The organism is Priestia sp. MDV22-iso46, from assembly GCF_058629175.1.
Genome location: NZ_JBZVWT010000001.1, coordinates 2,072,023 through 2,129,693 on the forward strand (window position 1 = coordinate 2,072,023; position 57,671 = coordinate 2,129,693).

Sequence of the window (57,671 nt, forward strand, 5' to 3'; positions counted from 1 at the left end):
TTGGCTAAATAGCTAGCCACTTTTTTTGTAGCGGCCGTTAATTGTTCCTCGCTTAACCCGAGCTTTTTACCGACATGAACTTTTTGACTCAAATAATCAGTAAACGTATCAAAGTTCTGCAAAATTGCTTCTTTTTTCTCCGTCCCTAAATTATCTGCCGTTTCTTCAATTTTATTCATGTCTTTTGTAGTTCCTTCATTCATTTGACTCACAGTTAACATCTCCTTTTTAGTGAATAGACTGGTATGTTCTTTCACGCTCAGCTTCTGGTTTTTCGTCTGGTGTCATTTTTTCTTTACTTATTTCAGAAGTTGCATCTTTCACTTTTTCACCAATTTGCTGTAAATCACTTTTAGCATCTTCTACCGTCGATTTTGCATCATGCGTAACGCTTTTCACATCTTCTGCTTGCTTAAAGAAATCTTCATTTACACGCTCGTACAAATGTTTAGCATCATTAATTGCATCTTTTAAAAGATTCGATGCGTTTTTCATTTGTTGCACCATTTTTTCTTTTGTTTCTTGAGGGTTCTCTTTTACTTGATTAATCATGTTTGCAGAAGAGTCCTTTAATGTAACGGCTCTTCTTTTAACAGATGAGCGAGTTTTATTATCAAGCAATGTTATACATCCACCCACAACTGCCCCAACAACAACACCTTTTACTAGCTTGCTGCTGCAGCTTTTTCCAGCGCTAACAGCAGTAGTGCTATTAGCTGTCTGTGGATTGTTATTGATTCCTACGTCGTTATTAATGCCTGCGCTGTTGCTTAAAGCAGGGTTTTGTAATTCAGATCGGCTTCTTTCCATTTTTACTGCCTCCTTTAGCATTGTTATTGAGTGATTTCCCATCTTTTTTTATATTTAAACAATTGAATTCCTTAAAAATAAAAAACATGACTAAAGGCCACCTTTTACACCTCACTAGTCAAGAATAACTATATAGTAAGAAAAGCTGAGCTTTTTAATGGGAAGATACAAGCCGGATTTTTGTAAAAGGATTGTCAGCACCGGTATAATAAGTAGTACTTTAAATTTTATACTATTGGTCATAGGGGTGAAGCAATTGAGCCAGCTTAATAAGGAATTTAACTGTGAAAAAGAATTAACGCTTGCTATTATCGGTGGAAAATGGAAGATGCTGATACTATGGCACTTAGGACGTGAAGGAACAAAACGGTTCGGGGAACTAAAATCGCTTATTCCTGATATTACGCCGCGCATGCTGGTTAACCAGCTGCGGGAACTGGAAGAAGATCTAATTGTTAACCGTAAAGTTTATCCTGTCGTACCACCTAAAGTCGAATACTCACTTACAAAAGAAGGAGAAAGTTTAATGCCCATTTTGACAGCCATGTATGATTGGGGTAAAAATTACCGGGATACAGTGCTGATCAATCAAGAACAAAAGGCGGAAACGTTAATTAAATGATGGAAACTACTCCTTCTATTCCATAGTTTTTATTTTTTTATGCGGATGATGTTACTCAATGTCATCCGTATTTTTAATGAAAATTAAGCGGTTACAAGACTGATATGTCCATTAGTATACTTCTGTATACTATCATTTCCCACACTATTTGTGGGAAAAGTGCGTACTTTTAAGAACCTCAAACTGCGGGTACAATAACTACACCAGCTGCTTTTTATGTAAAAAAGCACAAAAGGTATTTATAGATTTCTGTAAGGAGTGGAGTAGAATGGAATTACAATTAGCATTAGATCTTGTTAATATCTCTCAAGCAAAAGAGGTAGTAAAAGAAGTTGAAGAACATATTGATATCGTGGAAATCGGTACGCCCGTTGTAATCAATGAAGGGCTTCGCGCCGTTAAAGAAATTAAAGAAGCATTTCCTAATTTAAAAGTATTAGCTGACCTAAAAATTATGGATGCAGCTGGCTATGAAGTACAGCAAGCTTCTCAAGCTGGGGCAGACATCATTACCATCTTAGGTGTTGCTGAAGATATGTCAATCAAAGGTGCAGTTGAAGAAGCCAAAAAACAAGGTAAAAAAATTCTAGTCGATATGATTGGTGTAAAAGATATTAAAGGACGCGCAAAAGAGCTAGACGAATTTGGCGTTGACTATATCTGTGTACACACAGGATACGATCTTCAAGCAGTTGGCCAAAACTCTTTTGAAGATTTAGTAACAATCAAAAGCGTTGTAAAAAATGCAAAAACAGCCGTTGCTGGCGGCATTAAATTAGAATCTTTACCTGAAGTAGTAAAAGCACAGCCTGATCTTGTTATCGTTGGCGGAGGAATCACGAGCCAAGACGATAAAAAATCAGTTGCTTCTCAAATGAAAGAGCTTATTACAAATTAAGGAGCTTTCTATGCAGACGAGCGAACATTTAAAAACGGTTATGAATGAGCTTTTACAAACAACAGCTCTAATCGCTGACGATGAAGCTGAACAGCTTGTAAATGGCATCATCTCATCTAAAAAAGTGTTTGTCACAGGAGCAGGCCGTTCAGGCCTTATGGGCAAGTCGTTTGCTATGCGTATGATGCATATGGGCATTGATGCTTATGTCATTGGAGAAACCGTGACGTCCACTTTCACGCAGGATGATTTATTAATCATCGGATCAGGTTCTGGCGAGACGAAGAGCTTGATTCCTATCGCTCAAAAAGCAAAAGAACTTGGGGGAAAAGTTGGAGTAGTCACAATTTCTCCCGACTCCACGCTTGGCAAGCTGGCTGACTTTATCGTGAAGCTGCCCGGTGCTCCGAAGGATCAAGAACAAAGCAGTTATCAAACAGTGCAGCCTATGGCGTCACTGTTTGAACAAACGCTTCTTCTCTTTTACGATGCGCTGATTCTTCGCTTCATGGAGAAGAAAGAACTTGATACCCATACAATGTACGGAAAGCATGCAAATTTAGAATAAAAAAAGGTCTTGCCTAGGCAAGACCTTTTTGTTTTGAAACCTTATACTGAACATGCCGAAATGTTAACTTATCTCACATAGAAACTAAATGTACTTTATCATTATTTACTTTTTTCAAAAGCCCTATTCGAATTTTTGTGCATCTCCATAAAAGGGCTGCTCTGCAACTTTAATCGATTCTGTGGGGCATCCTTCGCACGCTTCCATCATCTCATCTTGCTGATGTTCAGGAACTTCTTTTGTTCCTTCGTTGTTATCTAACACGGCATAAGCAAGACCTTCTGAATCATAATCATAAAGATCTGGTGCGCTTCCTCCACATGCTCCGCAAGCAATACATGTTTCCTTATCTACTATCGTAAAAGCCATAAAAAAACCTCCTTTACCTTTTCACTTTCTCGTTCAGAAAGTTACGTTCAGTATAAGAAGGTTTTTTTAAATTTGTCCTAAATTATTTACTTGGATTCTCCGATATTCTCAAACATTTCATCTACATTTGGCTTTTTCTTAATTAATCCCGACTCTTTTAACCAGTCCACATTTGACTGCCATGATTCTTTCGTTTGACTGCCAAATCCGTGTTCAGACTTCATTTTCGGAAGTAAAATATTCAAACTTTTTGTTTCCACGTCTTTTTCAAGAGGAAAGTTTGACTTATCTTGGTTATCTAACAAAATTTGAAGTGAGTCTTTTGGATGCTTCTCTGTGTACTCATACCCTTTTGTCGCAGCACGCCAAAACGCTTTAATCGTATCAGAATCTTTTGCCCACGTTTGATCCCCAGTAACTGCCACTAGCTCATAATAAGATGGTACACCGTAATCTGAAGGATCAATGTCAACCGTTTTGTATCCTTTTTTATGAAGCAATGGTACTTCGTGGTTAATATACGCACCTATTACGGCATCTACTTTTTTACTAATCAGCGATGAATTCAACTCAAATCCTACGTCTACTAGTTTTACTTTATTAGGATCTCCTCCATCGCTTTTTACCATTTTCTTTAGAACAGACTCGCTTAATGGTGTTCCGCTGTAGCCTACTACTTTTCCTTCTAAATCTTTAGGACGCGTAATACCGCTATCCTTCAGCGCCACAACTCGGTTTAACGGAGACCTTACAATCGCTCCTACCGACTTTACCGGCACATCTTCATTTGCTCGTGCCATTGCTACATCAGGCTGATAGTAAAGGCCGAGCGTAACTTTCCCCGCAGCTGCTAAATTAAGCGAGTCTGTTGGATTAGCAGGAAACTGTACTTTTACATTCAGCCCTTCTTTTTTAAAATATCCTTTTTCTTGTGCAGCGTAAATGAAGCTGTGCACTGCATTTGGGTACCAATCAAGCATAATTGTAACGTCTTTTAATTTTTTACTGTCACCAGCTTTATTTTCCTTGTCTTGGCCGCAAGCAGCGAGCATCAAAACAAGCATCAGGCTTAACCCAATCGCAAACCATTTTTTCATTCTGTTTTCCTCCACTTTAATGAACGTTTTTCGAAACCTACTACAATAATAAAGAATAAAATACCAAGCGCGGATAAAATCACAATTGGTGCAAATACACCAGCTGCATCAAACTGTGTCATCATGCGACGACTGAAATATCCTAAGCCTGCTTGTGCACCTAACCATTCCCCAATGGCAGCACCTATTATACTAAAGGTAACCGCTACTTTGAGCCCTGAATAAAAATGAGGCAGTGCAGAAGGAATGTTCAACTTAAAGAAAATATCTTTTTTTGTTGCTCCCATCGTTAACATGAGTTCTTTTAACTCTTTGTTTGTGGAACGAAGCCCGTCGAATGTGCTAACCGTAATAGGAAAAAAAGTAATTAATACGGTCACAATCACTTTGCTCCAAATGGAGTAGCCAAACCAGAGAACAAATACAGGAGCAATGGCAATGGTCGGGATCATTTGCGACGCAATAATAAGCGGATAGAAAGCACGCTCAATAAGCGGACTCCAATTCATCCACACGGCCAGCAGAACCCCTAGCACAACGGATATAAGCAGCCCAATTACGACAATAGATAACGTAGCTGGCAAATGCTTAAACAATAAATCCATTCGCAAATCCCAAAGCTTTGTTAAAATACCGGTGGGCGTTGGTAAAATGAACGGATAGTTTACAATGCGTGCTCCAATTTCCCAAGCAGCCAGTAAAATGACTACTAATATCACTGAAGCTCCGTACTTTTTCATGTGTTCACCTTCGATCTAAGCTGTTCAATTAAATAATCTTTCACGTCAAGCACACGCTGTTGATTCAAATCTTTTTGCGTTCGAGGTCTGCTAAGCGGCACTTGAATCTCTTCAAGATGACTTACCGGCTTGTCTGAAAAGATAAAAATACGATCTGATAAAAAAAGCGCTTCGTTTACGTCATGAGTGATAAATAAGATGGTGTGTTTACGCTTTTGCCATTGTTCAAGCAGCCATTCCTGCATCGATAGACGCGTAATGGCATCAAGCGCACTGAAAGGCTCATCCAAAAGCAGCACGTTAGAACCGCTTAATACCGTTCGCAGAAAAGAAACACGCTGCTTCATCCCTCCGGATAAATCACTTGGAAAACGGTTTTCATACCCTTTTAACCCAAACTCTTCGAGCAGCTGAGATACTTGCCTATGAGCACTTGCCTTTGACACATTGTGAAGCTCAAGAGGCAGTGCTGCATTGTCTAGAATCGTGCGCCACGGAAGAAGCAAATCTTGCTGCGGCATGTAGCCTACTTTTCCAAGACGTTTTTCGTAAGACTGTCCGTTAATCATGATATCGCCTTCACTCTGCTGTTCAAGACCTGTAATGAGACGAAACAACGTACTTTTTCCAGATCCGCTTGCTCCAACGATACTTACAAACTCGCCTTCTTTCACGTCTAAATTTAATGATTTTAAAATCGCTTGATCACCGTTTTTGTACGTAAAACTTACGTTTTGAAAAGATAACACAGACTTATTCATAAATTGGCCACATCGCTTCGTTATAAGCCATATCCCAGAACATATACTCAAAACGCGTTGTGTTTAAGAAAATTTCTTCGAGCTTTTCTAACTCCGCTTCTGATTTGTCTTCAGTAAGTGAGTCAAATAAGTTGATACACCACGTCGCTAGTTCTCCAAATTCTTCTGAGCTGTACATTTCAATCCACTCACGATAAAACTCATTGTTAGCTCCAGGCTTTTCACTGAGTTCTTTTCCTATTTCCCAGTAGCTCCACATACAAGGCAAAAGAGCCGCCACTAATTCAGCCAATGTTCCGCTTTGACCAACGTGCAGCATATAGTGTGTGTATGCAAGCGTTGTAGGAGATGGCTGCGCTTTTTCTAATTCTTTTTCGCTGATTTCAAATTTCTTGGCATACTCACGGTGCAGGCTCATTTCTTCGTTTAATGTAGAATCTAAAAGTGCAGCAAATTTCCCCATCGTTTGAACATCGGTAGCTTTCATGGCTCCAATCGCAAATAATTTAGCATAATCAATTAAGTAAAGATAATCTTGAATCATATAAAAGCGAAACTTCTCCTTTTCAAGCGTTCCGTCTCCCATCCCCTCTACAAAGGGATGATTATGATTTTGGCGCCAAATCGGCTGCAGCTTTTCATATAATCGTTCACTAAATTTCATGATGATCACTCCTTATGCGTATGCAGCCACGTATAAATGAACTGCACCATCACTTTTGTATATTGAATAAGCTGATTGATATCTAATTGTTCGTTCACAGCATGTGCATTTGCTAAATTCCCAGGACCGTAAATAGCTGCTGGAATACCCGCATCAGCTAGCCAACCGCCATCTGTTACGCTAGTTGACACATCAATTGGAGGCTTTTTCCCTTCAATTTGTTCGTGAGTATGTGCAAGCAGCTGCACTCCTGCATGACCTTCATCAATTTCTAATGACGGAAAGATTTCTCCTCTGTCTTCAATCATTGATGTGCCTCCCCATTCAAAGGTTGGCAGATTATCTTTTAACCATGGATCTGCTTTTGCAATAGCTAAAATGTATTCTTCCACTTCTTTTGATACTTGGTCGTATGATTCATTAGGATAATAGTGAACGGTGATCCACAGCCTGCATTCATCTGCAATAAACGCAGCATGCCTTCCGCCTTCGATTACTGCTGGGTTAATCGTGTTTGTTCCTGGCAAAAATCCTGGATAGCTCTTTGTAACAGCCCAGTGGCGCTCCAATTCTTGTAGCCCTCCGATCACTTTTGCCATCTTTTCGATAGCGCTCGCAGCTAACAGCCCTCCTCCAGCATGAATCATGCTTCGGCGTGTACCGTCATGATAGGTTTTGCTGCTTTTTATCGTAATCCATCCTGTGATTACTCCGCCTTGACCTTGAATATGTAAATCACTCGTATCGGCTACAAGCGCAAAGTCAGCTGTATATCCTTTCTGACAGCATTGCAGCGTACCTGCTTCTCCCACTTCTTCTCCTACAACGGATTCAAAAATCAAGTCTCCCGGCAGTTCAATTTCTGCTTCCGTTAAAAGCTGCACTGCAAATAATGCTCCTGCCAAGCCGCCTTTCATATCAGCAACTCCGCGTCCGATTATCATATTGTCTTTTACCACAGCTTCAAACGGATTTGTCTCCCACTTTTCATTTTCTTGTACCTCAGCAACATCCATATGCCCGTTAATAATCAAGCTTTGATAGTCAGCTGATTTTTGTCCTTTTAACGTACCTACTACGATGGGATCGTTGGAATATAAGTCCCACATATCGATGGAAAAACCGCAGTTTTTAAGGAAATCCGCTACGTATAGCTGCGCTTCATGAGAATTTCGTGCAGGAGGCGCCGGCGTTTTATATGAAACAAGCGTTGTTAATAACTGGATTAGCTCCCCTTTGCGCTCCTCTACCTGTTTGACAAGCAAATCAATTGTTTCTTCCATGTATGACACCTTCCTTTATGCATAAAAAAACACTTCTTTCGCAGGAAAGAAGTGTTTTTGTTTATATACACAAAATTATTATAACGAGTTCGTAAGGAAATCCCATACAAAACATCCATTACAATACCTCTTTCCTACGCTAGTATTACCTAGTTCAGGTTATAAGGGTTAAGACTTCTCGTCTCTCTCAGCTTCGAAAGCACCCCTAGTGGTGTTGTATCTCTATGAAATTAAACTATTATCATATGTTTACCTTTAATAGTTTTATCATAGTAAAGCGGTTTATTCAATAGAAAGGTTCATGATTCAGCAATGAAAATAGTTTCCTTTTTAGTAAAATAAAAAGCACACACCTTTTTTAAGCAGTGTGTGCTCTTTACTTTTATAAGCTTACTAGTTAGCTATCGGCTTTTTTAAAAATACACGATTTTTCCATTTAGACAGTGACAAGCTCAAGTTTTCGCCCCGGTCTCACTAATGAAAGTAGCTCATGATCTTCCTCTATCACATACCCAATCACGTTAACATTAGCACTTGCAGGCAAATTCGTTTTAGCTATTTGAACCTCTCCTCTGTAGCGTCCGTAGCCATCATTGTCCATTGTAATTGCTCCGATTCTGCGTTCTACTGTACGAAATGGCGGCACTGGTTTTACAGATCGAGTATCAACCAACCGCAGAACGTCTCTTGATACATCCGGACGCACGCTGTACGTTCCCTCTATATGAAGTGAACGAATGCGCAGCGGAATAATGCGGTTTTCTTGATATCGAACTAAACGCTTTAATAAACTTGAACCGGCGTATGGATCTCCAATATAAACCTCCGTTACTCCGCATCCGTATAAATCTACTGCAGAGGTAAAAGGACATCTATTACGGTCTTTTTCTCTAGTAGGAAGACCTTGATAAACAGGGCCTCTTTTTTCACCTTCTCCAGGAATATAAGCGCAGACTGGGATACGAAGTTCATTAAATAAATCTGTCTGCTGGTGAAAAAACGTTTCTTCAAGTCCTGTTTCAGGCCGCGGATAAAAATTATGCCATGCAAGCAGCTGATGATGATGAAGGCCTGCAGATAACAGCGATTCTATTTCTTGTTTGGATAACGTACTTGCATTAACAGCAATATAAAATTCATTCGCAAGCGAAAGAGTTTCTTTTACACTAAAGCCATCGTCTAGTCTAATACCCGATACGCCAAGTGAAGATAGCGTCATAAGGCTTTCAATATCTAAATGAACCGGCGTATGCTTGGATACGTCTGCATACACGCTTATTCCACAATCTCTAGCCACATGAAGCAATTCTTTTGCCCGTTCAGCCAAATCTCCTTTTTCTTCTGGAATGTGAAGCGAAGTGAATGCGCGTGTAACTCCGCATTCACTCGCTTCTATTAATCTTTTTTTGGCATCACTATCATTTAAATAAAACGAAATACCGATCATTCAAACTCCCTCGCCATTTCATCGTTAAATCCAAAGAAATAGGTACAAATAAACCCTGCTGCATAAGCAATAACTAATCCAAGTAAATAAAGAAGAATTTGATGCACATGAACTAAAAACGTAAGCGGCAAACCGGATACCCCCACTGCTACAGTTGCAATATGGAAGTGCGCCTGAAACGCTCCTCCGATTCCGGCTCCAAGACAAGCGGTTAAAAATGGGCGCCCTAAAGGAAGCGTGACTCCAAAAATAAGCGGCTCTCCGATTCCCAGCAGACCTGAAGGAAGTGCCCCTCCAATTGCTCGCTTTAAACGTTTTTTCTTTGTTTTGATATAAATAGCAAAAGCTGCACCTACCTGACCGGCTCCGCCCATTGCTAGTATAGGAAGAAGCGGATCATCTCCAATTGAATTAATAAGCTCTAAATGAACAGGAGTAAGACCTTGATGCAGTCCTGTAATAACGAGCGGCAAAAACGTTGCTCCTAAAACAAAGCCTGCTACAACTCCTCCAACCTCTAGAACTCCTAAAAGACCTTTTGTGATTCCATCTGAAATTAAGCCTCCGATTGGCATGAATACTACATACGTAATAATGCCTGTAATTAACACCGTAACGGTTGGTGTAATAATAATATCCAGTGACTGAGGGACAAATTTACGTACTCGTTTTTCTACCACGGCCATAAAGATTGCTGCAAGCAACACGCCTATTAAGCCGCCACGCCCCGGCAAAAGAGCTTCACCAAAAAGTTTAATATCAGCTACGGCAGGATTAATGACTAAAATGCCTGCTAAGCCTCCTAGAGCCGGCGAACCACCAAATTCTTTTGCGGCATTAATACCTACTAAAATACCAAGATAGGCAAATAAACCGCTCCCGATAACGGTTAAAAGAATAGCAATCTGTGAATCTGCCGGAAGCCACTTCGCTTGAACAGCTGCTTTTGTCACTCCGGTGATAAGTCCGGATGCTACAAGAGCAGGTATTAACGGAATAAAAATACTCGCAATTCGGCGAAGCAAGAGCTTAAACGGAGTTGCATTTTTTTCTTTCAGCTCCGATTTCCGCTGAGCCGCACGATTTTCTAAATTAATACCGCCGGATTCATCAATTAACTTTCCAAATTCCTCTGTTACTTTGTTTACTTTTCCAGGACCAATAATGATTTGCAGCGTTTCTTCTTCAACTAATCCGAGCACGCCTTCAAGCTTTCGTATATCTGCTTTTTTTACAATTGAATCATCTTTTACAGTCACCCGCAGCCGAGTCATACAATGCGTATACGCTTCAATATTCGATGCTCCCCCAAGCATCTCCAAAATAACCTTTGCTAATTGATGATTATCTAAAGACATGTTAATCCCCCTTTGTATTTTCCTCTTAGATGGATACGGTACTGAGGAAACAGACCACAAAATCCCCTTTTTGTAATCGCTTTCTTTTTTTATTTCTTAGTTTTCAAAAACTGAATGGCATCTCTTGTTTTATCAATATACTCAATCGTCTGGTCATACTGCTGCGCTGCAATACTTAAAAATAACACATCAATCACATAAAGCTGGGCTAAACGAGACGATGTAGCCGCGCTTCGAAACGGCGCTTCTTGAGAACAAGACGTATACAAACAAATATCAGCTAAAGACGAAACGGTAGACTGTCCATACTTGGTTAAGCTAATCGTCTTTACTCCGCGATTTTTAGCTAAAGATAAGACGTTGCTTACTTCAGGAGTCTCCCCTGAAAAAGAAATACCCACAACTACATCGTCTTTACTTGCATTTGCGATGAGTGTAGCTGCTAGATGGCTATCTGCAAAAGCCGTAGCATTTTTATTAATTCGAAGAAATTTTTGCTGCGCATCTATAGCAATAATATGTGAAGCACCGATTCCAAAAAAATGAATATTTTTGGCTTCAATCAGTGCCAAAACAGCCCGCTCTGCTTCTTTATAATTCACAAGCTCGGCCGTATCACTTAGACTTTGAATGCTGTTGCTTGCCGTTTTTTTGACAATAGATTGAATCGTTTCATTTGTTTCAATATCGCGGTATCCTTGCTCCGTATCTCTAGCTAAATCTCCGGCTACTCTTACCTTTAATTCTTGAAACCCGCTAACCCCGATAGATTTACACAAACGAATAACAGCAGCACTGCTAGCATTCGCTAGTCTACCTAATTCCCCAGCCGTACTGTTTACCACAGTATGCGGATTATTTAAAATATATTCAGCAATTTTCCTCTCCGAATCAGGAAGCTTTGCCACCGTGTTTTTAATCATTGTTAATCCACCTGTTGACATCGTTTCTCTCCTTTATACGTAATGTTCAATCGCTTTTCTCACATAACCGCCCGCATCATTCAGTAACATTTTCGCGGTGTCGTAATTTTCATTTGTTTTGATCATAACCACTGCTGTTTTCACCTCATTATTTGCTTCTTCAAGCGTTTGATTTGCTTGTTCATAAGAAACACCTGTAATTTTACAAATAATACCTATCGCTCGTTCTTTAAGCTTTTCATTACTCACATGAACATCTATCATTAAGTTTTCATACGCTTTTCCTACTTTAATCATAGCCGCTGTAGAAATCATGTTGAGAATCATTTTATGAGCGCTTGCTGCTTTTAACCTTGTGGAACCTGTTAGCACTTCCGGACCTACTACTACCTCAATACTATGGTCCGCTTCTTTTCCAATAAGAGAATTACCATTTATTCATTACGTTTAAAATTTCTTTTTTACTAGTCGCATCTACCTTCATTGCCTACTCTTTTTGAGACTCTGTGGTTAACAATGTAAGCTGTTCATTCATCTTTTTAGCTCCTTTTTAATCTTGTAGTAAAGTTATGGTTATTATAATCTCTTTAAAATATAATTTCGATAATTTTCTTTCTTTTTAAAATTTCGTTTTAAAAAACAACATAAAAAAGTCACGAACCCGTGACTTTTCTAACAACATTCATAACTTATTTCTTGTTAGCGTTTTCATTTTAATCTCTAATAATTCCATTACTTGTTCCTATCAGTACTTCTTTACCTTGTTGATTTCGATACACTGATTTGATTTTCACTTTTTGAAAACCATCTGCTTTTTCTACTTCAGTTAATATGCATTCACAGGTAACTGTATCTCCCGCAAAAACTGGACGAAGAAATTCACTCACCATTTCTCTTGCAATGTAGTTTAAGTCTCCTCCTATTTTTGTCCCAATACTAGCAGTCATAAGTCCATGCACCATTAGCCGCCCTTTTTCGTCACGTTCTATATGATGTTTGCCCCGGTCTCCAGTCATCTCCGCAAACTGCATGATTTCTTCCTCTTGAAACGTTCTTTGCCACGTAAATGTATCTCCTGCTTTACATTCCATCTTATCCCTCCCCTTAAGATTATGACTTTACTTTTTAACTATATCACAAAAATGAACAGTCATTCATTTACACATCAAAAAAATAGCAGAATAAATATATCCTGCTATTTTTGACAAGTAGGACAGTAATAAAGCCTTCTAGAAGCAGCTTGCACTTTTAAGATAGGCGTGCCGTCAATTCGGCAAGCTTCTCCTTCACGGTTAAAAACCCAGTGGCGGTATTGAGAGCGCTTTTGGCCTTTCTTTTTTAACGTTTCAGCAAGCTTTACATCATTTGTAATGCCACCTGTTTCATAGGACTGTTTTACAAGAGAAATGGTTGCTTCAGCTGCCTTTTTAAGCTGTTCTTCCGTGCAGTCTACTGGACGAGCAGCAGGATTAATTCCCGCTACAAATAGGATTTCACTGCGCAAATAATTTCCAATCCCCGCTATAAAGCTTTGGTCTAGCAGCAGCGACGCCCATTTTCTGCGGTAAAATGGCTTAGAGTAAAAGCGATCTAAAAGCTCATCTGCCGTTACTTCTTCACTTAAAGTATCCGGACCTACTCTTGATACAAAAGGATGAGCAGAAACTTCTTCATCACGTAATACTTCAATATCAGAAGCGCTATAGAGCAGCGCTGATTTCTTTTCATTATGAATAGCAAGACGCAGCTGTCTGTTTGTAGATGGATAATTGTAAGACGAACGTACATACCATTTTCCATAAAGCTGATTATGTGAATAAATGGTATAGCCGTTGTCAAAACGAATAAGCATAGCCTTCCCTTTTGTATCTACCCTTTTAATACGAGCACCCGTTAATACTTCTTCATAATGCTGTAAAGATGGAAAAGCAAACCATATCTCTCTAACGGGAAGACTGATAATCGCTTTTTCCACTTCATCAGCTGCTCGTCTAATTTCTGGACCTTCTGGCATATAATGAAACTCCTTTCTTGCCTGACTTTCTTCATTTATTATTCCGGTTTTATTTCTGCTTTGCAAGAAAGAAGCGGTTGAACTCTTTTTTTCCTAAAAGAACCTTTAAATTATGCATGACGGTTACTCTTATAGTAAAATGTTGATACCTTTTTTTACTTTCTATAGTGCTTATCTTACTTCCTTTGACTTATACTAGTTGATAACCTTTTAGAAACTTGTTAATTATCTATATATGAGGAGTTTATTATGAACAATCAATCATTTTCTCCACTATCAGCCGCCGAGATGGCTGTTATTTGGAAGCAATATATGAACGATAAAGCAATTTCTTGTATGCTTAAACATTTTCTGTGGCATGTAGACGATTTAGATATTCAAAAAGCGATTCAAGGTACACTGCACATCACAACAAAAAACAGTGATGCGCTCACTGCTATCTTTTTAAAAGAAAATATGCCAATCCCGCTCGGTTTCGGCGAAGAAGACCTTGATGTTGAAGCTCCAAAATTATTTTCGGATTCTTTTTATTTGCTTTATTTGAAGCATATTTCAAATGTCCTTCTGCTATCAGCAACTACGGGTGTCGATGTTGCCGCAAGAAATGATGTACGATCTTTTTTTCGCAGCTTGCTATTAAAAGCAGAAAAGCTTAACCAAACGATTACAGATTTGCTGTTAGAAAAACAAATTTTTATAGAGCTTCCTCCTATTCCTATTGCAGATGCGTCTGATATGAACGATAAAGAACTCTTCTTGGGAAGCTATTTTGATGAAAAGCGGCCGTTAACCGTCATTGAAATTTCTCATATCGTGTCAAGCATACAGACGAACTTAATTGCAAAGGATTTAATTTTAGGGTTTGCTCAAACAGCTCCTTCTCAGGAAATTCAAGCTTTTTTGTTAAAAGGTAGAGAGCAGGTACAGCAGCACATTGAATCCCTGTTACAACCGCTAATGGTAGAAAACATACCGGTCACAATGAAGTGGGATTACGGAGTAGAAAAGTCTTCCGTTCCTCCATTTTCAGAAAAACTCATGATGTTTCACCTAGCCGCGATGATTACTGAAAATGTACGTGGATACGGGCTTGCGATGTCAACGAGCCCGCGTTTAGATCTCGCTTTAAACTATACAAACTTCACGAATGAAATTTTGGAATACGCCAAAGAAGTATCAAGAATAAGTATTGAACAAGGATGGCTAGAAGAGCCTCCTCATATTCCATTCCCAAAAATTCATTTGGAATAAAAATGAGATTGGGACATAACGAAATGAACCCAATCTAAAAACGAGCAATAGGAATATATGAGTTGGACTGCTTGTGAAACCTACGTTCACCATGATTACAAAACAACACGAACTATTCATCCATTTTTGATGGATAGTTCGTGTTTAACTTTAACTACACTACTTTTGTCACAGCCTCATTTTTTAGATTCTCTCCACAGTAAATAAAGAAAATACGGAGCGCCGATAATGCCAATGATTAATCCGGCCGGAATTTCAATCGGAGGAGCAATTCCTCTCCCAATTAAATCTGCTCCTAGTACAAACAAAGCGCCAAGCAAAGCAGCTATAGGAATCAATTTTTTGTGTCTCGGTCCCACTAACCGTTTGGCCACATGAGGAATAATAAGCCCTACAAAGCCAATGGTGCCAACAACCGATACAACCGCAGCCGTCATTGCCACCGCGCTTGCTAGCAATACTAAACGAATTAACTCTACTCTAGCCCCTAGTCCTCGAGCCACTTCATCACCTAAATGAATTAAATCTAATCGGGCAGCTAACAGCCAAATCAGCGGTACTAATATAACGACCCAGGGAAGTAAACCAATTAATTGATCCCATGTCCTTCCCCATAAGCTGCCGCTCAGCCAAATCAGTGCCGCATTTACGTTTGGATTTGCTTTTGAAATTAACAAGTGAATACCGGATGAACAAAAAGCGCTGACTGCTACACCTATTAATGCAAATCGAATAGGTTCTACTCCTTTTTTATAAGCAAGCAAATAGACGATGACAAAGACAAGCGATCCTCCTGCAAACGCAGCGGCGGATAAAACAGATGGGCTTGCTAAAGGCAGTAAAATAGTGACTGCAACAGCTGCTAATCCTGATCCGCTTGATAGACCTAATGTATCTGGACTAGCGAGCGGATTTCTCATAATGGACTGTACGACGACTCCGGACACAGCTAGGCCGACTCCTGTTAAAATAGCCAGCAAAATACGAGGTAGACGAAATTCTACTAAAATGGACGTCAAGTCAGGATCGCCAATACCAATAAAAGACGTAATAATGTCTAGAGGAGGTATGTTAATGTCTCCTAAGCTAAGGCTTATGACACTCAGCGCTATAATTAAGACAGAAAGAATGATAAACAGGCCGACAGACTTGAATCGAGATGGCTGCTTTTTTGTTTTATTGACAGTCTGCATATAACTCATGCCTTCCTTTCTGTTTTTTTGCGTCTCGCTAAGTAAATAAAGTACGGCGTTCCGAGCAATGCTGTTACTGCACCTACAGGAGTCTCATACGGGTATGTAATAAATCGTGATAATACGTCTGCTAATAGCAATAAAGATGCACCAAGCAGCGCGCTCATTGGCAAAACGACCCGGTAATCTACACCTATTAAATAGCGTACCATATGAGGAACAACAAGCCCTACAAAGCCAATGGGACCCGCAATTGCCACCGAAACACCTGCTAATACAATCACAACAACTGCAGTGAACGCTCTAATGGCAAAGACTCGCTGCCCGAGTCCTCTAGCTACGTCATCTCCTAAAGACAATAAAGAAGACGCTCTTCCCAGACCAAACGCAATAAGCAGGCCCGCGATGCTAAAAGGAACCAATACATGAACATGTCCCCAATCTCGCCCAATAACTGAACCGGTGAGCCAGAACATAACGCCTTCTGTTTTGCTTTCATTAAAAATCAGCAGTGTTTGCGTGAGAGACATAAGCATACCTTGTATAGCAACACCTGTTAAAGCAAGCTTTACATCACTGTCGCCTCCTTTAATCAACGAACTCATGACATAAACAATAACAGCAGCAAATGCGCCTCCTAAAAATGCACCGAATACCCCGCCAATCATGCTTACACTAGGCACTAAAACCGTTAAAAATACCATTGCCGCTGATGCGCCGGCATTAATACCAAAAATACCAGGAGAAGCTAATGGATTTCTAGTTAATGCTTGCATCAACGCTCCAGCGACAGCCAAATTAGCGCCAACAAATGTGGTTACCAGTAAGCGAGGCAGACGGACACTTTGAATAATAGACTGTTCTTTTGATCCGTCAAAATTTAGTATAGCTTGCTTAATCGTTCCAAAAGAAATATGTATAGAACCGATGGAAATAGATAAAAACATTGAAATCAGTAAAAGAATAATAACCGCAAGAAAAATAGCTATTATACGAAGCGGAGATTTGTTTCTTTTGGATAAGCCGTGAACAGCTTTCATAGTAGACTGCGCCTCCTTTCATTTGAAAGTTCAATAAAAAGAAAAGAACAATCCCGCTGGATTGTTCTTTTCTTCGTTATTATTTGCCTTCAAATAATAACTTTTCTGCTTCATCTGCAATACCATTTGCACCTTGTACACTTCGGCGAAGAGACCATTTAAATACATCAACTTCATACACTTGATTATTTTTAACCGCTTTTAGCTCTTTCCATAATGGCTGTTTTGCTAAAGGCGTATGACCTTTTTCATTTCGCATAACAATGAGTTTGTCCGGATCTGCTTTTACGAGCTGTTCCATTGTCATTTTTACACTGTACTCTTTTGTAGGATCTGTTAATGCATTTTTGAAGCCTAATTGCTCAAGAACACCCGTTGTAAAGAAATTTGAAGTTCTAGCATTAATATTACCATTTGCATCAGCGATAACAAGTACATTGCCCGGATTTTTTGGTGCTTTTGCTTTTAAATCCTTCATTTTTTGCTTATGCTCTTCTACCACTTTTTCAACTTTTGCTTTCTTGCCAACCGCTTCTCCTACTTTTAACTCTGTATTTAGTAAATCATCGTAATTAGCATTTAAGTTTTTTAACTCAATCGTTGGCGCAATTTTCGATAATTCTTTGTATACATTTTTATGACGTTCTGAATCGGCGATAATCAAATCGGGCTTCAGCAGTTTAATCGATTCCAAGCTTGGCTGCGCTCGCGTGCCAACTGATTTGTATCCTTTGATTTCTTTTAGTACATCTTTATCAATAAGCTGTTCTGCTTTATCATCATCAGCTACTCCTACAGGTTTGATACCAGCATCTAACAATGCATCAATAAAGCCTAACTCTAATACGACTACTCGCTTTGGATTCTCTTTTACCTTTGTCTCTCCAAGCTCATGCTTGACCACTCTTGTTTTTTCACTTTTTTCATCAGCTGAATTTTCCTTATTCGTGCTGCTGCAGCCGATAAGCATTCCGATTGCCAGCATTGTAATAAAAGCCAGCAGTCCTATTTTTTTCTTATTCAAATGTCATTCCTCCTGCTTGTATCTTTATGTAGATAATCGACTCTTGAAACTGATAATCGTTATCATTATATCAGTTTTATCTATTTAAACAAGCTGATTCGTTATTTTTTAATTAAAAAAATTATATCTATTCTACAAAAAAAGAGATTGAGACATAGCTACATCATTCCAATCTAAAGACGAACAAATGGGATATATGAGCTGAACTGCTTGAGACACCGCTAGAAGCAACTCAATATATGAAACCTACGTTCACCCTACCCATGAAAAAAACCGAACGATTCATCGTTCGGATCTTCCTTCAACTAAACTATTTTTCTCCCAGCCTCTTTTTAGCAGACTTTCTATGAATATGGTGTAATAGGCGGCAGTTCACTGCTAAGACACCATTTACCTATGTCACGCAGCTTATAAGCAATAGGATCGTGTAAGCTAATTGTCCGGGCGTTGCGCCAGTATCGATCAAATTTATACTGATCAGACGTGGCTCTCGCTCCCATCCCATCAAATATAGTAGAAGTAATATGTAAGACCGTTTTGACAGTAAATGTTTTGGCCAACGCAATCGCAACTCCGGACTCGCCCCGCTGCTGTTTCGTTAGTGCATCTTCTTTTTTCCATGCATGATCAAATTCTGCAACAGCTTTTTCTATAAGTGCTGAACAAGCATGAAGATTTAAACTCATTTCACCGTATTGCTGAATAATGTAAGGATCTTGCTCCGCTGCTTCAACATCCGAACTTATCCACGGCTTTGTATGAGCCTTCACATAAGCTTTTGATTCCTCCAAAGCTCCTTGAGCAATACCGTACAATAAGTGAGTGAGCATAAGCTGAGCCAAATGCGTTCGTACCGTAGGAAAAACCTTTTGCTCTTCGGCTGCTTTATACAATATTTCTTCTTCATAAACGATAACATCTTCAAACTTTACACTTCCGCTATCCGTTTGGCGCTGTCCAAATCCGTCCCAATTATCTTCAGTAACGATTCCGGCTCTATGAGTAGGAAGTACACATAGCAATACCTCATCGCTTCCTTCTTCTTGAGCCGACACTAACAAACGGTCTGAATCCGTTGCCCCGGAACAAAAACTCTTGCTTCCGCTGAGCATTAATCGTCCATTTTCTCGAACTGCTTTTAGTCCTGAATCTCTAGGATTAAAGGCATTGCCCCAAAATAGCTGCTGAGAGGCTGTTTCTTTGTAAAAAGTTTTGTACTGCTTAGTACTTCCAAACAGAAACGTTGAACAAACCGTCAAATAATGATACCCCAACAAGTGTGCAAGTGAACTATCTGCTTTCGCAATGATATTCACGACTTTAAAAACAATCGGCCAGCCGGCTCCATAACCTCCGTATTCCTTAGGAATTGGGAGGGCTAAAAGACCGCTTTTTCTAAGCAGATTACGCTCATGTAGAGGCGTTCCACCTTCTCTATCTCTTTTTACAGCAGTTTTGGAAAACTCTTTAGCCAACTGGTTAGCCAATTCAAGGATCTTCTCTTGAGACGCTGCAATCGTTTGGGTGTTGTTCATGATTACCCTCCTTTCTCACCTTTTAGCGGGTGCTTTATCATTCACTTTCACTTCACCAAATGGACTGATAAATGTGCGCTCGTTCTCATCGTGCTTACACTTAACTGGAAGCCTTGGAAACAAAAGCTCTGCTGTTCGATATGCTTCTTCTAAATGAGGATATCCAGATAAAATAAATGTTTCGATACCTAACTCTGCATATTCTTTGATTCGTTGTGCCACCGTATCAGCATCTCCTACTAAAGCAGTCCCTGCTCCTCCTCGAACTAACCCTACACCAGCCCATAGGTTAGGACTTACCTCTAAGTTTGAACGGTCACCTTGATGCAAGGCGCTCATACGTTTTTGACCTTCTGAATCCATTCGAGAAAATACTTTTTGGGCTGATTTAACAGCTTCTTCATCTACATGTTGAATCAGTTCATCTGCAGCTTTCCAGGCTTCTTCTTCAGTTTCACGAACAATGACATGAAGCCTGATGCCAAATCGAATTTCTCTTCCTGTCTGCTTTGCTTTTTCTTTCATTCGTTCAATTTTTTCTTTGACTTGTGCAGGAGGCTCTCCCCAAGTCAAATAGACGTCTATATGCCTTGAAGCAACGTCCATCGCTACAGGAGAAGAACCTCCAAAATAAAGGGGAGGATACGGTTTTTGGATCGGCGGATAAAGCACGTCGCCACCTTTAACACTCAAGTAGTCTCCGTCGAAGTGAACATCGGATTCATTTAATACCCTTCTCCATATTGTCAAAAATTCATCTGTCAGCTCATAGCGATCGTGATGGTTTAAAAACACTCCGTCTCCTTCTAACTCAACGGGATCTCCTCCTGCTACGACATTAATAAGGAGCCTTCCTTTAGAAAAGCGGTCAAACGTTGCAGCCATTCTTGCGGCTTGTGTAGGCGACATTAAACCCGGGCGTACCGCTACTAAAAACTTCAGATTTTCAGTGACTGGCACTAAAGTAGAGGCAGCAATCCATGCATCTTCACATGATTTTCCCGTCGGAAGCAAAACTCCGCTATAGCCTAGCTCATCCGCAGCTTGTGCAACTTGTTTGCAATAAGAATAGCTTGCAGCCCTGGCTCCCTCATGGCTTCCTAAATAACGTCCATCTCCATACGTTGGAATAAACCAAAATAACTCCACTTGTATTCGCCCCTTTTTAAAGCTACATAAAAAAACTCCGTTATTACAAATAAACTGCAATAAGGAGCCTCAGTTGTCTGATAGCTTCATTTTTTACTATTTTTAAATCAAGCATATGGATTAGGTATAGGGTACTGCTGATTCAACACCCAGTTCCCAACCGTTCGAAGCTTGTATTCAGCTGGATTATGAAGAGTATGAGTTCTTACATTACGCCAGAATCGGTCGTATCCGTATTCAGCATGAACCGAACGCGCTCCCATAACTTCAAATATCTTACTTGTGATATCCAGTGCAGCATTACCAGCAAAAACATTGGCAGCCGCTACGTGAACTGCTAGGTTTCCACGTTCTTCTTCCGTTAATTTTTTGCCTTTTTCCCACGCTTCATCCAATATGAGAGCTGCTTCATCTGCAAGTGCACTGGCTGCTTTTGCTTGAATCCAGAGTTCACCGTATTTTCGCAGTATACCTGGATCATCAGAAGCTTTTTCTACTCCTGATGTTAACCAAGGCCTTGTTTTAGAAGCCGTGTAGTTTTGTGCTTCTTCAATTGCTCCAAAAGCGCTTCCTATAAAGACATTCGTTAAAATAATTTGCGACAGCGAGGCTCCAATAGTTGAAAAAGGAGTAGGATTTTCAACAAAATCTCGAATCACTTCATGTTCTTCTATTCGTACATTTTTAAAATCTACATTTCCACTTCCCGTCTGTCTTTGTCCCATCGCATTCCAATCATCTTTGACGGTAATGCCTGTTCTGTCAGTAGGCACGACGCCGTTTAAATATTGCCCTGTTTCTCTGTCATTAAATGATAGCCATAAGTACTGAGAATCAGGTGAACCAGAACCGAACGCTTTCGTTCCATTTAACAGATAACCTTGTAATTGCTTGTCACCTTTTAGGCTTTCTACTAAAGGATTAGAGGCATTTCCCCAAAAAGCTTGCTGCTGAACAGATAAAGGATAAAAATAGGCCTGCTGTTCTTCTGTGCCTTTGATTCGAATATCTGAGACAAACAAGGAGTGATAGCCGTATAGATGACCCAATGCTGCATCGCCTTTCGCCAACTCTCGAACAATAGCTAAAGCCGTTGACCATCTCCCGCCTTCTCCGCCATATTTTTGAGGAATTAATAAATTTAACAGCCCACTTTGGCGAATAGCATCTTTTTGCTGTTTAGGTGTTCCGCCTTCTTTATCTCTCTGTGCTGCATCCTTTGCAAAAAAAACGGACAGCTTTTTTGCTTGATCAAGATAAATTTCTTCCTTTACAGTTGTTGCAGTCATGTTAAACTCTCCTTTTGGCTCGTCTTTCGATACTGAGCGCCATAGTGTTCATCAGGCAAGAAATGTGATTTTTTAAATAGCTTTTCTCTATAAGTTCCTTCACTGTAATCTGTTTTGAATAAATCTCTTTCCTGCAAAACAGGAATCACTAAATCAATAAAATCAGCAAACGTTCCCGGCGTGGTCACATAAGCCATATTAAATCCATCCATGCCTGTATCGTCTATCCACTCTTCCATAAAATCAGCTACTTGTTCCGGACTTCCCACAGTAACCGGTCCCATTCCTCCGATACTGACAAATTTCACTACTTCTTCTACCGTCCACTTTCTATCGGGATCACTTATTGTAAATTTCTCTAAAGCGGAACGAACTGAATTCGTCGCAATAAATTCAATAGGCTGTTCTGGTTCATAGGCAGAAACATCGATTCCCGTCCAGCCGCTAAACAGCGTAGCTGCTCCTTCGAAATTGACATAGCTCTCAAACTGAGCAAGCTTCTCCTCAGCCTCTTTTTCAGTTCGTCCAACAATTGGTGTAAATAAATTAAAAATTAATATGCTCTGTGGGTCTCTGCCTTCTGCAGCGATTTGAGCGCGCATTTTTTTCACATAATCTGCGGCTACTTTTTTAGTAGGAAAACTTGTAAAGATACACTCAGCATGTTTGGCGGCAAATGCTCTTCCTGGGGCAGAAGCCCCTGCTTGAAATAAAACTGGAGTTCGCTGCGGGGAAGGTTCTGATAAATGTACACCAGGAACACTAAACCACTTTCCTTTATGATTAATCGGATGAACCCGGTCTGGAAGTGTAAAGATCCCTTTTTCTTTATCTTTTACAACAGCTCCTTCCTCCCAACTTCCTTCCCATAATTTATAGCAAACTTCTAAAAATTCATCGGCAATATCATAGCGGGTTGCATGCGTAAAATGTTCTTCTAATCCTAGATTAATTGACCCGCTTTCAAGATATGAAGTCACAATATTCCATGCAATACGTCCATTTGTTAAATGGTCCAACGTCGAAAATTTTCGCGCAAACGCATAAGGCTTCTCATAAGTAGTAGACACCGTTACCCCAAACCCTAAATGCTTTGTGGCATAGGCCATAGCGGAAATAAGCGCAGTTGGTTCATTCACTGGAAGCTGAGCAGCTTGCTTAAGAGCTCCTTCGTTACTTTTCCTGTAAACGTCATAAACACCTAATACATCGGCTAAAAACAAACCGTCAAACTTTCCTTTTTCCAATAGCTTAGCTAACTTCACCCAGTAATCTAACGTTTTATATTCGGCCGCCTGATCACTTGGGTACGTCCACAAACCAGGTGTCTGATGTACAACACAATTCATATCAAACGCATTTAAATAAATATGTTTCCCCATAGAAACCTCCAAAACTAATTAAATACATAAATTAACTAAGAATTAAATCTGTTTGGAAGTAATCTTAAAACATATTCTTCCAGAGTGTCAATGAAACTTCTCTCTTTATAATGAAAAATAAATGAAGCCATTACTAATGCTGAATTAGGATTTCTTCAAAGGTTATTGACTTATGATTCTAATAACTGTAAATTAACTAACTATACCAATAAATTTAGTTGGTTTATACAATAATTAAAGGAGTTGATAACATGATTGAACTCAAAAATGTAAATAAGGATTTTTTTATAAAAAACAAACCTGTTCAAGCTTTAAACGAGATTAATTTAAAGGTGGATAAAGGAGAAATTTACGGGATTATTGGGTTAAGCGGAGCTGGTAAAAGTACCTTGTTAAGAACAATAAATTTACTAGAACGTCCGGATAATGGACATGTTTTTGTTAATAACCTTGACTTAACTACCTTAACTGAAAAGCAATTATTAAAGGCCAGAAAGAAAATAGGAATTATCTTTCAAAACTTCAACTTATTATCTTCACTTAATGTTTACGGGAATATCGCAGAACTGCTAAAAATTCATCACTACCCTAAAAAAGAAATCAACTCACGCGTAATGGAACTCCTCAAGCTTGTTGGCTTAGAAGATAAGGTTTACGCCTATCCGGCAAATCTTTCTGGGGGACAGAAACAACGTGTTGGTATTGCACGAGCGCTTGCTATTAATTCGGAGATACTTTTGTGTGATGAAGCAACTTCAGCATTAGATCCTCAAACAACAGAATCTATTCTACAACTTTTAGTAGATATCAATAAAAAGTTCAACTTAACCATAGTACTTATTACGCATGAAATGGAAGTAATAAAGAGAGTTTGCGACAAGGTTGCTGTTATGGATAAAGGAAAAATTGTAGAATCAGGAAACATCATTAACGTATTTAGTAATCCTCAACACTCTATTACGAAAAGTTTTGTAAAGACCATTTTTAATGAGGAACTTTCTTTTTCAACTGTTAATAAAAGCTTTAAAGATTCGCTAATAATAAAAATTATCATGAGAGAAGAACATAATACCGCTACATTGTTAGAAGAATTAAAACAACAGTTTAATGTATCTACGTTTATTTTATCTGGTACCATCACTGCCGTTAAAGGCAATCCATTAAGCATTTTACTTCTTCGAATCAACGGCCCACACCTAGATATAGCGAATGCTAAGAACTATATACAAAATCATGTTTTTTACACAGAAATAATTTCAAAACCTCAACTAAAAAACCAAGGAATGTCTATTACTTCATAATCATTTAAAGGAGAATATCTAATGCAAGAATTATACTCATTATTTTCTCAAGGTATCATTGATACCATTGTTATGGTTTTGATTTCACTCATTCTTTCTACTCTTATAGGAATACCCTTAGGAATTCTTCTGGTTATCACTAGACAAAACCACTTATTATCTAATACATATATCTTCACAATACTCAACACGATTATAAATATTTTAAGATCGGTACCTTTTATCGTTTTACTCGTAGCTATTATTCCATTTACCACTTTTATAGTTGGTACTCCTATTGGTATAAGAGGAGCTGTTGTACCGCTAATTGTATATACTGCCCCCTATATTGCACGTTTGATGGAAACTACTTTATTAGAGGTAGATTGGGGAGTCATCGAAGCTTATAGAGGAATGGGAGCTTCTAAAGTACAAATTGTTTTTCGAATCATGTTACGCGAATCTAGATCAGGTATTATCTTATGTCTTACTATTGCAACTATTGGTTTAATTGGGGCTTCTGCTATGGCAGGTGCGGTTGGAGCCGGGGGACTTGGTGATTTGGCGTTAAGATATGGATATCAACAGTGGGATTTAAAGATAATGTTTATTACTGTCATTATCTTAATCGCAATTGTTCAACTCGTTCAATCTAGCGGTAATTATTTATCTAAAAAATTGCAGCGAAAATAAAGCTAATTATTACCAATAAGGAGGAAAATCAAAGTGAATAACAAACTAGTAAGGTTATTAATTGTTATTTTAATCATTTTTGCAGTTGCAGGATGTAGCAAACCGGATTCTGTTGCGACTTCTGAGAAAACGCAAATCATTAATATTGGAGTTACATCTGGTCCGTTTGAAAAAATTGCAAATAAACTAAAAGAAGTAGCAAAAAATAGAGGTATTACTGTTAAAGTCACTACGTTTAATGATTATATTTTACCTAATCAAGCTCTAGTACAAGGTAAAATCGACGTAAATGTTTATCAAACAAGTCAATTTTTAGAACAATATAACAAGGATCACAAAACAAATATCACCGCAATCGCTAAAGCATATACTAGCTCTCAAGCTATTTATTCTGAGAAATACAATGATATTAAAGATATTCCAAAAAACGCCACAGTAGGCATCCCAAATGACCCAATTAATCTTTGGAGAGGCTTACTTATCTATCAAAGCGCCGGTCTTATTACATTAAAACCCGCTACAAACAGCAAAGCAACCATAAAAGACATTGAAGAAAATCCTAAAAACCTAAAGTTTAAAGAACTCGAAGCAGGAATGTTAGCACCTACTTTAAAAAACTTGGATGCTGCTATCATACCTAGCAACTATGCATTGCAAAATGGATATAATCCTAAAAAAGACGCATTGTTCCTAGAAGACAGTGATAAGTTTGCAACATTTGCGGCAGTCACTCCCAAAAACAAAGACAATAAACAGATTAAAAAACTAGTTGAATTATATGGCTCAAAAGAAATGAAAGCATATATTAAAAAGCATTACGACGGCGTCTATAACCCTGTAGATAATCCTTTTGATTTGACTGAAGAAGCAGTAAAACAATAAAAAAAGCGCCACATTTTCTTTTGAAAAATGTGGCGCTTTTAGCGTTAGTCTTCAATACAAAGATACTGAATTACTTCTTTTAAAGTTTTCTCTTTCATCGATTCAATGTGTAAGTGATATCTCTCGAATGACAGATGTTTAGTTAACGGATTTGGTACAATCACACAGCGTAAGCCTGCTGCCATAGCAGCTTTCGCACCATTAGAAGAATCTTCAAATGCTAAAGCTTCAGAGGGCTCTACTCCTAGCTTTTCAATTGCATTTCGGTAAAGAGCCGGATCTGGCTTCACTTTTTCTACATCATCGCGCGTTTGAATGACTTCAAAATAGTGCAGCAAATCTAGCTCTTTTAAAAATGCTGTTACCCAGTCTCGATATGAGCTGCTTGCTAAACCAATTTTTAATCCAAGTTCTTTTGCTTCTGCCAAGTACTCCGCTACACCTTCTCGGGCTACTAATGATTTCATTTTTTCTTGATGACGTCTTAACGATTCTTGAGCTAGTTCCTCTTTTGTGAACTCATTGTTAAACTGCTGAAGCAAGTAATCGTAAAGTGCTGTAGCATCCGTTCCTACATAAGAAGCAAACGTTGCAATCGGTAGATCTACTCCCCTGTCTTCTAACATTTCGCGGTATACCTCATACCACACTGATTCTGTATCAATAATTAATCCATCAAAATCAAACACAACTGCTTTAATCATAATTTACCTACCTTTTTCTATCTTATCGTTCTTACATAGTAACACGTTCAAAATACGTAATCCATAAATGTGGCTTCCTTAATAAGATAGACTTAAACAGGTAGTTTCTATCCTTACTTTTCTCCGACTTTCATCAAAGGTGACATTTCTTCTGTTTCCTTAAACTCAATGGAAGACAGCTGCCTTCTAAAACCTTTCGTTGCATACGCTAAATAAACTAAACCAGCAATCGCCCAGCCAATACCAAGTAAAAATGAATTGCGCTCCAAGTTAAGCCATAAAACGCCAATCGCCGCTGCTCCTAATAGTGGCATAATAATGTATGACCAAAAACCCTTAGCCGACCGGTGCTGCTTTTGATGAACAGCATAGTGCGCAATAACCGAAATATTAACAAAAGAAAACGCAATGAGTGCTCCGAAATTAATAAATGACGTAGCCGTTGCCAGACTGAAGAAAATGGCAGTTGCTGATACAAATCCGACTAATACAATATTTCGAGAGGGAGTGCGCAGCTTAGGATGAACATAACCAAAAAATGACTGAGGTAAAATTCGATCGCGTCCCATTACGTATAATAAACGCGAAACGCTTGCATGCGATGACATGCCTGATGATAATGTTCCTGCAATTCCTCCAGCTAAAAAGACAATTTGAAACAGCGTACCGCTCACATACATAGCAATTTCAGGAGCCGCAGAGTCTGGATGCTTAAATCCTTCTAACGTTGGAAAAACCGCTTGAATAAAATAAGATGTCACGGTAAACATGACTCCTCCGATTAATGCAACTAAAAAAATAGCCTGCGGAATCGTTTTTTTAGGATTGGGCGTTTCTTCTGATAACATAGCCACTGCATCAAACCCTAAATAGGAAAAACACATAAGTGTGGCTCCCGCTATTAGCCCTGATGACGTCATGTTCTGATTAAAGAAAGGCTTCATAGAAAAAAGAGTACCTTCTCCCATTCCTCCTAGCAAGGCTTTGATTGAAACAGCAACAAACAATACTAAAATCGTCATTTGAAATATAACAAGAAACGTATTGAAATTGGCGGTGAAATTAACGCTTCGTAAATTTAGCAGCGTAACGATAATGACGAAGCTGACAACCCAAATCCACGATGGTACCGAAGGAAAAATAGATGATAAATAAATTTGAAAAATAAGTGCGTTAACCATCGGTAAAAAGAGATAATCCATTAGTGCAGACCAGCCAACTAAGAACCCTAAATGCGGATTGATTGTCTTTTGCGTATATGTATAAGCTGACCCTGCATTTGGAAACACTTGAATCATCTTTTTGTAGCTTACTGCCGTGAGAAGCATCCCGACAAGGGCTATTATATAAGACGTGGGAACGTGTCCATTCGTCATATCAGACGCAATCCCAAACGTATCAAACACTACCATCGGAGTCATATATCCGATCCCCATTAATACAATCTGCCATAATTTCAACGACCTTTTTAATGTTACTGTTTCATGTTTCATTTATCTTCCCCCTTCTATTTATTAAGAACATTCTGACAATTAAATCCATAAATGCCTGTATTTAATTTCTTTATATAAAAATGAATGACTTTCATTCATTTTTATATAAAGAGTAGTTACATTTACTATAACAAATATATGATTTATTTCTTTAAGTTGGTAAGGGTTGCTAACAAACTATCTTTTTCTTTTATCATATTATGAAAGCGTTTTATTTTAAATAGCTATATGTTCCTAATCTCCTGCTATATCAACGCAGAAATACCCTCTGAATAAGAGGGATTTCTGCTTACAAGCCGTTATTCAATCATTGTATCCAATGACTCTCTTTTCGTTTTCACTGCAACTAAACTAGCAAAATCATGAATGATTGTAGCTGCAAGCAACGAGGTTATCTGAGTTGGATCATAAGAAGGCAGCACTTCCACCAGGTCAAATCCAACATAGTTAAATTCCGTCAGAGAACGGATCATTTTTAGCGTTTCTCTGCTGCTGAATCCGCCTACTTCAAGCGTTCCTGTTCCTGGTGCACAAGAAGGATCAACAAAATCAATATCAAACGTTAAAAAGCACGGCGTATCTCCAATCGCTGTCTTCATTTGCTCTAAAATCACTGAAAATCCTTGATGTTCAAGCTCCCCTGCCGTTACTACATGATAACCAAGGTCTTTGCTTTCTTGAACATCTCCCGGATGATTTAATGTTCCTCTGATACCAATTTGAAAGACCTTCTTTGGATCTACTAGCCCTTCTTCATATGCGCGTATAAAAGGAGATCCGTGCCAATATTTTTCATCGTAATACGTATCCCACGTGTCTGTATGAGAATCAAAATGAATCATAGCCACTGGACCATATCTTTTAGCAGCAGCACGAAGGCTTGCTAAGGTAATCGAATGATCTCCTCCAATTCCAATTGGAACAATTCCTCTATCCATAAGAGTGCCTACTGCTTCCTCCATTAATTCATAGCTTCTGTGAATATTATGCGGAATAACGGGCACATCACCAATATCGATAGCATTTGTATCATCGAATGGATATACGTCGTGTACCGGGTGATAAGGAAACAGCGTCATGGAAGCTTGCCGAATTGCCTGAGGTGCAAAGCGCGCACCTACTCTAAAAGATGCTGCCGTATCAAACGGCATCCCTACTAGCCCTACTTTTGCATTTTCTCTTTCCGCTGGCAGCCTCATAAATGAGCCCGTTGTACAAAATTCTGGTTTGACATCTGGGGACAATGGATATTTCATAATTTACTCCTCCGTTTCAATGATTTCAGTTAGTCGCTAGGCATTTCCACTACTAAAATCATTGAAAGCAATACGGGAATAAGAAACGTTTGCCGACTCATATTCATTGCTCCTTGTTACATTTATTGGTGGTTCAGCTCATTTAATACTTTTTCAAATGTAGAAATGACTTGATCTACTTCTTCCGCTGAAATAGTCAACGGCGGCTCAATACGAATTGTTTTAGAGTTTACAAGCGTCCCGGCTACAAGAATCCCTTCATCAAACATACCTTTAGAAAGCGCGTAGCCAATTTCATCTTGGTGAAACTCAATTCCAATCATTAAACCTTGCCCTCTGATTTCAAGTACTTTATCTCCATGTTTTTCAGCGGCTTTCTTTAAACCAGCAAGGAAATATTCTCCCAGCTCTTTTGCACGGTTTGGCAGCTGTTCTTCAATCAACACGTTAATGGTTGCAATAGCGGCTGCGCAGGCAAGCGGGTTGCCTCCAAACGTTGTTGTGTGCATAAAAGGATTATCAAAGAAGCTTGAAAACACTTTTTCTTTTGCTACGACTGCCCCAGCAGGCATAACTCCTCCTCCAAACGCTTTAGCAAGACATAAAATATCGGGTACAACATCATATAGTTCTGATGCAAACATTTCACCGGTACGTCCCATACCTGTTTGAACTTCATCAAAAATTAAGATAGCGTCGTACTCATCACATAGTGCACGCACTTCTTTTAAATAATTTTCAGGAGGAAGAATAATGCCACCTTCTCCTTGAATCGGTTCTAATAAAACAGCTGCCACATCTTCCCCTACAAGCGCGCACGTTTCAAATGTTTTACGCATCATGTCAATATCACCAAACGGCACGTGACGGAAACCTGGAATTAACGGCAGAAATGGTTTACGGAACATTCCTTTTGCCGTACCTGATAAAGAACCTAGACTTTTTCCGTGAAAAGAACGTGTTGTGGAAATAAACGTTGTTCGATCACTATACATTTTCGCTAATTTTAAAGCGGCTTCTACACTTTCTGTTCCGCTGTTTGTGAAAAAGGAATACTTCAAATCACCCGGTGTAATATCCGCTAAAATTTTCGCAAGCATCGCACGAAGTGGATCTAATAAGTCTTGGCTATGGAGCGCTTGACGCTGAAGCTGATCTTGAACAGCTTTGACTACTTTAGGATGGCGGTGCCCCACGTTATAAATTCCAAATCCGCCCAAACAATCAATGTATTTTTTACCGTTTACATCCGTAAAACAAGAGCCTTCATCTGACCATTCAACAGCTGCAAACTGCGTATCCACCGTTACTGTTTTGCGATATTCTAAAAAGCCTGGGTTGACATGCTCACGAAATCCGTCTACTGTTTCTTTCGTAATCCACTGTGCTTCTTCAGCTGACACTTGGCTTTTTTCAATAAGCCCCAATACTTTGTTGATATATTCGTTTACTTCACCATATGCTTTGTTTACCTCTTGATTTTTCGTCACTGTATTCATTTTTATATCGCTCCTTCTCTACTTTTTAATTTTTAAACCAGCCGATTGGCTCTACTTGTAAATTAATATTAATTTGTTTTACTTCTTGAAATTCTTCCAATCCAAACGTGCCCAGTCCTCGACCAATTCCGCTCTGCTTATATCCGCCCCAAGGCGCTTCGTTAAATGTAAAATGATATGTGTTTACCCAAGTGATGCCCGCACGCAGCTTTTTAATCACCCGAAGAGCTTTTGCGCCGTCGTTTGTAAACACACTGCCTGCCAAACCATATTCCGTATCATTTGCAAGCTTAATAGCTTCTTTTTCGTCTTTAAACGTTTGAATAACGACAACGGGTCCAAAGATTTCATCTTGCACAATTTTCATATTTGACGTAACGTTACTAAAAACCGTAGGTTCTACAAAGAATCCTTTTTCCAATCCACTGCTAGTGATTCGATTGCCTCCGCATACAAGGCGGGCGCCTTCTTGCTTTCCGATTTCGATGTACTTTAATACTTTTTTCATATGTTCTTCACTTACAAGAGGGCCCATTTCAATCTCTTGATCCATTCCATTTCCTACTTTAATTTTTTGAGCACGCTCTGCAAAACGTTCGATAAATCTCTCAGCGATGCTTTCTTCTACTAAAATACGAGAACCTGCAGCGCAAATTTGGCCGCTCCCTGCAAAAATTCCAAATAAGGCATAATCTACAGCTGTTTCAAAATCAGCGTCAGCAAATATAATGTTCGGTGACTTTCCTCCAAGTTCTAAAGAGACTTTCGTTACATTCTCTGCTGCTTGACGCATAATGTGTTTTCCAGTTACCGTTCCTCCTGTAAAGGAAATCTTATCAACACGCTTATCTTGAATAAGCGTATTTCCCACAGTATCTCCGGCTCCCATAACAAGGTTTGCTACTCCTTTTGGCAATCCTACGCTTTCTAAAATCTCAAAAAGTTTTGTAGGAGTAACCGGTGTCACTTCAGAAGGTTTAAATACAATCGTATTTCCTGCAGCTAAAGCAGGTGCAATTTTCCACACGCTCATCAACAGCGGATAATTCCAAGGTACAATCAGTCCGCACACCCCAATTGGTTCTTTTATAACCATTGCTTGCATAGGTGCCGGAACACTGTACGTTTGACCGTCTGGCTTTGTAATTAATCCAGCGTAATACCTAAAACAAGCAGCTGCATCTTCCACATCAGCCTCAGCTTCGCGATAGGGCTTTCCGTTATCCATTGTTTCTAGCGCTGCTAATTCTTCTTTCGCTTCTTCAAGCTTATCGGCAATTTTAAATAAGATAGCTGCTCTTTCAGATGCAGAAGTCTCAGACCAAATTCCGCTGTCAAAAGCTTCTCGTGCTGCTCCAATCGCTGTTTTCATATCTTCTATGCTGCCTTCTGCAGCATATCCAATCACTTCACCTGTAGCTGGATTAACAGTAGGACGCTGCTTCTCTGCTTTTTTCCACTCTCCGTTTATGTACATATTCAAAGTTAACGTTTTAACGGCTGTACGATCCATAAGATACCTCCTTATTAAATAACGACTGATTGTCAGTCATTTTAAACTTTTAAAAACTTATAATTCTGATAATTGATTATATATTTTGAATGAATGTCAGTCATTTTGATAGGTGTAATACCAGCAGCGCTAATATTACACGGATGGCACAAGAGAACGCTTTAAGAATTGAAAAAGTTCTTCCTTCGATTGCTCAAGTGTGACATCTTGCTCTCGCCCGATATAAAAAAGTTCAGCAGCATTTTCAATCAAATTGATCATCGTTTTAGCTGTCCATTTAACGTTAAGCTGCTTGATGACTTCTTCTTTTTTTACAGCCTCATTTAATACCTCTTCAAACCAGTTGTAATAAGGTAAATAAATAGCTTCCCATGTTTCTAATGAATAGTCAAAAGCAAGCCCCGAATAGCATAAAACAAGAACATCTCTATATTCATCTGTTGTTTTATACGTTTCGTCAATCATTACCTCTAATATACTTAAAAAATTTGTTGCTGCTTTAGCTCTTTCTTTAATTTTTTCAAGCGACAAAGAAAGTAAGTTTTCTGCAATAGCAGGAACAAGGGCATTTTTGGATCTAAAATAAAGATAAAAAGTTCCTTGAGCTACGCCTGCACGCTTTACAATGTCTGAAATTGACGTTTTATCAAGCCCCTTTTCAGTTATAACTTCAATCGCTGCCTGTAAGATTTTATCGTATTTTTCACTTGTGCTTGTAACCAACTCTTTCCCTCCACCTATAAAATGAATGACTTTCATTCATTTTACTATAAGCAACCAGAATTACGCAAGATAAAATTTTCTGAATCTTTAAATTCAATTAAAAAATTGGTCGTATGCCGGCTTTCAAAATATTTTTTATTTTATCAATTTCCCTTCAGGGTTCTTATATATCTCACTGTTATTTCCCTTCCTTTTATAATTCAAGGCAAAAGCTGATACAACGCTCTTTAAGCACCTACTCTTCCGAAAAAATAACTTTATTAGAAAGATACTTTTTCGCGTTTATTTATACAGCTTGATCGTCTAATTACTCTTGACTTGAAGTTGACGGAGTAAAAAAAAGAGTGGTAACATGTAAAACTGATTCAACAGTCACTTATTCCATCCATTTATTTCCCATAATTTCTCTTAACTACAATGTACATTTTTAGTTAAAAATAACTTTACATCATCTAAAATCATCCACTATGTTTATTTCACATTTTAAATTTTCTAGGTTTATCATTTGAAAAAGCGGGTATACATTTCGTTGTGTTTAGTAGCCGTTTTACATATTAATCAGTTTGATTTAAAACTTTATAAAGGAGTTACATTGCATGAAGAAACTATTGTTAATCAGCATGACTTGTTTTCTTCTAGTTATTACTTCAGCTTGCGGTAACGGTAATGGAGCATTTAAAGATAAAAAAACCATTACCATCGGCATGAATAACTATACTGAAAACATCGCCTACACGTACGTCTGGAAACACATTTTAGAAGATCGAGGCTACAAGGTTAGAACTGTTTTCTTAGAGAAAGCTGGTGTTTGGGTAGGAACAGCTAATGACGACATTGATATTTCATTTGCACCATGGCTTCCTACAACAGATGCGCCTTTTTACAAAAAATATAAAGATCAAGTGAACATTGAAGACCCTTGGCTTAAAAATGCACGCTTAGGATTCGCAGTTCCCGCCTACATGAAAGACGTGAACACAACGGAAGACCTTGCTAAAGTTGCTTCCGATGTCGATAACAAAGTCATTGGAATTGACCCAGGCTCCAGTATTAACGGATTAGCCGAACAAGCGTTAAAAGATTATAACCTAAAAAGCTATACGCTTGTAAAATCGTCTGAAGCAGCTATGCTCAGTGAACTGCGCAAAGCTTATGATGCCAAAAAACCAATTGTTGTTACTATGTGGAATCCGCACTGGGCTTTTGCAGACTTTGATATCAAATACTTAAAAGATCCTAAAAATTCGTTTGGAGACCCTGACAACATTTACACAATGACAAGCAAGGAATTTAAAAAGACAAATCCTCAAGTCATAAAATGGATGAATAATGCACAGATGAATGATAAATTAATCAGTCCTCTTCTGTCACAAGTCGAAAAATCTTCCAATCCTGAAGAAGCAGCGCAAGAATGGGTAAAAAAGCATAAAAAGCTAGTCGACAGTTGGACAAAAGATTAATGAACGTAAAAGAAAACAACAATTGAGGTGGACATATGGAACACGTAAAATTAAAAGTAAAAAATATAACCAAAGTGTTTGGTAAGAATCCGTCAAAAGCGATTGATTTACTTCAAAAAGGAAAAACAAAAAAAGAAATTCTAGAAGAAACAGGAATGACAATCGGAGTTAATCAAGCAAACTTCGAAATCAAATCCGGTGAAATCTTCGTTATTATGGGACTGTCTGGAAGTGGTAAATCCACTTTAGTTCGTATGTTTAATCGCCTTGTTGAACCAACATCTGGATCCCTTATTTTAGACGGTGCCGATGTAGTAAAAATGAACAAAGAGGAACTTCGCGACATGCGCCGAAAAAAAATGAGCATGGTCTTCCAAAACTTTGCCTTATTCCCTCACCGTACAGTTCTTGATAACACAGAATACGGATTAGAAGTTCAAGGTACACCAAAGGCCGAACGTGAAAAAAAAGCAAAAGAAGCGCTTGAACTAGTAGGTTTAAAAGGATACGAAAATCAATATCCTGGTGAACTGAGCGGCGGTATGCAGCAGCGTGTCGGACTCGCTCGAGCGCTTGCCAATGACCCTGACATTTTACTAATGGATGAAGCATTCAGTGCATTAGATCCGCTTATTCGTAAAGATATGCAAGATTTCTTACTAGAGCTTCAAGAAAAAATGGAACGAACAATCATTTTTATTACCCATGATCTTGATGAAGCCCTTCGAATCGGAGATCGAATCGTATTAATGAAAGACGGCAGTGTTGTTCAAGTAGGAACACCCGAAGAAATTATGACAAATCCCGCTAATGATTATGTCGAGCGCTTTGTCGAAGACGTTAATGTAGCTAAAGTATACACAGCTGAAAGCGTGATGAATCGTGCCGAATCCATTACCGTAGACCGAGGTCCGCGCGTGGCGCTTAAAATTATGCAAGAAGCTGGTTATTCAAGCATCTATGTAGTAGACAAGAAAAAAACTCTTCTAGGAGTTGTAACTGCAGATGATATTAGCCGCGCCATTAAACAAGATAAACTGACAGCAGACGTATTAGATACGGATATTCCGACTGTTACAACAGATACGCTACTAGAAAACTTGTACGACAAAATGGTTATCAGTCGCTTTCCGCTACCAGTTGTAGATGAAAACCATCGTCTGCGCGGCATCATAAAAAAAGAACGAGTGATTGAAGCACTCGCCGGTACTGATAGTAATGAGGTGAACGTAAATGAATAGTATCCCTAAAATTCCCGTTGGCAATTGGATTGACCATTTTGTCACGTTTTTAAATGACAATATCAAAGGATTCTTTGATGTTATTTCAGCTATTGTCGATGGTATTGTAAGTTTTATTGTACTAGTGCTAACCTTTCCCCCAGCATTAATTTTAATCTTAATTGTCGGAATCATTGCTTGGTTTTCAAGTAAAAAATGGTCGTTTACTATTTTATCGATGATTGGCCTGTTATTTATTCTTAACCTTGGCTACTGGCAAGAAACAATGGACACACTCGCCCTCGTTTTAACAAGCGTATTTATTTCGATTATAGTAGGAATCCCGCTAGGCATTTGGGCATCTCAAAGCGAAAAGACGGCTCGAATTATTACGCCAATCTTAGACTTTATGCAAACAATGCCCGCATTTGTTTATTTGATTCCAGCACTTTTCTTCTTTGGAATCGGTGTGGTACCAGGTGTTATCTCATCTGTTATCTTTGCAATGCCTCCAACGATTCGCTTAACGAACTTAGGTATCCGTGAAGTACCCGCTGACTTAGTAGAAGCAGCAAATGCCTACGGTTCAACAACAAAACAAAAATTATTTAAAGTACAGCTTCCATTAGCTACAAAAACAATCATGGCAGGAATTAACCAAAGCATCATGCTATCTCTCTCAATGGTTGTTATCGCCTCTCTTGTAGGTGCTCCGGGACTTGGTGCGGAAGTATATCGTGCAGTTTCTCGACTTGAAGTTGGCACGGGCTTTGAAGCCGGAATTTCAATCGTTATTTTAGCGATTATTTTAGACCGTATTACTCAATATTTTGGAAATCGTTCAAAACAACGAGCATAAGTAAAAAAGAAGCCAACTCCGGTGAGTTGGCTTCTTTTTATTTATTCTTGTAACAAGCTACAAAGATTGCTTCTCCTTGAAACGATTCAATTCTTTGTTGATTCGTTTTGATTTCGAAAAACTGCTTAAATCCGCTTGGTATATTCAGCATATATTGAGTAAGATCACGCTTTGTCTCTTCCGGAACATTCATCATCCCACACCAGTCATCAAATAAAAAGCGCTTTGGAAAAGTTGTCAGCACTTCTATACGGAATCCTTGCATTTCAAGCATAGAAAGCCACTCTGTTTTTTTATAAGCACGATAATGGCTTGGATCTCTTGTCTTTTCAACTCGATTATAAAACTCGTCATAAGCATTCACTTCCGGGGCTACATTGTCAATGAGCAAGAATTGTCCGCCTGGCTTTAACACTCGATATACCTCTTTGATGAACTGTTTAATGTTTGGAAAATGGTGCGGTGCAATTCTGCACGTTACAGTATCAAACTCGTCATCTTGAAATGGCATATCTTCAGCATCTCCTTGAACAAAAGATACGTTTTCATGACCATTTCCTGTAATGAAGCCTTCAGCACTTTGCAACATTTGAGGAGTTAAGTCAAAAGCCGTTACTTCTTGAAAGACAGGTGCTAGCTTATTTGCCACGTGTCCTCCTCCTGTTGCTACATCAAGCAGCTTTCCTCCTCTATTTTCTTCAGCAATTTCCGCTAAAACAGCTAAATCTTTGCCTTTCGCATGACCTTTACTTTTGACGTACTTTCCAGCATTCCCCCCGAACTGACTGACCACCATTTCTTTATTACTCATCTATTCTCCCCCCATTTCCCTCTTTAAAACTCTCTCTTACTTTGCCTAGTGCATTCACATATTTATTATGAAACGTGTGAATGTATTCTTTTTCTTTCTCCCCATTGATGAAACATGCGAAACAGCGGAGGAAGAAGCAGCCAAATGGTTAAAATTCGAAGCACTTGGACCGCTACTACCAACGTCGAATCGGCTTGCAATACAATGGATGTAGTCGCCATTTCTGCAATGCCTCCAGGAGCAAAAGCTAAAATAGACGTAATAAGCTCAATTCCAGTTATTTTGGAGACGAATAGTGCACAAACAAACATAGCAGCAATTAAGCCGATTGTATTAATAAGCGCAACAACTATAATTTTTTTTACGCCAATAAACATTTCTTTATGGAAGCGAGAACCAATGCTTGACGCGATAAAAATTTGCGATAAAATCATCACAGAATGAGGCCAGTATGCTTGAAGATTATAGCCCGCGTACGATGAAGCAGCTGTTTGAACAATCGCAACAGTAAGCATTCCCCCTACTAACCAAGGAGCAGGAAATTTTAGTTTTTTTCCTATATAATAGCCTACTACTGCTGTAACGATTAAAACGCCTGTCCATAGCAGTGATTCCCACCCAAAAATACTTGGAGTAGCTGACACTGCATGCCGACCTGTATTACTTCCCCAATAGACCACAAATAAAGGAACAGCAAGCACAACTAAAAACACGCGCATCGTTTGAATGATGCTTACAACTGCCGTATTGGCCCCTACCTCTTCAGCCATGCCTGGCATTGCGCTCATTCCTCCAGGAGTCGTGCCGAAAAAGCTTGTTAATAAGTCTGTGGAACTGAACTTCCATAGCAAATAACCGGATAAAAGAGAAAAAACAACGGACAGCAAAAGCATGATCGTAATGGTGGACCAGTGAGATTGAAACGTAGTTAATACAGACAAGTTAATCTTTTGACCTAATTCAATTCCTAAAATACACTGTCCTGCGTACAGCCAATATTTTGGAATACCTTTTTTGCTTGTTTGAGATAAAAAACCCGGCTTTCGGAAAGCTAGAATAGCAGCTAAAATGAGGGTCCCAAGCATCCAGCCAATGGATAAGCCTGTTAACGATAAAAGAAATCCTCCCACGCTTGTTAATAAAATAAAAAATATAGATTGTAAAAAAATAATTCTTGCGTTCATATCTACTTCCTTCCTTCTACAAGGCTTTTCTTTCTTACACCGAACATTCCTCTTCTTAACTATAGTATAATTTTAGAGATAATTAAAATATCGAAATTTTATTATAAACCATTCATTTTTTTTATTCCTGGAGGGGTAGTATGGACGATCGAGATTGGCTTATTCTACAAGTGTTGTATCGAGAAAAAAACATTACAAAAGCAGCCAAGGAGCTGTTTATCTCTCAGCCTGCGCTTACGCATAGACTGCAGCAGATGGAGAAGGAATTTCATGTTCAGATTGTGAACAGAGGACGCCGCGGAGTTCAGTTTACACCGCAGGGAGAATATTTAGTGAAGTGCGCAGAAGAAATGCTGCTCACGCTTCAAAAAATAAAAGAAAATGTGTTAAACATGGATGATCAATTAACCGGTACTTTACGTCTAGGAGTGTCTAACTTTTTCACTGACTACAAGCTCCCTGGACTATTACGGTTATTTAAAGAGCGATTTCCTGACGTTGAATTCAAAGTCACGACCGGATGGAGCAGTGACATGGCCCACTTACTTTATAAGCACGATGTTCATATTGCGTTTGTAAAAGGTGATTATAACTGGCAGGATCAGAAAGAGTTGCTTTTTAAAGAAACGATTTGCATTGCGTCTGCACAGCCTGTTGACATAAACAACCTTCCCAATATACCTCGAATTGACTATCACCAAGATCGTTTTTTAAAAACATCTGTTGATAACTGGTGGGCTGAAAATTACTCTCAGCCTCCCCTTGTCAGTATTGAAGTGGATAAAGCAGAAACATGCAAAAAGATGGTTGTAAACGGACTCGGTTATGCGATTTTGCCGAGTATGCTGCTTGATGACGCAGCAGAGATTTACAGATACACGTTAAAAACAAAAGACCAGCAGCCTTTAACACGCAGTACATGGATGTTTTATCATGAGGATTCATTAAAAATTAACATCGTAAAAGCTTTTATTGAGTTCATTCAAAACTTGGATTTAAAGGATGTACACTGATAGAAAGAGGTTGAGACATACCGAAATGAATTCAATCTAAAGACGAACAAATGGGATATATGAGCTGAACTGCTTTTGACACCGCAGTTGATTTCCGTGCAAGACTTCGCTTTCCGCGGGCGGCCGATGAGCCTCCTCGTCGCTTACGCTCCTGTGGTGTCTCACCTGTTCCGCTTTTCCCGCAGGAGTCTTCGTCTTGCCCTCCAATCAACTGCTAGAAGGAACGAAACAGATGAAACTATGCTTACCACAACAAAAAAACGAACCACGAATCAAACATCTTGATCAATGGTTCGTTTTTCACTTCGTCTAAAATTCTTTTGTCCCAACGTCTTTCTATTGTATTTATTCATCGTTTGTTCCACCCATTAAGTCAGAATACAGCTTGCTTTGCTGCTCAAGAAAGACTTTAGCACCGCTGCTATTTTTATAAAAAGAGGTTAAATCGTTATCTTTAAGCAGTTGTTCCCATTCTTTTGTATGAACCATTTCATACACTGTCTTATTCCAATATGCTACCTGCTCTTTGGTCATATTAGGCGGTCCCATTAGACCTCTCCAATGGCTAAATGTTACGTCAATTCCCGCTTCTTTCCACGTGGGGATCTCTTTTAGCTCTTCTAGCCTGCTGGGAGAAGAAACGGCGAGTATTCTTACCTGCCCTTGTTCGTACTGCTTTTTTACTTCTGATAATGACATAGGTGCTACATCTAGCTGATGATGAACGAGCGCATCGATCACTTTATGACTGCTGTTGTAAACGAAGAACTCAAGCTTGGAAGAGTCTACGCCTGCTTTTTTATTTAGCTGCATGAACGATAAATGATCGTCGTTTCCTAAGCGAGGTGATATTCCCACTTTCATACTGGATTCACTTTGATTTAACGTGCGTATGAGCTGTTTTAAATTATATATAGGAGAGTTAGCAGGGACCACGATGACCTCCCATTCAGATGTTAAAATAGCGAGCGGAGTAAAGTCTTTATAGGTTAATTGACTTTGCCCTAGCAAATTATTTGTAATCAGCAAACTGGAATTTCCGGAAACAATATTCCCTTCTTTTCTCTGTTTAATATATTTCCATCCTTCTTCACCTTGCCCACCTATTTTATTACTAACAGAAACGGGTACCTTCACAATCTTCTTTTCCGTTAGCACTTGTTGAATGGCTCTTACTGTTGCATCTGCTCCTCCGCCTTTTGCACCGGCTGCCACAATTTCAATTTTTTTCATATCAATACGTTCTTTTTTAGTGGGAGAAGAACAGCTAACAAGCAATACACTTATAAACACTATCATGAGCTTTTTGATCATATATCCCATCCTTCAAGGCTAATGCTACGCTAAATAGTACTTGCGCTCCGGCCGTCCAATAATCCCATAATCATATTCAACGTGACATTCACCAGTTGATACTAGATACTCTAAATATCGTCTAGCTGTCGTTCTAGATACTCCCATTTGTTGCCCCATCTCTTCGATTGTAATTCCTTTGATGCTTTTTAAAATGTCTTTTGACTTTTGTAATGTGATACCATCAATACCTGAAGGAAGAGATTTATCCGCTTTTGGCTTTGTTCTGACATGTCCAAAGTACGCATCAATAAATGATTGATCAACTTCTTCATGCGTACTAAACAGTTCCTTTTTCTCTTGATACTGTTTAATAGCATTAATGAAGGATTCCATCATAACGGGCTTAATCAAATAATTAACGACGCCGTTTCTCAAACAGATTTCTACAATGTTTTTTTCTGTTGCAGCCGTTACCACGATAACGTCAACTTGTGGAAACTGCGCTCTAATTTTTGGCAGTAAATCCGTTCCCATTTCATCTGGCATATAGATGTCTAAAAGAAGTAAATCAACTTTCTTCTCCTTTAGCATTTCAAGCGTCTCTTTTGCATTCAACGCTTTGCCTACAACTTCTACACCATCTACTTCTAATAAAAATCGCTCTTGAACTTGAGCAATTCGAAAATCGTCTTCTGCAATTGCGACTCGTAACATTTCGACTCTCCCCTTACTTCTCATGATTCAGTTTTTTGGAAGGTAAACTGAAAAAATGGCTCCTCCTTCTGGCTGATTATACACTTCAATAGATCCTCCAAGTTCATCTACCATTTTCTTTATATTTGCCAGTCCGTATCCTCTATCTGTACCTTTGGTTGAAAAACCTTTTGTGAAAATTTGATTTAGTACTTCTTCTGATATACCTGGTCCGTTATCCATCACTTCAATAATTAAATCATGACCAATATCGGTAATAAAAAACGACACTTCTTTTTTAGACTGCTGACTCACCGCTTCAAATGCATTATCAATTAAGTTCCCAATAATGATAATGAGATGAGAAATTTCAATATGTTCTGGGAGCGTATCGAGTGTACTCTCCGAATCAACCGAAAAGTGAATTTTCTTTTCAGATGCTTTTCCAATCTTCCCAAGCAATATTGCTTGGACTTTAGAATCTAATATCTGATCAAATAGAATACGATTTTGTGTTTGGTGTACGGCTGATTCTTTTTGAATAAACTCAAATGCATCTTTGTACTGCCCTAACTGCAGCAAACCCGACAAAACATACAGCTTATTCGTAAACTCATGCGTTTGAGCTCGTAAATCCTCTGAATACCTTCGTACTTCTGAAATCGTATTGATTAAGCTTTTTAATTCTGTCTTATCACGAAAACTAGCGACCACTCCTACAATTCGTTGATGTTCAATAATAGGTGTTAAGTTTAAGATAAACGTTTTTTCATTTAGAAAAATCTCTTGGTCGCTTCGGGCTATTCCTGTATCTAGCACTTCAATCATATTCGTATAAGGAAATACTTCAATGATATGATGATGTAAATATTCCGCCTGTAGCCCTAGCATATTTTTAGCTGATGTATTCATCATCGTAATAAAGCCTTGATGATCAATAGCAATAATTCCTTCTTTTATCGAAAGTAAAATCGCATTTCGTTCACGGTATAAAGAAGCGATTTCATGGGGCTCAAGACCGAGAGTATCGTTTTTAATACTTTTAGCTAAAAAAATACCTCCGATCATACCAAGTAATAAAACAGCTAGTGAAAATAGGATAATTTGCTGAATACGCGTAATAAGCTGAGCATGAACATGAGACTTTAAAAACTCAACCGTCACTACTCCTACGACCTCCGTATACTTTCCATGACTGATGACAATAGGCGCTTTCCCCATAATAGCAGGACCTGTGGTTCCCTCTCCGTCAAGCGTATAATATCCGCCGAATAATAGTGCTCTATCATTAACCGCCTCTTTGTTTTTCTTTCCTATCCATTTTTGATTAGAATGAGAATAGATGATTTGCTCACGGTTTTGAACCACAATACTTGCTGCTCCGATTTGTTCCCTCACTTGCTCGGCAAGCGGCTGAATATAGCGACTCGGCTGTTTTTTTTGAAAAGCAGCTTTGACTTCGGGCATAAATGATATTGATTTGGCTGCTTGAAGAGCCAGCTGCTCGGCTTGCCTTTTAGATTCTACAAACTGCATGTAAGAGAAAATACTCGCTAAAAGAACAATAACAGTTATGATTAATGCTGCGGATAAACCTACGATTTTTGTTTGCAGCGATACTTGAAACCATTTTTTCATTTCATCGCACCTTTAGCCTTTACCTTATAGTTCTATTCCTCTTTTATTTTATCAAAATTTTTTGTATATCCGCTCCTTATTCCAAAAGCTTTTTAGACAAAAAAACTTATCAATCCCAAAAGCGGAATTGATAAGTTTTTAGGTTCATGATCTTTACAGCGTAATAACTCCTGTAATAATAGCTACTAAAAGCATCACCATCGCTGTTCCAATCGTCCACTTTAAAGTAAAGCGCTGGAATTCACCAAGCTCGACTTTTGCCATACCGACCAATAGATACGTAGAAGCAACTAAAGGACTTAGTAAGTGAACAGGTTGACCAATCAATGAAGCACGGCCAATTTCTGCAGCATCAATACCGTATGCTGAAGCTGCTTGAGCAATAATTGGTAAAATCCCATAGTAGTAAGCATCATTTGACATAAAGAACGTAAATGGCATACTTGTGATGGCTGTAATCACAGACATGTAAGGCCCTAACGCATCTGGAATTAATCCTACTAAACTATTACCCATTGCATCTACCATTTTTGTACCTGATAAAATGCCTGTGAATACGCCTGCTGCGAATACAAGAGATACAACAGCAAGTACATTACCAGCATGTGCTGTAATACGCTCTTTTTGAACTTCTAAATTTGGATAGTTAATCATGATAGCGATTGCAAACCCAATCATAAATAGAATTTGAAGCGGCATAACTGCTGTGATAAGTCCTACTAATAATAGAGCTGTTAAAGCAAAGTTTACCCATAAAAGCTTCGGACGCTTGTACTCGATTCCTTCAGCAGCGGCTGCTTCTGCAAAAGCTACTTGAGCATTTGTGACGTCTTGAATATCAATAACACCTAAGCGCTGGCGCTCTTTTTTTCCGAAATAGTAAGCCGTGAATAATAACCAACCAGCTCCACCAATCATGGCTGGAATAAGTGGTGTAAACACCTGTGAAGCATCTAACTTCAATGCGCTCATCACACGAGCAGTAGGTCCGCCCCAAGGCGTTAAGTTCATAACTCCACTACCCATAATAGCGATACAGGCTAAAATCATCGGCTTCATGTTTAGCTTTTTATAAAGCGGAAGCATCGCTGAAAGCGTAATCATATATGTTGTTGTTCCGTCTCCGTCTAATGAGATAATAAGAACTAAAATAGCTGTACCAATTGTGATTTTTAGTGGATCACCTTTTACGATTTTTAAAATTCTTCCTACAACTGGATCAAACAAACCAGCATCAATCATAATTCCAAAATATAAAATAGCAAACATTAACATAACGCCTGTAGGTGCTAATTCTTTTACACCATTTAAAGCCATTTCTCCAATATCACTTGTGAATCCCCCTATGATTGCAAACAATACTGGAATAACCATTAAAGCAATAAGCGGCGTTAATCGTTTTGTCATAATTAGAAACATAAATGTACAAACCATCAAAAACCCAAGAATAGCTAACATTATTACCCCTCCTATTTTTGAATCCGCTTTCATAACAGTGGAAGCGATTCGTTTGTATGTATGACTCGCATATGTATGCCAGTTCGTCTATACGATTACAACATCGCTTGTTCACTATTAAGTTGTACCTTAAAACTTTAAAATTTTCTGTTTTTTCTTAAAATAATCATAATTTACAGGAGGGTATAGTGTAAATAATTCGTACTATAAAAACTTTTAAAACTTTATGGGTAATTAAATCCTTTTTGTTCATTGGAAGGATAAAAGAAAGGAAGAGGAAAAAAGATAGGAAAATAAAAAACGGAGAGAGAGGAACTATTCTCGTGAATTATTCAATTTGAACTCTAAGAGAATAAGCTCCAGGATGAGGAGTTTTATTCCATTGAGTAAGAGACTCCTCTAAAAATGGAATGTTTTTCAACTTCTTTGTTTGGAACTTTTCTATTTTTGAATATTTCTCTAAAGCATACGTATTAGCAAACATTTCTTGCGTTCTATTTCCTTCTTTTAAAAGCGTTCCATTTGTCATACGATCCACATGATGGCCTAATTCATGCAGAATGATAAAAGCAAATTGATGAGGCTTTTTATTTTTTGTTGTATCGATAAAGACAATAGGACATTCCGTTACTGTATATTTAATATAGTCAATTTCAAACTGAAGTTTGCGCTTCTCTTTTGGAAGGTTATCATTAAATTGGCCATAGTACACACCTAGCACATCTTTTCCTTGCACCTTTACACTGCCTAAGCAATATACACCTTTTAGCCCATCCCAGTCTTTTTCGTCTGTTACATTAGCAATTTCCTGCAGGACGGCTTTTTGCTTCGCACTCATGACTCCATGAAATGTTACGCCATGAATTTGGATTTTTTCACTACGCTTAAACATCTTCTTGCCTCCTTTGCTAAATTCCTTCTACAACATATTATTTAGCAATAAGTATATTCATTCACAATACATGGTTAAAAACATGAAGTTAATGTCAAGATTCCCGTTTTGATGTTTTTTAACCCCGCTTATATGCTGCTTCGTTTATTTTCTATTTTTACTATATTACATATGTAGCCATTAATAAAATATCATTTTTTTATGATTTATCATTACTTTTTTTTATTTCTATTTTTGTTTATCGATAATCTGAAGCCTGCGTATCATTTTTAAATTTAAAACCATTGCTATATAAAGAAAAGGATAGCAAAAAAATGAGTATAGCGTCTTCCATTCGTTATAATAAAACACTTCTGTTTGGGTACTCCTTTTGTAAAGAATCCATAAAGATTATATTTAACATCAAGATATACATCTGCTACTGATCCTAAAAACATGACAAACAAAGAAGTTGTGGACATTTCTATCCAGCTGATACGTTTTGGCATAACTAGTACGCTCAAAATAGAAATCACCGTTGTAAGGATTAAGAGCACCATGCTGAGGACCTCGTTTTCTACAGGAGATAGAAACAGCTTTCCCATTGGATATTAAATTCATTCTGAAGGCTAAAAAATTAAGACTTCGCAAAAAAAGAGACTGAGGCATAACGAAATCAAGACAATCTAAATACGAACAAATGGGATAAATGATTTGGACTGCGTGGTACGCCGCTGTTGATTTCCGTGCAAGACTTCGCTTTCCGAGGGCGGCCGCTGAGCATCCTCGTCGCTTACGCTCCTGCAGTGTCTCATCCATTCCACTTCCCCCGCAGGAGTCTTCGCTCTGCCCTCTAATCGACAGCTAGAAGCAAATATATAATCTACGTTCACCATCACAATAAAAAATCCGAACGAGTTGGATTCTCTATCAAGAATCTCGATTCATCGTTCGGATCTTCCTTCAACTAAACTACTTTTGTCCCAGCCTCTTTTTGTTAACGAAAGGAAATGATGCAGGAACCAAGCTCTTGCTGTCCCCATTTAAGTGAAAGCTTATCATGATGAGAAAGCGGACCTACTCCCTCAGGTGTCCCTGTAAAAATAAGATCTCCTTTATCAAGACCAAAATGTTTTCCTGTAAAATCAATAATCGTTTGTAAGTCAAAAATCAAATTTTTAATATTCCCCAGCTGCACGCGTTCATTGTTTTTCACTAGCGAAAAGTCTTTCTTCTTAGATGCTTCTACTCCTTCAAATGGAATAAAGTTTCCCACGACCGCTGAATGTTTGAATCCTTTTGCAAGCAGCCAAGGGTGCTTTTTTTGTTTTAATTCGCTCTGCACGTCTCGAAGCGTCAAGTCTAATCCAATCGTCATCTCGTCAACAAGTTCATCCACTGTTATGCCTTCTTTGTAAGATTGTCCAATATGAAGAATCAGTTCAGTTTCAAAGTGCACCTCTCCTTGGTCGCTAGGAAGAGTAATTGATTGTCCAGCTGCTTCAACGAGAGCGTGAGTAGGTTTGGAAAATAAAAAAGGTGATGTTGGAATATCATTATGTAATTCTTTTGCATGCAGTGCGTAGTTCCGGCCTACACAATAAATATTTTTAATATCTTTCACTTTCATCATCCCTTCTTTCGTTCAAATAAAGATTTTTCAACTTGTATTCTTTTATTTTACAGAAAAAAAAGGTTGGGACATAATAAAATGAATCCAATCTAAAGACGGAAAATGGGAATAAATGAGCTGAACTGCTTGTGACACCGCTGTTGATTTCCGTGCAAGGCTCCGCTTTCCGCGGGAGTCTTCGCCTTGCCCTCCAACCAACAGCTAGAAGGACCTGCGCACACGAAACCTACGTTCACCATGACCATAAAAAAACACGAACTATCTATTTTTGATAGATCGTTCGTGTTTAACGTTAGCGAAACACTTTTCTCACATTCTCTTTCTTTCAATCTGTTATTTTCTAGCCCATTTTGTAATGCCTTTGATATCATCTGGAGTTGTACGACAGCACCCTCCGATTAACTGAGCACCTGCTTCATACCAGCTGTGAGCTCTGCAGCCATACGTTTCGCCCGCAGATGTCCCGTTCCATGTTTTAGATTCAGCATCATAATGCTCCCCTGAATTTGGATACACAATGACCGGCTTATCCGTTTGAGATTTAATTTCTTTAATAAGTGAAGAAATATATTGAGGCGGCGTACAGTTAACTCCAAGGGCCGCTACTTGCTCATAGGAATCCAGGTAGCGTGCACACTCCGAGATTAATGTTCCGCTGCTAATGTGCAGATCATCTTTTGCGCTGAACGTAATCCATGCGTACGCTCCTTCAAACTCTTCTAGCAGCCTCGCAATGGCTCTTGCTTCCATTACATTAGGAATGGTTTCACAAGCTAACACGTCCGCTCCTGCTTCAATTAATGCTTTCATACGAGGACGATGAAATTCCATTAACTCTTCTTCTGTTACGTCATACTGTCCAGTATATTCCGATCCGTTTGCTAAAAATGCTCCGTAAGGCCCTACCGAAGCGGCGACAATTGGTTTTGGACGATTACGACGATTCTCTTCTTGCTGCCAAAATTCATCTCTTGCTTCAGCCGCAATTTTTACAGATGCTTGAATTAACTCGCGAGCCTCTGCTTCACTCAAACCACGTTTAGCAAAACCTTCAAATGTACTTTGATAACTTGCTGTAATTGCACAGTCAGCTCCCGCTGCAAAGTATTCTTGGTGCACTCTCTTAATCAGTTCCGGCTGCTCCATCAACACTTTTGCAGACCATAAGCTGTCGTTTAAATCACAGCCATATCTTTCAAGTTCAGTTGCCATTGCACCATCTAGTACAATCACAGGGAATGTATGTAAAATTTGTTGGATAGGATTCATTGTTTAATCTAGGGTTGTCCACTAGCAGTTAGCTTCGATTACCCTATCCTCCTTTCAGATAATTTAAAATATATGCAAAAAAGTCTAAAGGACTAGGCAACTTTTGTCAAGAAACCGAAAAAACGAGCATGGATTTATAACCAAGCTTTTTTTAATCGTTTTATTCCTTCTTCTATTTCTTCTCTCCCTAAACTTCCGAAGCCTAACAAAATATGAGGCTTTTGTTTAGGTACTTCCGTAAGCCAATAACGAGAGGTACCGTAGACGGAGACATCTTGCTTTCGAGCTGCGTTAATTAATTGCTGTTCGTTCATATCGTTGTGCACGCGTACAAGTATATGCAAACCTGCAGATTCTCCTGACACCGTGATGTTTTTGTTAAGCCCCTTCTGTAAAGCTGCTAAAAGAGTACCGTGTTTCAGTTGATAAGCAGTTCTCACTCTTCTTAAATGCTTACTCCACTCTCCATTTTTCATTATCAGCCCGAGCGTCTGTTGATGGAGAGTTGGAACAGCTTGCTCGTATAAAGAGAAACGTTCATGATATTCTTTTAGAAGAACTTCAGGTAGTACAAGGTAGCTGATTCTTAAAGAAGGCATAAAAGATTTTGAAAATGTACCCGTATAAATGACGCGCCCCTTAGTGTCTAAGCTTTGCAATGAAGGGATGGGGGAGCCTTTATAACGAAATTCTCCGTCATAATCATCTTCAATAATAAACCCGTTGCGGTCATTCGCCCATTTAAGAAGCTCTATTCTTCTTGAAACAGGCATGATCATTCCGTATGGAAACTGATGAGATGGTGTAACATAAACAGCTCGTGCTAGGCTATCATAAAGCTCTTGGATGTTTATACCTTTGTTATTAAGCGACACGGGTTTTAAGGAAAATCCATGCTGCTTAAATACAAAGCTAGCCCCGTCATAACAAGGATTTTCAAAGGCAATATCTCTGATGCTTTGCTTTAACATCTGCGCTAATAAACTGAGTGATTGCTGCGTACCTGCTCCAATAATAATTTGATGTTTTGAACAAACCACTCCTCTTGACTGATAAAGGTACGTCGCAATTTCTTCTCGCAGTGATTCTTCTCCTTGACTTTCTTGGTACGTGAACAGCGCTTCTCTATAAGTTTGAAGACTTTCATTGTATCGTTTTTTCCACTCATTCAAGGGAAACAAACGGCTATCAACTTTTCCATACCGAAAATCATAGGTACACAACTTTGTTTCTGAGTGAGGGTGTAAAAATACAGTCGGCTTTTTATCTGTTTGCAGTAAATCAAACTGTGTATTCGTTACGTACAGTCCACTTTTGGGCCTGCTTTCTACATATCCTTCAGCTAAAAGCTGCTGATAGGCCATATCTACAGTATTTCGACTTACATTCAAGTAATCAGCAAGAGACCGGATAGAAGGCAGTTTGTCATTTACTTCAACCCTGCTGGATACAATTTCTTTTTTTATATATTCATATAGCTGGTGATACAAAGGCATATCATCTTTGCGGTTTAATAAAGGTGTGAACTTCACGCTAGCTCCTTTCATCTGTCCCTATTTTATTTTTCAAATCTGGCTCTTTTAGAGGGGATACATTTCTTTTACTATAAGTGTAGATCATCTGATTAAAAAGGAGAAGATTTAATGACTACTATTACAATTCGTCAAGCTAATGCCGCTGACATGGAAGCACTTATTTCATTAATGAACGAATACATTGTTGATTTTTACAAGCGCCCTCAGCCTACCAAAAAGCAGTTGAGAAATTTAATTAATCACTTGTTTCACCATCCGGATGCTGGCGTTCAGTTTATCGCGACTCAAAATGACGAGTCAGTAGGGTTTTCGACGCTTTATTTTACATTTAGCACCACGCGTGTAAAGCCTGTAGCGATCTTAAATGACTTGTACGTTACTGAAAAAGCAAGAGGACAAAAAATTGGAGAAAAGTTATTTTCGGCCAGTCATCAGTATACAAAAGAACATCAGTATGCAGCTATGTCTTGGGAAACGGCTTATGATAATACAAGAGCCCAAATGCTTTACAGAAAAATGGGCGGAAATGTAACGAACGATGAATGGATTCACTACGACATTTCAAACGATATTTTATAATATTCTTCCATCCATAAAGTTTTAACACGTTCTTAACACTCCTTTCATAAATGTGTTTTATGATGAATACGACAAATAAATCAGTTTCTGTATGTATTTGTCACATTCTCTGTTAAAGTTTTCACAAAGTGTTCAAACTTTAAGTGAAAACGCTTTCTATTTTTGTGTATAATAAAAATATGCAAATGAAAATGAATGTTACAGCTCGTTAATCATACACATTTTAAATATGGAAGGAGTTTTGAAAATGATTTTAAAAGCATTAAGAAAAAACGGGGCCGTTACAATTAACTATTATAAAAACGGTTTGCTTCAAACGTTTAAAGGAAAAGTACAGCGCCTAGATTTAACAGACCAAACGCTTTCATTAAAAGATGAACAGCAAAATACTTTCTCTATTCGCTTATCGGGAATTAAAGAAATTTATTGATGAATAGTTTACAGTAAAAAAGAACATGATGTTCATTCTGCTTTGCAGAAGTCATCATGTTCTTTTGATTTTAGCTTTATTTAGCTGATGTTTCTGTTTCTTCTTTCCCGTACATATATTTCGAAGGGTCGACTGTTTGGAAATCCTTCAGCTTGTGGAAACGAAGTAAGTCTCCATAAAGCACTTGATCAGATAATTCCAGTTCTTTCGCTACCTTCTGTTTATAAGCTTTCATTTGATTATTTTCTTTAAGCGCTTGGCCCGTCTTAGAATCATAATACGTTCCATCCACTAATGTATATTTCGGAGATACGTAGTTGCCATTGCGGAATGCCACTACATCATCATGATCCTTAGAAAATAAATCTGTGCCAAATTGGATAAACTCTTTGCTGTCAATCCCTACTAAATGAAGAAGAGTTGGCACAACGTCAATTTCTCCACCGTACGTATGATTAACTCCGCCTTTCACTCCAGGAACGTGAATGAATAGAGGTACACGCTGCAGCTGAGCATTTTCATAAGGCGTAATTTCTTTTCCCATTACTTTTTCCATTGCCGCATTATGATTTTCAGAAATACCGTAGTGATCTCCATAAATCATAATTACAGAATTATCATAAAGCCCAGAAGCTTTCAGTTCTTGGAAGAAAGATTGCAATGATTCGTCTAAATAACGAGCCGTTTGGAAATAACGGTCAACTGTTGCATCGCCCGTGTTAGCCGGCTGTATGCTTGCCTCATTGTTTCCAAGTAAAAATGGAAAATGATTTGTTAACGTAATTAAATGCGCATAGAACGGCTGTGGTAAAGACTGCAGCATTGGAACAGATTCTTTAAAGAACGGTTTGTCTTTTAAGCCATAATTAATTTTATTTTCACCCGTCATATTGTAATAACTTGCATCAAAGAACTTATCCACACCGAACTGCTTGTAAATTTCGTTACGGTTCCAAAACGTCTTATAGTCTCCGTGCAGCACAGCGCTCGTATAGCCAGCTTTTTGATCTAAAATAGCTGGTGCTGCCTGATACGTATTGCTTCCTTTCAGTACAAAGGCAGAACCTTGAGGAAGGCCGTATAGAGAGTTGTCCATCATCAGCTCAGCATCTGATGTTTTTCCTTGTCCTGTTTGATGAAAGAAGTTATCAAAATACGTAAAGTCATTTCCATGGGCCAACGAATTTAAGAAAGGTGTCACTTCCTGGCCATTTAATTTGTAATCAATTAAAAAAGACTGAAATGATTCCAAATGAATTTTAATAATATTTTTCCCTTTAGCTTTTCCAAAATAAACGGAATTAGGTTCCGCATAATGACTGTTTTTAAAATTAACGACGTTTGTTAAATCATTGCTGCTTGCAAAAGCTCGCTGTTTAGAGTTTTGAGCAGTTTGAACACCGTCATACATCGTATAATTATAGGCGCCTAGATACTTTACTAAATAATTGCGGTCAAAAGTTCGAGATAGAAGCTGCGGGCGATCAATTTCTGCTAATGTTAAGTTGACAGAAAAGACCATGAATCCTAAAGAAAGAATAGTTACAGCATTCTTAACCGATGCTTTTTCATTATGCCAGTCAATTTTTTTACTAAAAAAGAAGAAAAAATAAATAATAAAATCAACAAAATAAAAAACATCATGTGCTTTTAATAAATCCATAATGCTTCCGCCCATACTTCCCGCATTACTTGTCTGCAATAGTGTAGGAAGCGTTACAAAATCGTTAAAAAAACGATAATAGAGAATGTTGCTGTATAACAGCAGCGTCATAATGAAACTGCCTGCAAGAATCCAAGCTCCTGCTTTCTTTCCTTTAAAAAATAAGCCGATTCCTAAAAAAATCAGCACTGAACTCACAGGGTTTATGAACAGCAGCATTTGCTGCATTACGCCGCTTACGCCTAAGTTAAATTCAGTTTTATAAGCCACGTACGACTTTATCCACATTAAAACAGCGGCTAATATGAAATAGTGCAGCGGCTTAGAAACGATTCGCTTCATTTTGATTTTCCTTTCTCGATTAGTTTATGAGTAGATTCACAAAGAACATATAGAAAACCTTTATCATTATACTCATAGAAAATGAAAATTAAATGAAATCCTAGCCTTCACAACTATAGATAGATTCTTTAAATTCATCTACTAGTTTACCTAATACCCACAAATAAATAAACTAAAATCACCTTTTTTTATCATAAAACCCCTTCTCCCCTCATATACTGTATTCTGTTGCAACACCCGTACTGCAAACTTGTGCATTTTTTCACAATTTATCTACAAACTATTCTCATCTTGCTGTATAATAATAATTCTGCCTTGAGCATTCTCCAAATTCCTATGCTTAAGCCACAGCTTTCTTTTCATAACAGATGCACACATGAAAGGAGATGAATAAATGATTTTAAAAGCGCTAAAGAAAAACAAACATGTAACCGTGAATTATTACGAAAATGGCCTGCTTCAAACCTTCAAAGGAAAAATCCAAAATTTAAACCTAACCGACCAAACCCTCTCCCTACGAGATGAAAAACAAAACATTTTTTCCATTCGTTTGTCTGGCATTAAAGAAATTTATTAACAAAAAAGATCCTGAAGAATTCTTCTAGGATCTTTTTTGTATTTTTTATCCATTACTTATTGGAAAATCATCCAATTGGTGTTAAATTAACTTTACATAATGTTAAATAAACTTAACAAATTTATTAAAAAGGCAGCGGGTGATCATATTGACTCTTATTAATCACGTAAAAGAGCTTAGAGCTAAACATGGATATACACAAGGAGATTTAGCTGAAAAAGTTGGAGCCACTCGCCAAACCATTGCAGCTATTGAAAAGGGAAATTACGTTCCCTCCCTACTACTTGGTTTAACAATTTGTGATGTCTTTCAATTAAAAATGGAAGATGTTTTTAGACTTCAAAAGGAGGAGAAAAATATTGAGTAATGTTATTAAATCTTATTTATTGAATGTAGTGTCTCTGTTATGCGTAGGGTGGTTTTTATATGATTTTTTAAGCCTAAATATTCAATTTAGTGAAGTTATGACCGACCCTGAACCCCCGTGGGAAATTACTATGTCTATAGGCTCTTTTGCTTCTTTAATTGTCCTTTTAATTGTCTCATTTTTTTACTACCGCGCGCGTAAAAAGACGAAGAACGTTTCGCCTTTATTATTTCCTTTTGAATTTGCAGAAGAAGATGAACGTGAAAAGATGATAACAGCAGAAGCTTGTAAAAAAGCCTTTGTTTTTCTCCTATTTTCTATTCCTATAGGTGCTATATTAATAGCTTTTTATCCGCTGTTGCCTAATTCTTTTAGCTTCTATCCCATTGCCGTTCTTTTGCTTCTTTCTCTTGTGCAGTTAACGGTTTATTACGTATCAATTAGTAAGATTTATCGCTGATTAAAAAAGGGTTGTTCTAAAAAGAACAACCCTTTTTTAATCTAATAATTCACTGAATTTCCTACAAAAATAATCCAACCTACATCTATTTCACTATTTTTTCATTTTTTCTGTCTATATTGAACTATAACAATTGAACGATGAATGTTACCTTCCACTGCAGTTTTTCTTCAGTGTTCAGTTGCAAAATATGAAAGATAAAAGGAGCATATCAATGGCAGCTAATAAATGGACAAAATGGATGGTTGGTTTATCAAGCGTTGCTGCATTTACCACTTTTGTAGGACTTTCTCAAAAATATGATCAAACAAATTCAACAGCTACAGCACTAAATAACGATACATCAGCCGATAATTCATCTCAAACTCAAACGGAAGATGAGACGGACCTATTTCCAGATTCAGGATCCGACTCCAATATGGACAATGGAACTAACGGGCATGATCAATGGTCAAATGACAGTTCTAGTGAACAAAGTGGTCAATGGTCAGACGATGATTCAAGTAGCCAGCAAGATCAGTGGTCTAATGATGATTCCGGAAATAGTCAGGATAATTGGGGCAATAACGATGATTCTTCTATGCAGTCAAGACCTTCTTAAGGATGTGATGTAATGAGCTACTCATTTAAAGCAATGAATACTACATTTAACGTATACCAGCTTGAAACACCTGTCAGCCAAAAAGTGGAGAGCTGGTGTTATCTTGTAGAAGAAACGCTAAGCCGCTTTCTTCCAACAAGCGAGCTTTCACAGCTTAATTCGCTGAACGGAAGATTATTTTTACCGTCAAAAATGTTGTATGAAGCTGTAAAAACAGCCTCTTACTATTACAATGAGACAAACGGAATTTTCAACCCATTTCTGTATCATTCTATTCAAACTCTAGGATATGACCAAAGTTTTGAACAACTGCCTAACAATCAGCTTCCTCAAGAAGTAGCAGCTTTTGATGCTGTTAACCCTATTATGATTCATAAAGGAATGAGAAGTATTCAGCTTGCTTCTAATGTCGGTCTGGATTTAGGCGGAATCGCAAAAGGTTGGAGCATTCAGCAAATGGCGAATCAATTAAAGAAAAAAGGAACTTCACTTGGGGCAATCGATGGAGGCGGTGATATTGTAACGTGGGGGCCTGCTAGCAAGCACTGGTCTATCGCGCTCTCTCATCCATTTGATTTATCAAAAAATCTCATGAGCATTAAAGTAAAGAGCAACAGTGGCATTGCCACAAGCAGTGTGGGCAGGCGATTGTGGAAAGTAAACGGACACACTCACCATCATATTATTGACGGCAGAATCAGCAAGCCTAGTTCATCAGAGCTTCTGCAAGCAACGGTTGTTTCAGAAGACTTGACCGTTTCTGAAGTCTATGCAAAATGCATGCTTATTCTCGGATGGGACGCCGGATTAAGATTAGCTAAAATGCATCACCCTTCTTTAGAGGTAATTGCGGTTACAAAAGAAGGCAAGGTGTTAATCGAAAAAAATGCGAAAGGTCAGGTATACCACTATGGCTACTCTCCTCGCGCAATTTAGTGCCCACTTTCCCGTTTGGAATACCATTCGGGCAGCCGGCTTAACTTCTTATTTACTAATGTTTGTATCGGTTGCCGCTGGCATTTCTCACAGCTTTTCGTTTTTTAAACCAAAACGAAAAAAACAGTTCTTGCTGGTTCATCAATCATCAGGGTGGTTCGGGTTATTATTTGGCATGATTCACGGACTTGTTTTATCATTTGATCAATCGATTCACTTTCCACTTTCTGATATTTTAATTCCATTCACTTCCGATTACAAACCAATTAGCACAGGTCTTGGTACTATTTCACTCTACATTTTATTCGTACTGATTATTACATCCGATTTTATAAAACAGCTGGGGAGAAAAACTTGGAAAGCCATTCATTTTCTTGCTTTTCCAGGCTATTTGCTCGCACTGTATCACGGCATTACTTCTGGAACAGATACACAGCAGCCGCTTATTCTTGGGATGTACAGCATCACTGGCTGCATCGTTTTGATTTTGCTTTTTTTACGAATTCAACACCAGTCAGCTCCTAAGAACCAAAAAAAAGCTCAGGAAAACTAAAAAACGCACTCTATTATAGAGTGCGTTTTTTCTTATCCTCGTCCTGCTTGGAATGATGGGTACTGTGTCATACCGCCGTCAGCAAAGAGCGTAATCCCTGTTACATAACTTGCCTCTGAAGAAGCTAGCCATGCAGCAACCGCTGCAATTTCTTCCGGCTCTCCAATGTATCCCATTGGAATCATGCTTTCTACATCTGCACGCTGCTCAGGATCAGCAAATTTCTCAGCGTTAATCGGTGTATTAATCGCTCCCGGTCCAATGTTATTTACACGAATACCTTTTGGAGCGTATTCTAATGCAAGTGTTTCGGTCATGAGCTTCATTCCGCCTTTACTTGCTGCGTAATGAACAAATAATGGCCAAGGAATTTTCTCGTGAACACTCGACATGTTAATAACTGTTCCCTTAATATCATTTTCCACAAAATATTTAATCGCTTCACGGCTGCCTAAAAATGCTCCCGTTAAGTTCGTATCAATTACTTTATTCCAATCGCTTAAAGACATTTCATGAGATGAAACCGGATTTTCCATTCCTGCGTTATTAATCATAACGTCTAACTTTCCAAATTCTTTAATAGCAGATTGAACTAAATTGATCACGTCAGACTCAACTGTTACGTCACCTTTAACCGCAATTGCCTCTCCGCCGACTTTTTTAATTTCTTCTAAAACGCTGTTAGCTTCTTCTTCTTTCGAACGATAATTCACAACTACTTTAGCTTTTTCTGTCGCAAAACGAATCGCCATTGCTTTTCCTA

At 38.4% G+C, this 57,671-nt stretch carries 59 protein-coding genes, 1 pseudogene and 1 riboswitch (2 of these 61 only partly in view); of the genes and pseudogenes, 19 read left to right on the forward strand and 41 right to left on the reverse strand.

All coding sequences use genetic code 11. From position 1 onward, the window contains the following. A protein-coding gene (locus AC4NPH_RS10515; protein WP_013055602.1) for a DUF3243 domain-containing protein crosses the window boundary here: on the reverse strand, window positions 1–212 show its 5' portion. It extends 112 nt beyond the left edge of the window; only the first 212 of its 324 coding nucleotides appear in the window; its start codon is at window positions 210–212; the stop codon falls past the left edge of the window. Between the two features lie 16 nt (window positions 213–228). After that, window positions 229–810 carry a hypothetical protein gene (locus tag AC4NPH_RS10520; protein WP_013055601.1) on the reverse strand — a complete coding sequence of 194 codons (582 nt, stop codon included), beginning with the start codon at window positions 808–810 and terminating at the stop codon, window positions 229–231. A 256-nt stretch (window positions 811–1,066) separates the two neighbouring features. On the opposite strand from AC4NPH_RS10520, the gene hxlR reads away from it, so the two are divergent. The 3 genes from hxlR (at window position 1,067) to hxlB (ending at window position 2,898) form a co-directional block, all read left to right on the forward strand. Further along, window positions 1,067–1,432, forward strand: coding sequence for a transcriptional activator HxlR (gene hxlR / locus AC4NPH_RS10525; protein ID WP_013055600.1), 366 nt, complete (start codon window positions 1,067–1,069; stop codon window positions 1,430–1,432). Between the two features lie 268 nt (window positions 1,433–1,700). Beyond that, on the forward strand, window positions 1,701–2,330 hold the full coding sequence (gene hxlA, locus AC4NPH_RS10530) for a 3-hexulose-6-phosphate synthase (protein ID WP_013055599.1): 630 nt from the start codon (window positions 1,701–1,703) through the stop codon (window positions 2,328–2,330). Between the two features lie 10 nt (window positions 2,331–2,340). After that, entirely contained in the window at window positions 2,341–2,898 is a 558-nt protein-coding gene (gene hxlB, locus AC4NPH_RS10535; protein WP_013055598.1) for a 6-phospho-3-hexuloisomerase, read from the forward strand. Window positions 2,899–3,021: 123 nt separating this feature from the next. Here hxlB and AC4NPH_RS10540 read toward each other — a convergent pair whose 3' ends face one another. The 12 genes and pseudogenes from AC4NPH_RS10540 to nei all read right to left on the reverse strand — a co-directional run bounded on the left by AC4NPH_RS10540 (window position 3,022) and on the right by nei (window position 13,554). Next, on the reverse strand, window positions 3,022–3,267 hold the full coding sequence (locus AC4NPH_RS10540; RefSeq protein ID WP_097813357.1) for a ferredoxin: 246 nt from the start codon (window positions 3,265–3,267) through the stop codon (window positions 3,022–3,024). A gap of 86 nt (window positions 3,268–3,353) precedes the next feature. Continuing rightward, window positions 3,354–4,364 (reverse strand): ABC transporter substrate-binding protein, encoded by a 1,011-nt coding sequence (locus AC4NPH_RS10545; protein WP_013055596.1) that lies wholly within the window; start codon window positions 4,362–4,364, stop codon window positions 3,354–3,356. Further along, window positions 4,361–5,104: an ABC transporter permease gene (locus AC4NPH_RS10550; RefSeq protein ID WP_013055595.1), complete on the reverse strand. Its 744-nt coding sequence runs from the start codon at window positions 5,102–5,104 to the stop codon at window positions 4,361–4,363. Before AC4NPH_RS10550 ends, AC4NPH_RS10545 begins: the two co-directional genes overlap by 4 nt. After that, complete coding sequence (locus tag AC4NPH_RS10555) at window positions 5,101–5,865, reverse strand: ABC transporter ATP-binding protein (protein ID WP_013055594.1); 765 nt, start codon at window positions 5,863–5,865, stop codon at window positions 5,101–5,103. Before AC4NPH_RS10555 ends, AC4NPH_RS10550 begins: the two co-directional genes overlap by 4 nt. After that, window positions 5,858–6,529, reverse strand: a complete 672-nt coding sequence (gene tenA, locus AC4NPH_RS10560; RefSeq protein WP_013055593.1) for a thiaminase II — start codon at window positions 6,527–6,529, stop codon at window positions 5,858–5,860. Before tenA ends, AC4NPH_RS10555 begins: the two co-directional genes overlap by 8 nt. Before the next feature lie 5 nt (window positions 6,530–6,534). Next, window positions 6,535–7,812: an acetylornithine deacetylase gene (locus AC4NPH_RS10565; RefSeq protein WP_097813358.1), complete on the reverse strand. Its 1,278-nt coding sequence runs from the start codon at window positions 7,810–7,812 to the stop codon at window positions 6,535–6,537. A 114-nt stretch (window positions 7,813–7,926) separates the two neighbouring features. Continuing rightward, window positions 7,927–8,029, reverse strand: a riboswitch (TPP riboswitch). A gap of 219 nt (window positions 8,030–8,248) precedes the next feature. Beyond that, window positions 8,249–9,259: a MupG family TIM beta-alpha barrel fold protein gene (locus tag AC4NPH_RS10570; protein WP_491938715.1), complete on the reverse strand. Its 1,011-nt coding sequence runs from the start codon at window positions 9,257–9,259 to the stop codon at window positions 8,249–8,251. Continuing rightward, the gene (locus AC4NPH_RS10575) at window positions 9,256–10,617 is read right to left on the reverse strand and encodes a PTS transporter subunit EIIC (protein ID WP_429582366.1); all 1,362 of its coding nucleotides are present in this window, start codon (window positions 10,615–10,617) and stop codon (window positions 9,256–9,258) included. Before AC4NPH_RS10575 ends, AC4NPH_RS10570 begins: the two co-directional genes overlap by 4 nt. A gap of 89 nt (window positions 10,618–10,706) precedes the next feature. Next, window positions 10,707–11,561: a MurR/RpiR family transcriptional regulator gene (locus AC4NPH_RS10580; protein ID WP_029324857.1), complete on the reverse strand. Its 855-nt coding sequence runs from the start codon at window positions 11,559–11,561 to the stop codon at window positions 10,707–10,709. A 12-nt stretch (window positions 11,562–11,573) separates the two neighbouring features. Continuing rightward, a pseudogene (locus AC4NPH_RS10585) lies at window positions 11,574–11,975 on the reverse strand (N-acetylmuramic acid 6-phosphate etherase); the annotation flags it as partial. A 278-nt stretch (window positions 11,976–12,253) separates the two neighbouring features. Beyond that, on the reverse strand, window positions 12,254–12,631 hold the full coding sequence (locus AC4NPH_RS10590; RefSeq protein WP_013055587.1) for an FAS1-like dehydratase domain-containing protein: 378 nt from the start codon (window positions 12,629–12,631) through the stop codon (window positions 12,254–12,256). Window positions 12,632–12,735: 104 nt separating this feature from the next. Next, window positions 12,736–13,554 (reverse strand): endonuclease VIII, encoded by an 819-nt coding sequence (gene nei / locus AC4NPH_RS10595; protein WP_013055586.1) that lies wholly within the window; start codon window positions 13,552–13,554, stop codon window positions 12,736–12,738. Between the two features lie 249 nt (window positions 13,555–13,803). Between nei and AC4NPH_RS10600 the strand changes: the two genes are divergently transcribed. After that, a complete protein-coding gene (locus tag AC4NPH_RS10600; protein WP_097813360.1) occupies window positions 13,804–14,805 on the forward strand; it encodes a DUF3231 family protein in 1,002 nt (333 codons plus the stop codon). Window positions 14,806–14,981: 176 nt separating this feature from the next. On the opposite strand, the gene AC4NPH_RS10605 is transcribed toward AC4NPH_RS10600, so the two are convergent. The 7 genes from AC4NPH_RS10605 to AC4NPH_RS10635 all read right to left on the reverse strand — a co-directional run bounded on the left by AC4NPH_RS10605 (window position 14,982) and on the right by AC4NPH_RS10635 (window position 23,417). Continuing rightward, window positions 14,982–15,998, reverse strand: a complete 1,017-nt coding sequence (locus AC4NPH_RS10605) for a FecCD family ABC transporter permease (protein ID WP_013055584.1) — start codon at window positions 15,996–15,998, stop codon at window positions 14,982–14,984. A 5-nt stretch (window positions 15,999–16,003) separates the two neighbouring features. Further along, window positions 16,004–17,038, reverse strand: a complete 1,035-nt coding sequence (locus AC4NPH_RS10610; protein WP_013055583.1) for a FecCD family ABC transporter permease — start codon at window positions 17,036–17,038, stop codon at window positions 16,004–16,006. Between the two features lie 79 nt (window positions 17,039–17,117). Further along, on the reverse strand, window positions 17,118–18,062 hold the full coding sequence (locus tag AC4NPH_RS10615) for an ABC transporter substrate-binding protein (protein WP_013055582.1): 945 nt from the start codon (window positions 18,060–18,062) through the stop codon (window positions 17,118–17,120). 344 nt (window positions 18,063–18,406) lie between these two features. After that, on the reverse strand, window positions 18,407–19,597 hold the full coding sequence (locus AC4NPH_RS10620) for an acyl-CoA dehydrogenase family protein (protein WP_013055581.1): 1,191 nt from the start codon (window positions 19,595–19,597) through the stop codon (window positions 18,407–18,409). Window positions 19,598–19,612: 15 nt separating this feature from the next. Continuing rightward, the gene (gene ssuD / locus AC4NPH_RS10625; RefSeq protein WP_013055580.1) at window positions 19,613–20,746 is read right to left on the reverse strand and encodes an FMNH2-dependent alkanesulfonate monooxygenase; all 1,134 of its coding nucleotides are present in this window, start codon (window positions 20,744–20,746) and stop codon (window positions 19,613–19,615) included. A gap of 107 nt (window positions 20,747–20,853) precedes the next feature. Next, window positions 20,854–22,035 (reverse strand): acyl-CoA dehydrogenase family protein, encoded by a 1,182-nt coding sequence (locus tag AC4NPH_RS10630; protein ID WP_013055579.1) that lies wholly within the window; start codon window positions 22,033–22,035, stop codon window positions 20,854–20,856. Then, on the reverse strand, window positions 22,032–23,417 hold the full coding sequence (locus AC4NPH_RS10635) for an LLM class flavin-dependent oxidoreductase (protein WP_029324850.1): 1,386 nt from the start codon (window positions 23,415–23,417) through the stop codon (window positions 22,032–22,034). Before AC4NPH_RS10635 ends, AC4NPH_RS10630 begins: the two co-directional genes overlap by 4 nt. Window positions 23,418–23,668: 251 nt before the next feature. Here AC4NPH_RS10635 and AC4NPH_RS10640 point away from each other — a divergent pair, with 251 nt between their 5' ends. From AC4NPH_RS10640 to AC4NPH_RS10650, 3 genes are read left to right on the forward strand one after another with little or no spacing between them, the layout of a single operon-like run. After that, window positions 23,669–24,718 (forward strand): methionine ABC transporter ATP-binding protein, encoded by a 1,050-nt coding sequence (locus AC4NPH_RS10640; RefSeq protein WP_013055577.1) that lies wholly within the window; start codon window positions 23,669–23,671, stop codon window positions 24,716–24,718. A gap of 21 nt (window positions 24,719–24,739) precedes the next feature. Beyond that, window positions 24,740–25,390: a methionine ABC transporter permease gene (locus tag AC4NPH_RS10645; RefSeq protein ID WP_013055576.1), complete on the forward strand. Its 651-nt coding sequence runs from the start codon at window positions 24,740–24,742 to the stop codon at window positions 25,388–25,390. Window positions 25,391–25,423: 33 nt separating this feature from the next. Then, the gene (locus tag AC4NPH_RS10650; RefSeq protein ID WP_097813362.1) at window positions 25,424–26,272 is read left to right on the forward strand and encodes a MetQ/NlpA family ABC transporter substrate-binding protein; all 849 of its coding nucleotides are present in this window, start codon (window positions 25,424–25,426) and stop codon (window positions 26,270–26,272) included. 44 nt (window positions 26,273–26,316) lie between these two features. Here AC4NPH_RS10650 and AC4NPH_RS10655 read toward each other — a convergent pair whose 3' ends face one another. From AC4NPH_RS10655 to AC4NPH_RS10680, 6 genes are all read right to left on the reverse strand, one after another. Beyond that, entirely contained in the window at window positions 26,317–26,973 is a 657-nt protein-coding gene (locus AC4NPH_RS10655) for an HAD family hydrolase (protein WP_029324848.1), read from the reverse strand. 116 nt (window positions 26,974–27,089) lie between these two features. Then, window positions 27,090–28,469, reverse strand: a complete 1,380-nt coding sequence (locus AC4NPH_RS10660; protein ID WP_013055573.1) for an APC family permease — start codon at window positions 28,467–28,469, stop codon at window positions 27,090–27,092. A 299-nt stretch (window positions 28,470–28,768) separates the two neighbouring features. Further along, on the reverse strand, window positions 28,769–29,725 hold the full coding sequence (speB, locus tag AC4NPH_RS10665) for an agmatinase (RefSeq protein ID WP_029324846.1): 957 nt from the start codon (window positions 29,723–29,725) through the stop codon (window positions 28,769–28,771). A 122-nt stretch (window positions 29,726–29,847) separates the two neighbouring features. Next, window positions 29,848–31,224 carry a putrescine aminotransferase gene (locus tag AC4NPH_RS10670; RefSeq protein ID WP_013055571.1) on the reverse strand — a complete coding sequence of 459 codons (1,377 nt, stop codon included), beginning with the start codon at window positions 31,222–31,224 and terminating at the stop codon, window positions 29,848–29,850. Window positions 31,225–31,249: 25 nt separating this feature from the next. Continuing rightward, complete coding sequence (locus tag AC4NPH_RS10675) at window positions 31,250–32,737, reverse strand: aldehyde dehydrogenase family protein (RefSeq protein ID WP_013055570.1); 1,488 nt, start codon at window positions 32,735–32,737, stop codon at window positions 31,250–31,252. 135 nt (window positions 32,738–32,872) lie between these two features. Continuing rightward, complete coding sequence (locus tag AC4NPH_RS10680; RefSeq protein WP_097813364.1) at window positions 32,873–33,460, reverse strand: TetR/AcrR family transcriptional regulator; 588 nt, start codon at window positions 33,458–33,460, stop codon at window positions 32,873–32,875. A gap of 596 nt (window positions 33,461–34,056) precedes the next feature. Between AC4NPH_RS10680 and AC4NPH_RS10685 the strand changes: the two genes are divergently transcribed. From AC4NPH_RS10685 to AC4NPH_RS10695, 3 genes are read left to right on the forward strand one after another with little or no spacing between them, the layout of a single operon-like run. Then, window positions 34,057–34,920 carry a glycine betaine ABC transporter substrate-binding protein gene (locus AC4NPH_RS10685; protein ID WP_013055568.1) on the forward strand — a complete coding sequence of 288 codons (864 nt, stop codon included), beginning with the start codon at window positions 34,057–34,059 and terminating at the stop codon, window positions 34,918–34,920. Between the two features lie 35 nt (window positions 34,921–34,955). Next, window positions 34,956–36,161, forward strand: a complete 1,206-nt coding sequence (gene proV / locus AC4NPH_RS10690; RefSeq protein WP_013055567.1) for a glycine betaine/L-proline ABC transporter ATP-binding protein ProV — start codon at window positions 34,956–34,958, stop codon at window positions 36,159–36,161. Continuing rightward, window positions 36,154–36,999, forward strand: a complete 846-nt coding sequence (locus AC4NPH_RS10695) for an ABC transporter permease (protein ID WP_013055566.1) — start codon at window positions 36,154–36,156, stop codon at window positions 36,997–36,999. Before proV ends, AC4NPH_RS10695 begins: the two co-directional genes overlap by 8 nt. A gap of 37 nt (window positions 37,000–37,036) precedes the next feature. Here AC4NPH_RS10695 and AC4NPH_RS10700 read toward each other — a convergent pair whose 3' ends face one another. Both AC4NPH_RS10700 and AC4NPH_RS10705 read right to left on the reverse strand, forming a co-directional pair. Then, window positions 37,037–37,810 (reverse strand): class I SAM-dependent methyltransferase, encoded by a 774-nt coding sequence (locus AC4NPH_RS10700; protein ID WP_013055565.1) that lies wholly within the window; start codon window positions 37,808–37,810, stop codon window positions 37,037–37,039. A 65-nt stretch (window positions 37,811–37,875) separates the two neighbouring features. Next, entirely contained in the window at window positions 37,876–38,994 is a 1,119-nt protein-coding gene (locus AC4NPH_RS10705; RefSeq protein WP_013055564.1) for an AbrB family transcriptional regulator, read from the reverse strand. A 140-nt stretch (window positions 38,995–39,134) separates the two neighbouring features. On the opposite strand from AC4NPH_RS10705, the gene AC4NPH_RS10710 reads away from it, so the two are divergent. Then, window positions 39,135–40,007: a LysR family transcriptional regulator gene (locus AC4NPH_RS10710; protein ID WP_013055563.1), complete on the forward strand. Its 873-nt coding sequence runs from the start codon at window positions 39,135–39,137 to the stop codon at window positions 40,005–40,007. A 31-nt stretch (window positions 40,008–40,038) separates the two neighbouring features. Here AC4NPH_RS10710 and AC4NPH_RS10715 read toward each other — a convergent pair whose 3' ends face one another. From AC4NPH_RS10715 to pdxR, 10 genes are all read right to left on the reverse strand, one after another. Beyond that, the gene (locus AC4NPH_RS10715; RefSeq protein ID WP_013055562.1) at window positions 40,039–40,218 is read right to left on the reverse strand and encodes a hypothetical protein; all 180 of its coding nucleotides are present in this window, start codon (window positions 40,216–40,218) and stop codon (window positions 40,039–40,041) included. 134 nt (window positions 40,219–40,352) lie between these two features. Then, a complete protein-coding gene (locus tag AC4NPH_RS10720) occupies window positions 40,353–41,321 on the reverse strand; it encodes a tripartite tricarboxylate transporter substrate binding protein (RefSeq protein ID WP_013055561.1) in 969 nt (322 codons plus the stop codon). A gap of 24 nt (window positions 41,322–41,345) precedes the next feature. Next, window positions 41,346–42,017 (reverse strand): response regulator, encoded by a 672-nt coding sequence (locus tag AC4NPH_RS10725; RefSeq protein WP_029324842.1) that lies wholly within the window; start codon window positions 42,015–42,017, stop codon window positions 41,346–41,348. Between the two features lie 27 nt (window positions 42,018–42,044). After that, window positions 42,045–43,634 (reverse strand): ATP-binding protein, encoded by a 1,590-nt coding sequence (locus AC4NPH_RS10730; protein ID WP_097813366.1) that lies wholly within the window; start codon window positions 43,632–43,634, stop codon window positions 42,045–42,047. 153 nt (window positions 43,635–43,787) lie between these two features. Next, window positions 43,788–45,092, reverse strand: a complete 1,305-nt coding sequence (locus AC4NPH_RS10735; protein WP_013055558.1) for a CitMHS family transporter — start codon at window positions 45,090–45,092, stop codon at window positions 43,788–43,790. 328 nt (window positions 45,093–45,420) lie between these two features. Next, complete coding sequence (locus AC4NPH_RS10740; protein WP_013055557.1) at window positions 45,421–45,984, reverse strand: ImmA/IrrE family metallo-endopeptidase; 564 nt, start codon at window positions 45,982–45,984, stop codon at window positions 45,421–45,423. Between the two features lie 665 nt (window positions 45,985–46,649). After that, entirely contained in the window at window positions 46,650–46,862 is a 213-nt protein-coding gene (locus AC4NPH_RS10745) for a hypothetical protein (RefSeq protein ID WP_205640977.1), read from the reverse strand. Between the two features lie 98 nt (window positions 46,863–46,960). Continuing rightward, on the reverse strand, window positions 46,961–47,593 hold the full coding sequence (locus AC4NPH_RS10750; protein ID WP_057274366.1) for a fumarylacetoacetate hydrolase family protein: 633 nt from the start codon (window positions 47,591–47,593) through the stop codon (window positions 46,961–46,963). A gap of 336 nt (window positions 47,594–47,929) precedes the next feature. After that, entirely contained in the window at window positions 47,930–48,865 is a 936-nt protein-coding gene (gene mmuM, locus AC4NPH_RS10755; RefSeq protein ID WP_491938716.1) for a homocysteine S-methyltransferase, read from the reverse strand. A gap of 134 nt (window positions 48,866–48,999) precedes the next feature. Next, window positions 49,000–50,397, reverse strand: a complete 1,398-nt coding sequence (gene pdxR, locus AC4NPH_RS10760) for a MocR-like pyridoxine biosynthesis transcription factor PdxR (RefSeq protein ID WP_013055554.1) — start codon at window positions 50,395–50,397, stop codon at window positions 49,000–49,002. A gap of 111 nt (window positions 50,398–50,508) precedes the next feature. Between pdxR and AC4NPH_RS10765 the strand changes: the two genes are divergently transcribed. Further along, window positions 50,509–50,979, forward strand: a complete 471-nt coding sequence (locus AC4NPH_RS10765) for a GNAT family N-acetyltransferase (RefSeq protein ID WP_013055553.1) — start codon at window positions 50,509–50,511, stop codon at window positions 50,977–50,979. A 229-nt stretch (window positions 50,980–51,208) separates the two neighbouring features. Next, entirely contained in the window at window positions 51,209–51,409 is a 201-nt protein-coding gene (locus tag AC4NPH_RS10770) for a YolD-like family protein (protein ID WP_074893948.1), read from the forward strand. 76 nt (window positions 51,410–51,485) lie between these two features. Here AC4NPH_RS10770 and ltaS read toward each other — a convergent pair whose 3' ends face one another. After that, the gene (gene ltaS, locus AC4NPH_RS10775) at window positions 51,486–53,414 is read right to left on the reverse strand and encodes a lipoteichoic acid synthase (protein ID WP_063670603.1); all 1,929 of its coding nucleotides are present in this window, start codon (window positions 53,412–53,414) and stop codon (window positions 51,486–51,488) included. A gap of 394 nt (window positions 53,415–53,808) precedes the next feature. On the opposite strand from ltaS, the gene AC4NPH_RS10780 reads away from it, so the two are divergent. The 6 genes from AC4NPH_RS10780 to AC4NPH_RS10805 all read left to right on the forward strand — a co-directional run bounded on the left by AC4NPH_RS10780 (window position 53,809) and on the right by AC4NPH_RS10805 (window position 56,908). Beyond that, the gene (locus AC4NPH_RS10780; protein WP_013081871.1) at window positions 53,809–53,991 is read left to right on the forward strand and encodes a YolD-like family protein; all 183 of its coding nucleotides are present in this window, start codon (window positions 53,809–53,811) and stop codon (window positions 53,989–53,991) included. 148 nt (window positions 53,992–54,139) lie between these two features. After that, window positions 54,140–54,358: a helix-turn-helix transcriptional regulator gene (locus AC4NPH_RS10785; RefSeq protein WP_013055551.1), complete on the forward strand. Its 219-nt coding sequence runs from the start codon at window positions 54,140–54,142 to the stop codon at window positions 54,356–54,358. Continuing rightward, window positions 54,351–54,818 carry a DUF2178 domain-containing protein gene (locus AC4NPH_RS10790; protein WP_223268937.1) on the forward strand — a complete coding sequence of 156 codons (468 nt, stop codon included), beginning with the start codon at window positions 54,351–54,353 and terminating at the stop codon, window positions 54,816–54,818. The genes AC4NPH_RS10785 and AC4NPH_RS10790 overlap by 8 nt, the downstream gene beginning before the upstream one ends. Window positions 54,819–55,032: 214 nt before the next feature. Further along, a complete protein-coding gene (locus tag AC4NPH_RS10795) occupies window positions 55,033–55,419 on the forward strand; it encodes a hypothetical protein (RefSeq protein ID WP_098315087.1) in 387 nt (128 codons plus the stop codon). A gap of 12 nt (window positions 55,420–55,431) precedes the next feature. Beyond that, window positions 55,432–56,355, forward strand: coding sequence for an FAD:protein FMN transferase (locus AC4NPH_RS10800; RefSeq protein ID WP_063670599.1), 924 nt, complete (start codon window positions 55,432–55,434; stop codon window positions 56,353–56,355). Continuing rightward, a complete protein-coding gene (locus AC4NPH_RS10805) occupies window positions 56,330–56,908 on the forward strand; it encodes a ferric reductase-like transmembrane domain-containing protein (RefSeq protein ID WP_057274362.1) in 579 nt (192 codons plus the stop codon). Before AC4NPH_RS10800 ends, AC4NPH_RS10805 begins: the two co-directional genes overlap by 26 nt. A gap of 32 nt (window positions 56,909–56,940) precedes the next feature. Here the strand turns inward: AC4NPH_RS10805 and gdh are convergent, their stop codons facing one another. Continuing rightward, on the reverse strand, window positions 56,941–57,671 hold the 3' portion of the coding sequence (gene gdh, locus AC4NPH_RS10810; RefSeq protein ID WP_013055546.1) for a glucose 1-dehydrogenase. Its footprint extends 55 nt past the window's final position; 731 of the gene's 786 nt are visible here — the last part of the coding sequence; its start codon lies off the right edge, out of view — the gene reads right to left on this strand; the stop codon is at window positions 56,941–56,943.

What these genes read in the sequence shown, in the direction of transcription:
- ltaS (WP_063670603.1), bottom strand. Translation starts at nt 53,414, where the DNA reads ATGAAGCGAATCGTTTCTAAGCCGCTGCACTATTTCATATTAGCCGCT.
- AC4NPH_RS10705 (WP_013055564.1), bottom strand. Translation starts at nt 38,994, where the DNA reads ATGAACGCAAGAATTATTTTTTTACAATCTATATTTTTTATTTTATTA.
- AC4NPH_RS10620 (WP_013055581.1), bottom strand. Translation starts at nt 19,597, where the DNA reads ATGAACAACACCCAAACGATTGCAGCGTCTCAAGAGAAGATCCTTGAA.
- AC4NPH_RS10555 (WP_013055594.1), bottom strand. Translation starts at nt 5,865, where the DNA reads ATGAATAAGTCTGTGTTATCTTTTCAAAACGTAAGTTTTACGTACAAA.
- AC4NPH_RS10805 (WP_057274362.1), top strand. Translation starts at nt 56,330, where the DNA reads ATGGCTACTCTCCTCGCGCAATTTAGTGCCCACTTTCCCGTTTGGAAT.
- AC4NPH_RS10550 (WP_013055595.1), bottom strand. Translation starts at nt 5,104, where the DNA reads ATGAAAAAGTACGGAGCTTCAGTGATATTAGTAGTCATTTTACTGGCT.
- AC4NPH_RS10695 (WP_013055566.1), top strand. Translation starts at nt 36,154, where the DNA reads ATGAATAGTATCCCTAAAATTCCCGTTGGCAATTGGATTGACCATTTT.
- AC4NPH_RS10780 (WP_013081871.1), top strand. Translation starts at nt 53,809, where the DNA reads ATGATTTTAAAAGCGCTAAAGAAAAACAAACATGTAACCGTGAATTAT.
- AC4NPH_RS10545 (WP_013055596.1), bottom strand. Translation starts at nt 4,364, where the DNA reads ATGAAAAAATGGTTTGCGATTGGGTTAAGCCTGATGCTTGTTTTGATG.
- AC4NPH_RS10710 (WP_013055563.1), top strand. Translation starts at nt 39,135, where the DNA reads ATGGACGATCGAGATTGGCTTATTCTACAAGTGTTGTATCGAGAAAAA.
- AC4NPH_RS10660 (WP_013055573.1), bottom strand. Translation starts at nt 28,469, where the DNA reads ATGAAACATGAAACAGTAACATTAAAAAGGTCGTTGAAATTATGGCAG.
- AC4NPH_RS10600 (WP_097813360.1), top strand. Translation starts at nt 13,804, where the DNA reads ATGAACAATCAATCATTTTCTCCACTATCAGCCGCCGAGATGGCTGTT.
- AC4NPH_RS10540 (WP_097813357.1), bottom strand. Translation starts at nt 3,267, where the DNA reads ATGGCTTTTACGATAGTAGATAAGGAAACATGTATTGCTTGCGGAGCA.
- proV (WP_013055567.1), top strand. Translation starts at nt 34,956, where the DNA reads ATGGAACACGTAAAATTAAAAGTAAAAAATATAACCAAAGTGTTTGGT.
- hxlA (WP_013055599.1), top strand. Translation starts at nt 1,701, where the DNA reads ATGGAATTACAATTAGCATTAGATCTTGTTAATATCTCTCAAGCAAAA.
- AC4NPH_RS10675 (WP_013055570.1), bottom strand. Translation starts at nt 32,737, where the DNA reads ATGGATCGTACAGCCGTTAAAACGTTAACTTTGAATATGTACATAAAC.
- AC4NPH_RS10685 (WP_013055568.1), top strand. Translation starts at nt 34,057, where the DNA reads ATGAAGAAACTATTGTTAATCAGCATGACTTGTTTTCTTCTAGTTATT.
- AC4NPH_RS10590 (WP_013055587.1), bottom strand. Translation starts at nt 12,631, where the DNA reads ATGGAATGTAAAGCAGGAGATACATTTACGTGGCAAAGAACGTTTCAA.
- AC4NPH_RS10770 (WP_074893948.1), top strand. Translation starts at nt 51,209, where the DNA reads ATGGAAGGAGTTTTGAAAATGATTTTAAAAGCATTAAGAAAAAACGGG.
- AC4NPH_RS10670 (WP_013055571.1), bottom strand. Translation starts at nt 31,224, where the DNA reads ATGAATACAGTGACGAAAAATCAAGAGGTAAACAAAGCATATGGTGAA.
- AC4NPH_RS10725 (WP_029324842.1), bottom strand. Translation starts at nt 42,017, where the DNA reads ATGTTACGAGTCGCAATTGCAGAAGACGATTTTCGAATTGCTCAAGTT.
- AC4NPH_RS10765 (WP_013055553.1), top strand. Translation starts at nt 50,509, where the DNA reads ATGACTACTATTACAATTCGTCAAGCTAATGCCGCTGACATGGAAGCA.
- AC4NPH_RS10750 (WP_057274366.1), bottom strand. Translation starts at nt 47,593, where the DNA reads ATGAAAGTGAAAGATATTAAAAATATTTATTGTGTAGGCCGGAACTAC.
- speB (WP_029324846.1), bottom strand. Translation starts at nt 29,725, where the DNA reads ATGAAATATCCATTGTCCCCAGATGTCAAACCAGAATTTTGTACAACG.
- AC4NPH_RS10575 (WP_429582366.1), bottom strand. Translation starts at nt 10,617, where the DNA reads ATGTCTTTAGATAATCATCAATTAGCAAAGGTTATTTTGGAGATGCTT.
- hxlB (WP_013055598.1), top strand. Translation starts at nt 2,341, where the DNA reads ATGCAGACGAGCGAACATTTAAAAACGGTTATGAATGAGCTTTTACAA.
- AC4NPH_RS10640 (WP_013055577.1), top strand. Translation starts at nt 23,669, where the DNA reads ATGATTGAACTCAAAAATGTAAATAAGGATTTTTTTATAAAAAACAAA.
- AC4NPH_RS10605 (WP_013055584.1), bottom strand. Translation starts at nt 15,998, where the DNA reads ATGCAGACTGTCAATAAAACAAAAAAGCAGCCATCTCGATTCAAGTCT.
- mmuM (WP_491938716.1), bottom strand. Translation starts at nt 48,865, where the DNA reads ATGAATCCTATCCAACAAATTTTACATACATTCCCTGTGATTGTACTA.
- AC4NPH_RS10580 (WP_029324857.1), bottom strand. Translation starts at nt 11,561, where the DNA reads ATGTCAACAGGTGGATTAACAATGATTAAAAACACGGTGGCAAAGCTT.
- AC4NPH_RS10735 (WP_013055558.1), bottom strand. Translation starts at nt 45,092, where the DNA reads ATGTTAGCTATTCTTGGGTTTTTGATGGTTTGTACATTTATGTTTCTA.
- nei (WP_013055586.1), bottom strand. Translation starts at nt 13,554, where the DNA reads ATGCCAGAAGGTCCAGAAATTAGACGAGCAGCTGATGAAGTGGAAAAA.
- AC4NPH_RS10740 (WP_013055557.1), bottom strand. Translation starts at nt 45,984, where the DNA reads ATGTTTAAGCGTAGTGAAAAAATCCAAATTCATGGCGTAACATTTCAT.
- AC4NPH_RS10635 (WP_029324850.1), bottom strand. Translation starts at nt 23,417, where the DNA reads ATGGGGAAACATATTTATTTAAATGCGTTTGATATGAATTGTGTTGTA.
- AC4NPH_RS10700 (WP_013055565.1), bottom strand. Translation starts at nt 37,810, where the DNA reads ATGAGTAATAAAGAAATGGTGGTCAGTCAGTTCGGGGGGAATGCTGGA.
- AC4NPH_RS10730 (WP_097813366.1), bottom strand. Translation starts at nt 43,634, where the DNA reads ATGAAAAAATGGTTTCAAGTATCGCTGCAAACAAAAATCGTAGGTTTA.
- AC4NPH_RS10630 (WP_013055579.1), bottom strand. Translation starts at nt 22,035, where the DNA reads ATGACTGCAACAACTGTAAAGGAAGAAATTTATCTTGATCAAGCAAAA.
- AC4NPH_RS10565 (WP_097813358.1), bottom strand. Translation starts at nt 7,812, where the DNA reads ATGGAAGAAACAATTGATTTGCTTGTCAAACAGGTAGAGGAGCGCAAA.
- AC4NPH_RS10610 (WP_013055583.1), bottom strand. Translation starts at nt 17,038, where the DNA reads ATGAAAGCTGTTCACGGCTTATCCAAAAGAAACAAATCTCCGCTTCGT.
- tenA (WP_013055593.1), bottom strand. Translation starts at nt 6,529, where the DNA reads ATGAAATTTAGTGAACGATTATATGAAAAGCTGCAGCCGATTTGGCGC.
- AC4NPH_RS10645 (WP_013055576.1), top strand. Translation starts at nt 24,740, where the DNA reads ATGCAAGAATTATACTCATTATTTTCTCAAGGTATCATTGATACCATT.
- AC4NPH_RS10795 (WP_098315087.1), top strand. Translation starts at nt 55,033, where the DNA reads ATGGCAGCTAATAAATGGACAAAATGGATGGTTGGTTTATCAAGCGTT.
- AC4NPH_RS10800 (WP_063670599.1), top strand. Translation starts at nt 55,432, where the DNA reads ATGAGCTACTCATTTAAAGCAATGAATACTACATTTAACGTATACCAG.
- AC4NPH_RS10570 (WP_491938715.1), bottom strand. Translation starts at nt 9,259, where the DNA reads ATGATCGGTATTTCGTTTTATTTAAATGATAGTGATGCCAAAAAAAGA.
- AC4NPH_RS10520 (WP_013055601.1), bottom strand. Translation starts at nt 810, where the DNA reads ATGGAAAGAAGCCGATCTGAATTACAAAACCCTGCTTTAAGCAACAGC.
- AC4NPH_RS10720 (WP_013055561.1), bottom strand. Translation starts at nt 41,321, where the DNA reads ATGATCAAAAAGCTCATGATAGTGTTTATAAGTGTATTGCTTGTTAGC.